The organism is Dactylosporangium sp. CA-233914 (assembly GCF_050942935.1).
Lineage (GTDB): Bacteria > Actinomycetota > Actinomycetes > Mycobacteriales > Micromonosporaceae > Dactylosporangium.
In genome coordinates this window covers 1,315,869-1,373,191 of record NZ_CP192030.1, presented here as the reverse complement: position 1 = coordinate 1,373,191, position 57,323 = coordinate 1,315,869, and the positions used below count along the sequence as shown (strand labels likewise).

Annotated in this window: 49 protein-coding genes and 3 pseudogenes (2 of these 52 cut by a window edge); 27 read left to right on the top strand and 25 right to left on the bottom strand. The window is 72.1% G+C overall.

Annotated features, from left to right (window positions below; genetic code table 11):
- Positions 1–179: the final stretch of a hypothetical protein gene (locus ACQPY0_RS06320; RefSeq protein WP_432985849.1), read on the top strand. It extends 418 nt beyond the left edge of the window; only the last 179 of its 597 coding nucleotides appear in the window; the start codon falls outside the window, past its left edge; its stop codon occupies positions 177–179.
- On the opposite strand, the gene nudC is transcribed toward ACQPY0_RS06320, so the two are convergent.
- From nudC to ACQPY0_RS06270, 10 genes and pseudogenes are all read right to left on the bottom strand, one after another.
- Positions 157–1,071 (bottom strand): NAD(+) diphosphatase, encoded by a 915-nt coding sequence (gene nudC / locus ACQPY0_RS06315; protein ID WP_432985847.1) that lies wholly within the window; start codon positions 1,069–1,071, stop codon positions 157–159. The two genes, ACQPY0_RS06320 and nudC, sit on opposite strands and share 23 nt — an antisense overlap.
- Complete coding sequence (locus ACQPY0_RS06310; RefSeq protein WP_432985846.1) at positions 1,068–2,402, bottom strand: M16 family metallopeptidase; 1,335 nt, start codon at positions 2,400–2,402, stop codon at positions 1,068–1,070. Before ACQPY0_RS06310 ends, nudC begins: the two co-directional genes overlap by 4 nt.
- Positions 2,399–3,634, bottom strand: a complete 1,236-nt coding sequence (locus tag ACQPY0_RS06305) for a M16 family metallopeptidase (protein WP_432995040.1) — start codon at positions 3,632–3,634, stop codon at positions 2,399–2,401. The genes ACQPY0_RS06310 and ACQPY0_RS06305 overlap by 4 nt, the downstream gene beginning before the upstream one ends.
- A gap of 67 nt (positions 3,635–3,701) precedes the next feature.
- Entirely contained in the window at positions 3,702–4,871 is a 1,170-nt protein-coding gene (locus ACQPY0_RS06300; RefSeq protein WP_432985844.1) for a S8 family peptidase, read from the bottom strand.
- Between the two features lie 46 nt (positions 4,872–4,917).
- Positions 4,918–5,907 (bottom strand): hypothetical protein, encoded by a 990-nt coding sequence (locus ACQPY0_RS06295; RefSeq protein WP_432985842.1) that lies wholly within the window; start codon positions 5,905–5,907, stop codon positions 4,918–4,920.
- A gap of 83 nt (positions 5,908–5,990) precedes the next feature.
- A complete protein-coding gene (locus ACQPY0_RS06290; protein WP_432985840.1) occupies positions 5,991–6,152 on the bottom strand; it encodes a hypothetical protein in 162 nt (53 codons plus the stop codon).
- Positions 6,153–6,261: 109 nt separating this feature from the next.
- Positions 6,262–9,474, bottom strand: a pseudogene (locus tag ACQPY0_RS06285) (ATP-dependent helicase); the annotation flags it as partial.
- Positions 9,474–12,575, bottom strand: a complete 3,102-nt coding sequence (locus ACQPY0_RS06280) for an ATP-dependent helicase (protein ID WP_432995038.1) — start codon at positions 12,573–12,575, stop codon at positions 9,474–9,476. The pseudogene ACQPY0_RS06285 and the gene ACQPY0_RS06280, both read right to left, overlap by 1 nt.
- Before the next feature lie 110 nt (positions 12,576–12,685).
- Positions 12,686–13,252, bottom strand: a complete 567-nt coding sequence (locus ACQPY0_RS06275) for a TIGR00730 family Rossman fold protein (protein ID WP_432985838.1) — start codon at positions 13,250–13,252, stop codon at positions 12,686–12,688.
- A gap of 2 nt (positions 13,253–13,254) precedes the next feature.
- Entirely contained in the window at positions 13,255–14,031 is a 777-nt protein-coding gene (locus ACQPY0_RS06270; protein WP_432985836.1) for a TIGR00730 family Rossman fold protein, read from the bottom strand.
- A 69-nt stretch (positions 14,032–14,100) separates the two neighbouring features.
- Between ACQPY0_RS06270 and ACQPY0_RS06265 the strand changes: the two genes are divergently transcribed.
- Entirely contained in the window at positions 14,101–14,883 is a 783-nt protein-coding gene (locus tag ACQPY0_RS06265; protein WP_432985834.1) for a DUF3152 domain-containing protein, read from the top strand.
- Positions 14,884–15,010: 127 nt separating this feature from the next.
- The gene (locus tag ACQPY0_RS06260) at positions 15,011–15,145 is read left to right on the top strand and encodes a hypothetical protein (protein WP_432985832.1); all 135 of its coding nucleotides are present in this window, start codon (positions 15,011–15,013) and stop codon (positions 15,143–15,145) included.
- A gap of 1 nt (position 15,146) precedes the next feature.
- Here ACQPY0_RS06260 and dapE read toward each other — a convergent pair whose 3' ends face one another.
- The gene (dapE, locus tag ACQPY0_RS06255) at positions 15,147–16,214 is read right to left on the bottom strand and encodes a succinyl-diaminopimelate desuccinylase (protein ID WP_432985830.1); all 1,068 of its coding nucleotides are present in this window, start codon (positions 16,212–16,214) and stop codon (positions 15,147–15,149) included.
- A gap of 34 nt (positions 16,215–16,248) precedes the next feature.
- On the opposite strand from dapE, the gene dapD reads away from it, so the two are divergent.
- The gene (dapD, locus tag ACQPY0_RS06250; protein ID WP_432985828.1) at positions 16,249–17,268 is read left to right on the top strand and encodes a 2,3,4,5-tetrahydropyridine-2,6-dicarboxylate N-succinyltransferase; all 1,020 of its coding nucleotides are present in this window, start codon (positions 16,249–16,251) and stop codon (positions 17,266–17,268) included.
- 645 nt (positions 17,269–17,913) lie between these two features.
- Here the strand turns inward: dapD and dapC are convergent.
- Together dapC and fdxA are read right to left on the bottom strand one after the other, a co-directional pair.
- Positions 17,914–19,026 carry a succinyldiaminopimelate transaminase gene (gene dapC, locus ACQPY0_RS06245; protein WP_432995036.1) on the bottom strand — a complete coding sequence of 371 codons (1,113 nt, stop codon included), beginning with the start codon at positions 19,024–19,026 and terminating at the stop codon, positions 17,914–17,916.
- Entirely contained in the window at positions 19,023–19,349 is a 327-nt protein-coding gene (gene fdxA, locus ACQPY0_RS06240; protein ID WP_432985826.1) for a ferredoxin, read from the bottom strand. Before fdxA ends, dapC begins: the two co-directional genes overlap by 4 nt.
- A gap of 108 nt (positions 19,350–19,457) precedes the next feature.
- Between fdxA and ACQPY0_RS06235 the strand changes: the two genes are divergently transcribed.
- Positions 19,458–20,417, top strand: a complete 960-nt coding sequence (locus ACQPY0_RS06235; RefSeq protein ID WP_432985824.1) for a GNAT family N-acetyltransferase — start codon at positions 19,458–19,460, stop codon at positions 20,415–20,417.
- 68 nt (positions 20,418–20,485) lie between these two features.
- Here the strand turns inward: ACQPY0_RS06235 and ACQPY0_RS06230 are convergent, their stop codons facing one another.
- The 3 genes from ACQPY0_RS06230 to mshB all read right to left on the bottom strand — a co-directional run bounded on the left by ACQPY0_RS06230 (position 20,486) and on the right by mshB (position 23,144).
- Positions 20,486–20,935 carry a hypothetical protein gene (locus ACQPY0_RS06230; protein WP_432985822.1) on the bottom strand — a complete coding sequence of 150 codons (450 nt, stop codon included), beginning with the start codon at positions 20,933–20,935 and terminating at the stop codon, positions 20,486–20,488.
- Between the two features lie 290 nt (positions 20,936–21,225).
- Entirely contained in the window at positions 21,226–21,900 is a 675-nt protein-coding gene (locus ACQPY0_RS06225) for a hypothetical protein (RefSeq protein ID WP_432985820.1), read from the bottom strand.
- A 278-nt stretch (positions 21,901–22,178) separates the two neighbouring features.
- Entirely contained in the window at positions 22,179–23,144 is a 966-nt protein-coding gene (mshB, locus tag ACQPY0_RS06220; RefSeq protein WP_432995034.1) for an N-acetyl-1-D-myo-inositol-2-amino-2-deoxy-alpha-D-glucopyranoside deacetylase, read from the bottom strand.
- Positions 23,145–23,325: 181 nt separating this feature from the next.
- On the opposite strand from mshB, the gene ACQPY0_RS06215 reads away from it, so the two are divergent.
- Complete coding sequence (locus ACQPY0_RS06215) at positions 23,326–25,434, top strand: prolyl oligopeptidase family serine peptidase (RefSeq protein WP_432985818.1); 2,109 nt, start codon at positions 23,326–23,328, stop codon at positions 25,432–25,434.
- Here the strand turns inward: ACQPY0_RS06215 and ACQPY0_RS06210 are convergent.
- Positions 25,426–26,019: a hypothetical protein gene (locus ACQPY0_RS06210; RefSeq protein WP_432985816.1), complete on the bottom strand. Its 594-nt coding sequence runs from the start codon at positions 26,017–26,019 to the stop codon at positions 25,426–25,428. The genes ACQPY0_RS06215 and ACQPY0_RS06210 overlap by 9 nt on opposite strands.
- 338 nt (positions 26,020–26,357) lie before the next feature.
- On the opposite strand from ACQPY0_RS06210, the gene ACQPY0_RS06205 reads away from it, so the two are divergent.
- From ACQPY0_RS06205 to ACQPY0_RS06155, 11 genes and pseudogenes are all read left to right on the top strand, one after another.
- The gene (locus ACQPY0_RS06205) at positions 26,358–26,810 is read left to right on the top strand and encodes a hypothetical protein (protein ID WP_432985814.1); all 453 of its coding nucleotides are present in this window, start codon (positions 26,358–26,360) and stop codon (positions 26,808–26,810) included.
- Positions 26,807–28,078, top strand: a complete 1,272-nt coding sequence (locus ACQPY0_RS06200; RefSeq protein ID WP_432985812.1) for a hypothetical protein — start codon at positions 26,807–26,809, stop codon at positions 28,076–28,078. The genes ACQPY0_RS06205 and ACQPY0_RS06200 overlap by 4 nt, the downstream gene beginning before the upstream one ends.
- Positions 28,075–29,169 carry a S8 family serine peptidase gene (locus ACQPY0_RS06195; RefSeq protein ID WP_432985811.1) on the top strand — a complete coding sequence of 365 codons (1,095 nt, stop codon included), beginning with the start codon at positions 28,075–28,077 and terminating at the stop codon, positions 29,167–29,169. Before ACQPY0_RS06200 ends, ACQPY0_RS06195 begins: the two co-directional genes overlap by 4 nt.
- 44 nt (positions 29,170–29,213) lie before the next feature.
- A complete protein-coding gene (locus ACQPY0_RS06190; RefSeq protein ID WP_432985809.1) occupies positions 29,214–29,813 on the top strand; it encodes a S8 family serine peptidase in 600 nt (199 codons plus the stop codon).
- A 357-nt stretch (positions 29,814–30,170) separates the two neighbouring features.
- Positions 30,171–30,455 carry a 4a-hydroxytetrahydrobiopterin dehydratase gene (locus ACQPY0_RS06185; RefSeq protein ID WP_432985807.1) on the top strand — a complete coding sequence of 95 codons (285 nt, stop codon included), beginning with the start codon at positions 30,171–30,173 and terminating at the stop codon, positions 30,453–30,455.
- A gap of 63 nt (positions 30,456–30,518) precedes the next feature.
- Complete coding sequence (locus ACQPY0_RS06180; protein WP_432985805.1) at positions 30,519–31,955, top strand: TldD/PmbA family protein; 1,437 nt, start codon at positions 30,519–30,521, stop codon at positions 31,953–31,955.
- Complete coding sequence (locus tag ACQPY0_RS06175) at positions 31,952–33,331, top strand: TldD/PmbA family protein (protein ID WP_432985803.1); 1,380 nt, start codon at positions 31,952–31,954, stop codon at positions 33,329–33,331. Before ACQPY0_RS06180 ends, ACQPY0_RS06175 begins: the two co-directional genes overlap by 4 nt.
- A gap of 664 nt (positions 33,332–33,995) precedes the next feature.
- The gene (locus tag ACQPY0_RS06170) at positions 33,996–34,817 is read left to right on the top strand and encodes a hypothetical protein (protein WP_432985801.1); all 822 of its coding nucleotides are present in this window, start codon (positions 33,996–33,998) and stop codon (positions 34,815–34,817) included.
- Positions 34,818–34,826: 9 nt separating this feature from the next.
- Positions 34,827–36,692 (top strand): fumarate reductase/succinate dehydrogenase flavoprotein subunit, encoded by a 1,866-nt coding sequence (locus ACQPY0_RS06165; RefSeq protein WP_432985799.1) that lies wholly within the window; start codon positions 34,827–34,829, stop codon positions 36,690–36,692.
- Positions 36,692–37,445 (top strand): annotated as a pseudogene (locus tag ACQPY0_RS06160) (succinate dehydrogenase/fumarate reductase iron-sulfur subunit); the annotation flags it as partial. The gene ACQPY0_RS06165 and the pseudogene ACQPY0_RS06160, both read left to right, overlap by 1 nt.
- Before the next feature lie 86 nt (positions 37,446–37,531).
- Positions 37,532–37,675 (top strand): annotated as a pseudogene (locus ACQPY0_RS06155) (succinate dehydrogenase/fumarate reductase iron-sulfur subunit); the annotation flags it as partial.
- Between the two features lie 27 nt (positions 37,676–37,702).
- Here ACQPY0_RS06155 and ACQPY0_RS06150 read toward each other — a convergent pair.
- Both ACQPY0_RS06150 and ACQPY0_RS06145 read right to left on the bottom strand, forming a co-directional pair.
- Positions 37,703–38,188: a DUF1990 family protein gene (locus ACQPY0_RS06150; protein WP_432985797.1), complete on the bottom strand. Its 486-nt coding sequence runs from the start codon at positions 38,186–38,188 to the stop codon at positions 37,703–37,705.
- Positions 38,189–38,211: 23 nt separating this feature from the next.
- Positions 38,212–38,604: a (deoxy)nucleoside triphosphate pyrophosphohydrolase gene (locus ACQPY0_RS06145; protein ID WP_432995031.1), complete on the bottom strand. Its 393-nt coding sequence runs from the start codon at positions 38,602–38,604 to the stop codon at positions 38,212–38,214.
- Positions 38,605–38,810: 206 nt separating this feature from the next.
- Between ACQPY0_RS06145 and ACQPY0_RS06140 the strand changes: the two genes are divergently transcribed.
- A complete protein-coding gene (locus tag ACQPY0_RS06140; RefSeq protein WP_432985795.1) occupies positions 38,811–39,128 on the top strand; it encodes a 4a-hydroxytetrahydrobiopterin dehydratase in 318 nt (105 codons plus the stop codon).
- 263 nt (positions 39,129–39,391) lie between these two features.
- On the opposite strand, the gene ychF is transcribed toward ACQPY0_RS06140, so the two are convergent.
- Together ychF and ACQPY0_RS06130 are read right to left on the bottom strand one after the other, a co-directional pair.
- Positions 39,392–40,465: a redox-regulated ATPase YchF gene (gene ychF / locus ACQPY0_RS06135; RefSeq protein WP_432985793.1), complete on the bottom strand. Its 1,074-nt coding sequence runs from the start codon at positions 40,463–40,465 to the stop codon at positions 39,392–39,394.
- Positions 40,466–40,534: 69 nt separating this feature from the next.
- Complete coding sequence (locus tag ACQPY0_RS06130; RefSeq protein WP_432985791.1) at positions 40,535–41,368, bottom strand: sugar phosphate isomerase/epimerase family protein; 834 nt, start codon at positions 41,366–41,368, stop codon at positions 40,535–40,537.
- A gap of 94 nt (positions 41,369–41,462) precedes the next feature.
- Here ACQPY0_RS06130 and ACQPY0_RS06125 point away from each other — a divergent pair, with 94 nt between their 5' ends.
- Positions 41,463–42,299 (top strand): aminoglycoside N(3)-acetyltransferase, encoded by an 837-nt coding sequence (locus ACQPY0_RS06125; protein WP_432985789.1) that lies wholly within the window; start codon positions 41,463–41,465, stop codon positions 42,297–42,299.
- A gap of 358 nt (positions 42,300–42,657) precedes the next feature.
- Here ACQPY0_RS06125 and ACQPY0_RS06120 read toward each other — a convergent pair whose 3' ends face one another.
- Positions 42,658–43,191: a hypothetical protein gene (locus ACQPY0_RS06120; RefSeq protein WP_432985787.1), complete on the bottom strand. Its 534-nt coding sequence runs from the start codon at positions 43,189–43,191 to the stop codon at positions 42,658–42,660.
- Positions 43,192–43,348: 157 nt separating this feature from the next.
- On the opposite strand from ACQPY0_RS06120, the gene ACQPY0_RS06115 reads away from it, so the two are divergent.
- The 6 genes from ACQPY0_RS06115 (at position 43,349) to ACQPY0_RS06090 (ending at position 52,262) form a co-directional block, all read left to right on the top strand.
- Entirely contained in the window at positions 43,349–44,554 is a 1,206-nt protein-coding gene (locus ACQPY0_RS06115; protein WP_432985785.1) for an RNA-guided endonuclease InsQ/TnpB family protein, read from the top strand.
- A gap of 133 nt (positions 44,555–44,687) precedes the next feature.
- Complete coding sequence (locus ACQPY0_RS06110) at positions 44,688–46,091, top strand: AlkA N-terminal domain-containing protein (protein ID WP_432985783.1); 1,404 nt, start codon at positions 44,688–44,690, stop codon at positions 46,089–46,091.
- Positions 46,088–46,615 (top strand): methylated-DNA--[protein]-cysteine S-methyltransferase, encoded by a 528-nt coding sequence (locus tag ACQPY0_RS06105; protein WP_432985781.1) that lies wholly within the window; start codon positions 46,088–46,090, stop codon positions 46,613–46,615. Before ACQPY0_RS06110 ends, ACQPY0_RS06105 begins: the two co-directional genes overlap by 4 nt.
- A 3-nt stretch (positions 46,616–46,618) precedes the next feature.
- Complete coding sequence (locus ACQPY0_RS06100; RefSeq protein WP_432985779.1) at positions 46,619–48,373, top strand: ABC transporter ATP-binding protein; 1,755 nt, start codon at positions 46,619–46,621, stop codon at positions 48,371–48,373.
- Positions 48,363–50,147 (top strand): ABC transporter ATP-binding protein, encoded by a 1,785-nt coding sequence (locus ACQPY0_RS06095; protein ID WP_432985777.1) that lies wholly within the window; start codon positions 48,363–48,365, stop codon positions 50,145–50,147. The genes ACQPY0_RS06100 and ACQPY0_RS06095 overlap by 11 nt, the downstream gene beginning before the upstream one ends.
- A 246-nt stretch (positions 50,148–50,393) precedes the next feature.
- The gene (locus tag ACQPY0_RS06090) at positions 50,394–52,262 is read left to right on the top strand and encodes a tetratricopeptide repeat protein (RefSeq protein ID WP_432985775.1); all 1,869 of its coding nucleotides are present in this window, start codon (positions 50,394–50,396) and stop codon (positions 52,260–52,262) included.
- Positions 52,263–52,918: 656 nt separating this feature from the next.
- Here ACQPY0_RS06090 and ACQPY0_RS06085 read toward each other — a convergent pair.
- The gene (locus ACQPY0_RS06085; RefSeq protein ID WP_432985773.1) at positions 52,919–53,641 is read right to left on the bottom strand and encodes a hypothetical protein; all 723 of its coding nucleotides are present in this window, start codon (positions 53,639–53,641) and stop codon (positions 52,919–52,921) included.
- A 64-nt stretch (positions 53,642–53,705) separates the two neighbouring features.
- Here ACQPY0_RS06085 and ACQPY0_RS06080 point away from each other — a divergent pair, with 64 nt between their 5' ends.
- Positions 53,706–54,893, top strand: a complete 1,188-nt coding sequence (locus ACQPY0_RS06080; RefSeq protein WP_432985771.1) for a DNA recombination protein RmuC — start codon at positions 53,706–53,708, stop codon at positions 54,891–54,893.
- Positions 54,894–55,412: 519 nt separating this feature from the next.
- Positions 55,413–55,799: a hypothetical protein gene (locus ACQPY0_RS06075; protein WP_432985769.1), complete on the top strand. Its 387-nt coding sequence runs from the start codon at positions 55,413–55,415 to the stop codon at positions 55,797–55,799.
- Here ACQPY0_RS06075 and ACQPY0_RS06070 read toward each other — a convergent pair.
- Together ACQPY0_RS06070 and ACQPY0_RS06065 are read right to left on the bottom strand one after the other, a co-directional pair.
- Positions 55,796–56,788, bottom strand: a complete 993-nt coding sequence (locus ACQPY0_RS06070; protein WP_432985767.1) for a 4-hydroxy-3-methylbut-2-enyl diphosphate reductase — start codon at positions 56,786–56,788, stop codon at positions 55,796–55,798. The two genes, ACQPY0_RS06075 and ACQPY0_RS06070, sit on opposite strands and share 4 nt — an antisense overlap.
- Positions 56,785–57,323: the 3' portion of an FtsX-like permease family protein gene (locus tag ACQPY0_RS06065; protein ID WP_432985765.1), read on the bottom strand. The gene runs 1,789 nt beyond the window's last position; only the last 539 of its 2,328 coding nucleotides appear in the window; the start codon falls outside the window, past its right edge; the stop codon is at positions 56,785–56,787. The genes ACQPY0_RS06070 and ACQPY0_RS06065 overlap by 4 nt, the downstream gene beginning before the upstream one ends.

Below are 57,323 nucleotides of genomic sequence, written 5' to 3'. Positions count from 1 at the left end.
GCGGGGTCACCGAGGAGGCCGTCTGGCGCGACCTGGCCTGGCATCCGACGAACGCGTTCGTCAGCCAGCGCATCGACGACGAGCTGCGCGAGGTCGAGCCCGCGCAGGCCGCCGCCGTGCTCGACCGGTGGTGCGAGGCCTGGCACCGGGAGGCGCTCAGCCGCGCAGCCAGGACGTGATCAGGTAGTGCGCGATGGACGCGGGGAACGGCAGCCCGAACTCCTGTGACTCGCCGTCGAGGACCGCCTTGATCTCGCTGCGGGTGAGCCAGCGCGCCTCCGCGATCTCCTCCGCGTCGACCGTGATCGCCGCCCCCTCCGGCGCGACGGCGTGGAAGCCCAGCATCAGCGAGCCCGGAAGCGGCCACGGCTGGCTGGCCAGGTAGGTGATCTCGCCGACGCGGACGCCGACCTCCTCGAGCACCTCTCGGGCGACCGCCATCTCGGCCGACTCCCCCGGCTCGACGAAGCCGGCGAGCGTGGAGAAGCGCGGGACGGTCGCGCCGAGGGCCTTCCACTGCGCGTTGAAGCCGAGCAGGCAGCGCCCGTCCGGCCCGGCCACGCCGTCGTGGACCAGCATGATCACGGCCGGGTCCGTGCGGGGCCAGAGCGTCTCCTCGCCGTCCTCGCTGACGCGCACCCATCCGCCCTGCGCGGCGCGCGTCAGCTTGCCGCTCAGGGGGCTGTACGGGTGCCGCGAGTGCCAGTTGGCCAGCGCGACGGACGTGATGAAGAGCCCGGCCGGCAGGTCGGGCAGCGCGTGGCCGATCTGGCGCAGGTTGACCCGGCGGGTGCCCTCGGGCGCGGTGACGTCGGCGGCGACGGCGAAGTACACCGCGCCGTCCGGCTCCTCGCCGAGGAAGAACCGCTCCCCGGCCGGCGCGTCGGCGGGGTCGATGAGGACCAGCTCCGGCGGCTCGCCCTCGCGGACCAGGACGTGCCCGTCGTCGACCACCACGACCCGGGCCCGCTCCCAGGCCGCGGCGAGCCAGGCCTCGTCGGTGCGCCGGTGCGCGGCCCGGTCGAGCGGGCCGCGCGCGAACGGCGGAGCGTCAGAGACGATCCCGGTCATGACTCCTCGGCGCGCTGAACGGGCGTGAGCGCGGCGAGGCCCGCCTCGATCTTCGCGGCGTCGCCGAGGACGACGGCGGCGGCCCGGGACGGGGCCAGATACTGCGCGGCCGCCGCGGCCACGTCCTCCTTGGTGGCCTTGGCCAGGCGCGCCGCGTGCTCGGCCAGGTAGTCCAGCCGCAGCCCGAAGCCCGCGTAGGTGGAGACCAGCCCGGCCAGCCCGGCCTGCGTGGACATGCCCAGCTGCAGCGTGCCGAGCGCGTATTGCCGGGCCTGCTCCAGCTCCTCGTCCTTCGGCGGCAGGCTCGCGATCCGTCCGAGCTCGTAGAGCGTCTCCAGCAGCGCGGGGCCGGTGACCTCGGTGGCGACCTCGGCCGAGACGACCAGCGCGGAGCCGGCGACGGCGTGCTCGATGAGCGAGTGGGGGCCGTACGTGTACCCCTTGTCCTCGCGGATGTTCTCCACCCACCGGGACGAGAAGTAGCCGCCGAAGACCAGGTTGGCCAGCTGCAGCGCCGCGTGGTCGGGGTGCTTGCGCGACACGGCCGGCAGTGCCAGGCGCAGCGAGGACTGCACCGAGTCGGGCCGGTCGACCAGGGTCAGCGGGCCGGGCACCAGTGCCGGGGCGGGCGGCAGCTCGGCGGGGCGCCCGCCGCCGTTCCACTTGCCGAGCATCCGCTCCGCGGCGGCGATCGCCTGCTCGGGCTCCAGGTCGCCGACGACCACGAGCGTCGCGCCCGCCGGGTGCAGCCGCTCGCCGTGCAGCGCCCGCAGCTCGTCCGGCACGACCGCCTCGACCTGCTCCGGGGCGGGCGTCTGGATGGCGTACGGGTGGGTGCCGTACATCCGCTTGAGCAGCGCGACCCGGGCCAGGTGGCTCGGCTGGCTCTGCGCGACGCGGATCCGGTCGACCAGGCGGGCTCGCTCGGTGTCGACCTCCTCGCCCGGATAGGAGGCGTCGGTGAGCACGCCGGCGAGGATGTCCAGCAGCCGGTCAAGGCCGTCGACCAGGGCGTTGCCGGAGATCATCAGGCGGTCGGGGTCGGCCCCGGCGGACAGGCCGCCGCCGACCTTCTGCAGCTCGGCGGCGATGTCCACGGTCGACATCGTCGAGGTGCCGGACAGGACCGTCTGGGTGAGCAGCGCGGCCCGGGCCAGGTCCGCCTCGGCGAAGGGGACCCGCAGCCGTATCTCGGCCAGCGGCACCGACGATCGGCGCAGCGCGATCACGGTCAGGCCGTTGTCGAGCTTGTGCTCGACGGTCGCGGGAACCTTGAGCGGGCGGTTGGGCCCGAGCACCGGCAGGGTGCGCGGCGGGGTTGTCACAGTCACTTGGCTCCTCCGGCGATGACCTCGACCGCGGCGCGGCGCGACGGGACGAGCTGCCCGGCGGCCGCGACGATCTGCTCCTCGGTGACCTCACCGATCAGCGTGTGCAGCCGGTTGAGCAGCTCCGGCTCGCCGCGCTGCTGCTCCAGCACGGCCATCTGCAGGGCGCGGCCGAGAACCGCGTCGGTGTCGCGCAGCAGGTGCGTCGCCATGCGCGCCTGGGTCCGGCTCAGCTCGTCGGGCGCCAGGCCGTCGCTCGCGATGCGGGCGCACTCCTCCTCGACGCTGCGCAGCACCTTGTCGACGTCGCCGCCGGGGGGAAGGTGCGCCTGCAGGAGCAGGGCGGTGGGGTCGCGCACCGCGAACGGCTCGCCCATGAAGCCGATGTATCCCCCGACGCTGGTCACCGACCGGTCGCGCAGCACCAGCCGCTCGACCAGCCGCGAGGCGTCGCCGTCGGTGAGGACCTCGGCGAGCACGACGTAGGGCAGGTAACCCTCGAGGTCGCCGATCGGGTCCGGGACCCGCCAGGCGGCCGCGACCGCGGGGAGCGGGGCGAGGCGGTCGGTGTACGACGAACGGCGCTCCGCGCTGAGGTCGGGCTCGGCGAAGGCCGGGCGGACAGGGGCCGGGCGGGCCGGCACGTCGCCGAAGTGCCGCTCGACCAGCTCGGTCGCGGTGGCCACGTCGAAGTCGCCGGAGACCGCGAGCACCGCGTTTCCGCAGGCGTAGTAGCGGTCGAAGAAGTCCTCGGCGTCGGCGACGGTCGCCGACTCGAGGTCCTCGAACGAGCCGTAGCCGTCGTGGGCGTTGGCGAACGTGTCGAACATGACCGGGGGCAGCCGCAGCCAGGGGAAGCCGCCGTAGGGCCGGTTGAGCACGTTGACCCGGATCTCCTCCTTGACCACGTCGATCTGGTTGCGGAGGTTCTCCTCGGTCAGCCGGGGTGCGCGCATGCGGTCGGCCTCGAGGAACAGTGCCCGCTCCAGCGCGTTGGAGGGCAGGGTCTCGAAGTAGTCCGTGTAGTCGAAGTGCGTCGAGCCGTTGAAGGTGCCGCCCGAGCCCTGGACGTGGCGGAAGTGGGCGAGCTTCTCGAGGTTCTCCGAGCCCTGGAACATCAGGTGCTCGAACAGGTGCGCGAAGCCGGTGCGCCCCTGGGGCTCGGATCTGATGCCGACGTCGTAGACCACCGCCACGCCGACGACGGGCGCGGCGCGGTCTGGGGTCAGCACCACCCTCAGGCCGTTGGGCAGGGTGAAGCGCTCGACAGGGTACTTGGAAGCCGGGATCCGCACAGCGGGGCTACGACTGGACACCCACCGAATCTACTTCGTTTCGCGCGGAAATCCGGATTCGGCGTTCGGCCAGGCCCGCGTAAGCGCCCACTCCGGCGATCACGGCGAGCAGCGGCAGGCCCAGAAGCCAGCCGTACGGCCCCCGGGAGCGCGGCACCGCGGGCGCGGCGACCGGCGTGGCGGACGGCGACACGCCGACGGACGCGGAGCCCGCCGGGGCGCTCGGGGTCGGGGCCGGCAGCCGGCGGGTGAGGGCCTGGACCAGGTCGAGGCGGCCGAGGCCGTTCTGCGGGTCCGGCCCGCGCTCGCCGGCGTCGACGGCGCTCAGCCGCAGCCGCCGGACGATCTCGTCCGGCTTCGCCTGCGGGTACGCCGAGCGCAGCAGCGCGACCGCGCCGCCGAGCACGCCCGGCGAGGCGCTGCCGTCGTCGATGCGGTACCGGTTGCCGTTGTTCGTGGTCATGACCTGCACGCCGGGGACGCCGAGGCCGAGCCGGCGCCCGCTGCTGGACGGCACGAGCACGTCCCCGGCCCGGCTGAGCGGGATCGCGGCGAGCACGCCGTCGTAGGCGGCCGGGTAGGGCTCGAACGCGCTCCCGGGCTGGTCGCCGTCGGCCGCGACCACCAGCGCGCCGGCATCCCGGGCGGCGCGGACGGCCTTGAGCAGCCGCTCGCTGCCGGCGACGGAGTAGCCGACCACGATGACGGCCGCGCGCTGGGCGACCGCCAGCTCGATGCCCGCGGCGATCTCGTCGGGGCTCGGCGCCTGGCCGGCGGGGGTGTCGATCACCACCGGCATGACCTTGGCGGCCGGGGCGATCCCGATCACCCCGTCGGCGCGGCCGGCGCCGTGCCCCTGTCCGGCGATCAGGCCGGCCAGGGCGGTGCCGTGGCCGTCGGGGTCGATCTCCGGCGCGGGCTCAGCGGGCTGGGTGACGTACACCGGATCGAGCACGGCCCCCGCGAGGTCCTGGTGCGCGCGGTCGACGCCGCGGTCGACCACGGCGACGGTGACGCCCTCGCCGCGGGTGTGCTGGTTCGCCTCGGTGACGTTGAGGTATCGCAGATGCCACTCATCGTCGCGGATGACGTCCGCGCGAGCGGGATCGGCCGGCAACAGAGCTGGCCCGATGGCCGCAACGAGTCCGAGGGCCACCGCGGCCAGCCGCTGCTTCATGCGCGCTAGCGTGCCGGATCGACGCAAGTGGCGCCAATTCGGCAGGTCAGACCGGGCGGATGCTCTCCGGGGCCTCGTCGGCGACGTAGTCCCACTGACGGTGCGTATCGGGGATCGACACGTAGAGGATCGCCGCCTCGGGCTTGCCGAGGTCGACGAGCGCGATCGAGACCAGTTCGCTCTTGGCCCGCAGCCCCGGCTGGTCGAAGTGCAGCCGGAACTTCAGCAGCCGGGCCGGGCGCCCGCCGAGCGTGAGGTCCTTGGCGCCGAGGTTCTCCAGCTGGTTGCCCTCGGGGTAGAAGCTCACCCGCACGTCCGCGGCGATCTGGTCGCCGACGCAGTGCAGGTCGAGCACCATGCCGTCGTTGACCGCGGCCGGCACGTGCCCGGACAGGATCGTGGCGTGGTAGTCCCTGCCGTTGCCGTCGTAGTTGGGCTCGGTGACGAAGTCCTGGCCGATGCGGTATGTGATCTTCAGCTCGCCCTGGTCACGCCAGTTCTCGGCGAGCGGGCGCCAGGGTGAGCCGTACTCCTTGTAGCTGATGCCGGACTCGGAGTCGCTGGTGCGCGGCCCGGGCGGGACCTCCTCGCCGCCCTGGTGCGGGTTGTCCGGCGGGATGCTCGGCGGCGGGCAGCGCCGCGCCAGCTCGGGCCGGGTGTCGCTGGGCGCGTCGGCGCGCCGGTTGAACAGGCCGCCGGGCGTGGTGGCGTTGTTGGTCATGACCGACACGAGGATCACGACCAGCCCGATCGCGACGATCGCGACGGCGCCGCCGCCGAGCCACTTCATGATCCGTGTGTTGCGCCGGACCGGGTCGTCGTCGTCGCCGCCGCGGCCGTACTCCGGCAGGTCCGGGGGTGGCACCACGGGCGGCGTGCCCGGGCGTCCGACGCGCCCGGACGCGTAGCCCGGCGCGACGCGCGCGGGACCGCCCGGACCGCCCCGCAAGGGCTCGGCCGGTGACACGTCGGCAGGCCGCGCCGGTTCGATCACGGTTTGCGTGTCCGGCGTGGCCCAGGGCGAAGGCTCGGTCATCTCACGCCCAGTGTCGCAGCCGCGTGCGACAACGACCAGCACGCCCCGCTGCGGACCGGCTGGGGATCATCTGGGAATCAGCCTCACGGCGCGGCCTGCGACGGCGGGCTGAGTTGTGTGACCTGCGGATATCGGTGGCTGTCGGCGGCCGCGACCGGCCCGATCACGATGAGCGCGACCGTCACCACCCCGGCGGTCGCCACGCCCACCACCAGGGCCACCTCTCGAACGTGTGGTGCCTGCATCTTGAGCACTCCCCCTCGCATGCCCTCTTGGACAGCTTTCAGGAGGAGCCGGTTCCGCCGACAGCCAGCTGTCAGAACCTTGCCAGATGTTTGAGGCTATCTTGGCAATTCATTGAGACACGGCCGTGATCAGCGCCAAGAGCCCGTCGGCGTCGAGCAGATCCGTGGGGCGGACCGTCTCGCCGCTGCGGACGTAGAAGAACGCGGCACCGACCGCCGGAAGCGGTACACCTCGAAGCTCCGCCCACGCCAGCCGATAGGCGGCGAGCTGGACCGCGGCGGCCGTCGCGTCGGCCCCGCCGGGGCGCCCGCCGGTCTTCCAGTCGACCACGTCGTAGCGGCCGTCACCGTATTGATACACCGCGTCCATCCGCCCCCGCACCACAACGCCGGCGATCACCGACGCGAACGGGACCTCGACGTCCAGCGGCACCCGGTCGGCCCACTCGCTGGCCAGGAACCGCTCCTGCAGCTCGTGCAGGGCCTCGTCGGGCGCGGCGTCCTCGTCGGCGGCGCCGGGCAGCTCGTCGAGGTCGAGCAGGCGCTCGGCCCGGAAGCGCTGCTCCAGCCAGTGGTGGAAGGCGGTGCCCCGGCGGGCGTACGGGTCCGGGCGGGCCGGCAGCGGCCGGCGCAGCGAGCGGGCCAGCCGCTGCGGGTCCCGGCGCAGCGCAACCAGCTGCGACACCGACAGGTGCCCGGGCAGGACGACCTCGACGGCTGGCCCGCTCCCCGCAGCTGTCAGCGGCGCGAGCCGGGCCCGCTCGGCCAGCAGCAGTTCGCTCTCCCCCGCCCACCGTTGCACGAGCGGGTCGGCGGGGGCGGGCTCCTCATCGGGGTCGGCGGCCCTGACCAGCGCGGCGGCCGCCTCCAGCAGGGGCCGCCGGTGGCCGAGCGGGTCGGCGGGCCAGCTGGCGCTGGGCACGTCGGTGGCGGTCGGGTTCTGCGCGTCGGCCTCGGGCTTGGGCGCCCACGCGTCGACGACCCCGGCCCCGGCCAGGCAGCGCTCGCGGATCTCGTCGAGGAACACCGACGGGCCGCGGGCCCGCTTGACGCCCTCGCCCCACCAGTAGCCGCTGGCCAGCAGCAGCCGGCGGGGGCGGGTGACGGCGACGTACGCCAGCCGCCGCTCCTCGCGGATGTCGTGCTCGCGCCAGTCCCGGTTGAACGTCTCCAGCGCCGTGACCACGCCCTTGACGTCGGCGACGCCGCCGAGATCGAGCTTCGGCAGGCCCTCGTGGTCGCCGCGCAGCGGGAACGGCAGCACGCCGAGGCCGCGCAGCCAGTGGTCGCCCGCGTTGCTCGCGCCCGGGAACACGTCCGTGCACAGCCCGGCGACGACGACGACGTCCCACTCCAGGCCCTTGGCCGCGTGCGCGGTGAGGATCTGCACGGCCCCCTCGACCACCTCGACCTCGCCCGGGGCCAGGCCGCGCTCCTCGTTCTCGGCCGCGGCCAGGAACGCCAGGAACGCGCTCAGCGTGGCGCCCTCCGACTCGGCGGCGAACCGGGCGGCGATGTTGCCGAACGCGTCGAGATGGCCGCGGGCCAGGCCCGCGTCGCCGGGGCGGGCGGCGACCTCGACGTCGAGGCCGGTGACCCGCTCCAGGTCGGCGACGAGGTCGGGCAGCGGCTGGTCGAGGCGGCGGCGCAGGGAGCGCAGCTCGGCACCGAGGCGTTCGAAGCGGCGATAACCCTCGGCGGAGTACAGCTCGGGCTCGCCGAGGTCGTCGAGGGCCTCCACGAGTACCGCCTCGTCCAGCCGGTCGGCGAGTTCCGGCTCGGCGTCGGCGTCGCCGTGGCGGCGGGCGGCGGCGAGCGCGCGGGCGCGCCGGTAGAGGGCGACGAGGTCGCGCGGGCCGATCCGCCACCGCGGGCCGGTCAGGATGCGCAGCAGCGCCGCGCCCTCGGCGGGGTCGGCGAGGACCCGCATGGTGCTGACGACGTCGCGGACCTCGGGCGTGTCCAGCAGCCCGCCGAGGCCCACGACCTCGACCGGCAGGCCCCGGGAGCGCAGCGCGTTCTCCAGCGCCGGGATCTGCGCGCGGGTGCGGACCAGGACCGCGGTCGACGGGCGGTCCTCGACCGGGATGTCGTACGGGAACGTGTCCGGGTCGACCTTCGCGGCGAGCCGCCACGAGGCGAGCACCCGGTCGGCGACCCAGGCGGCCTCCTCGGTGTACGTGTCCAGCAACGCACAGTGCACGGTCGCCGTCGAGGCCGGCTCGGCGAGCACGTCGGCCGGGGCCAGCTCCCGCACCCGGGCGCCGTAGGAGCGCAGCGGGGCGGACAGGGTGTTGGCCACGTCGAGGATCTCGGGCCGGTTGCGCCAGCTGGTGGTCAGCTCCATCAGCGCTGCTGGAGCCTGATCCTGGAAAGGAAACTCGGTCGGGAAGCGCTCCAGGGTGCCGGCCGAGGCGCCGCGCCAGCCGTAGATTGACTGGCAGGGGTCGCCGACCGCGGTGACCGGGTGGCCGCCGCCGAAGAGCGCGCGCAGCAGGACCACCTGGGCGTGGGACGTGTCCTGGTACTCGTCGAGCAGCACGACCCGGAAGCGGTCGCGCTCGACCTGCCCGACCTCGGGGTGGGCGGCCGCGACCCGGGCCGCGCGGGAGAGCTGGTCGCCGAAGTCCATCGCCTCCAGGAGGGCCTTCTTCTCGCTGTACTGCCGGACGAGCGGCAGCAGCTGCAGGCGCGCCTGCTGCCGGGCCAGCACATCGCGCACCGGCTTGGCCATCTTGCCGGTCTTCGCCCCGACCTCGGCGAAGAACCGCCCGGTCCAGGCGGCCACGTCGGCCGGCTCGCGCAGGTGCTCGGCCAGGTCCCCAGCCAGGTGCAGCACCGCGTCGACGACGGTCGAGGGCGCCGAGGAGACCGAGGTCATGTCGCCGACGTAGGCTCGCACCACCGCGTCGGCGAGCTGCCAGCACGCGGCCTCGGTGAGCAGCCGGGTCGAGGGCTCGTAGCCGGCCCGCACGCCGTGCTCGCGCACGACCCGGGCGGCGTAGGAGTGGTACGTGGCGACCGTGGGCTCGCCGGCGATGAGGTCGTCGCGGCCGAGGCGCCGCACGAGCTGGCCGAGGCGCTGGCGGATGCGGTGGGACAGCTCGCCGGCGGCCTTGCGGGTGAAGGTCAGGCCGAGGATCTGCTCGGGGCGCGCGTGGCCGTTGGCAACGAGCCACACGACCCGCGCCGCCATCGTCTCGGTCTTGCCCGAGCCGGCGCCGGCCACGACGAGCAGCGGCCCGACCGGCGCCGCGATCACCTTGGCCTGCTGTGCCGTCGGCGCGGGCAGCCTGAGCAGTTTGGCGAGCTCCAGCGGGGTCATGTGACGTGACGGCCCTTACCCGACACCGGGCACGAGGTCTTCACGGGGCAGACGCGACACTTGTTGTTGACCACGGCGCTGAACGTCGAGGCGGCCATCGTCTTGGCGGTGCGCCGCACCAGCGCCTGGGCCCAGTTCGGGTCGTCGGCCTCGCCGAGCGGCGGCTGGACCTGCTCGCGGGCGCTGTTGGTGTCGCCGCCGAGCTGCACCAGCGCCGCCCCGCCGGCCACGGACGACTCCTCGAACGCGCCGAGCTCGATCGCGGCCTGGTAGGCGGCCAGCTGCGGATGCTCGGCCAGGTTGGCATTGGCCGGGATCGACTTGCCCGTCTTGAGGTCGATCACCACCAGCCGGCCCTGCTCGTCGAGCTCCAGCCGGTCGACCCGCCCCTTGATCTCCACCGGCGCCTCGGGGTCGGCCAGCTCGACCAGGAAGTCCTGCTCGATCGCGACGAGCCGGCGGGGGTTGCCGGCGAGCCAGCCGATGAGCTTGTCGAGCATGGTCTCGGCCCGGTCCCGCTCCCGCCCGGCGAGCCAGCGCGCCGAGAGTTCGATGGCGTCGAAGCGGTCGGCGACGTACGCCACCAGCTGCGCCCGGTCCGCGCTCGCGTCGGCGGCCAGCATCGCCGCGGCGTGTACGAGGTTGCCGATGGACTGCTCCGGCGACGGGGTCAGCGCCCCGCCGTGCCGCTCCAGCAGCCACCGCAGGCTGCACCGCTCGACGCTCTCCACCGTCGAGGGCGTCACCTGCACCGGCTCCCCCGGGTCGACCAGCGGCCGGTCGTCCGACAGCACCGGCAGGCCCCACCAGGTGTCCGGGTCCGCGCCCGGCACCCCCTGCGCGGCCAGCCGGGCCAGCAGCCCGGCGGCCGCGGCCCGGCGGTCCTCGGGCGCGTCGGGGTCGACCAGCGCGACCCGCAGCTCGGCCACGAGCGTCGGCAGCGTCAGCGGGCGGGGCGCCTCGAACGCGGGCTGCTCCTCGTCGATGGACAGCTCGGTCAGGAACCGGCTCGGCTGCTCCTCGCCGTCGCCGGAGGCGACCGCGGTGACCAGCACCTGCTCCCGGGCCCGGCTCACGGCCACGTAGAACAGCCGCCGCTCCTCGTCCAGCAGCGCCGAGAGCCGCCCGACGGTCTCCATCGTGCGCCCGGCGAGCACCTCGACGAGCAGCTCGGAGCCGAGCACGCTGCCGCGCAGGCGCAGGTCGGGCCAGACGCCCTCCTGCACCCCGGCCACGGCGACGACGTCCCACTCCAGCCCCTTGGCCGCGTGCGCGGTGAGGATGCGTACGGCGTCCCCGCGGTCGGCCGACGGTGCCAGGTTGTCGGCCGGCAGGTCCTGTCCCTCGACGTGGTCGAGGAAGACGTCGGTGCCGGCGCCGGGCAGCCGGTCGGTGAACCGCGCCGCCGCGTCGAACAGCGACACGACCGCGTCGAGGTCCCGGTCGGCGGCCGCCCCGCGGTGCCCGCCGCGCGCGCTCAGTGCCGACCACCGCTCGGCCAGGCCGCTGGCGTTCCAGACGGCCCACAGCACCTCCTCGGCCGTGGCGCCGGGCCGCGCGGCCGCGTCCCGGGCCTGCCGCAGCAGGCCCGCCACCGCCTGGGCCGGCGCCGCCCACCGCCGCTCGACCATCGCGAGCTCCGCCGGGTCGCGCAGCGCGGCCAGCAGCAGCCGCCCCGACGGCCGCCGGTCCCCCGCGGCCAGGGCGAGCGCCCGCAGCCCCTGCCGCAGCCGCCGCTCCGCGAGCGGGTCGGCCCCGCCGAGCGGCGAGTGCAGCAGCGCGACCGCCGCGTCCTCGTCGAGCCGCGCGTCGTCGAGCGCGCAGCGAAGGAGCAACAGCAGCGGCGCGATGGCCGGCTGCAGGTGCAGCGGCAGGTCCTCGGCCTCGGTCGTCGTCGGTACTGCGGCCGAGTGCAGCGCCCGCTGCAGCGGTGCGAGCTGCCGCGCGGTCGAGCGCACCACGACCGCCATCCGCGACCAGGGAATGCCGCGCAGCAGGTGCGCCTCGCGCAGCCGGTGCGCGATGAACGCGGCCTCCGAGGTCTCCGACGCGAACGTGCGGGTCTCCACGCTGCCGCCGGGCCGCCGCGGCTCCACCGCCCGGTGCCGCGACGGCCCCCGCAGCCGGGCCGCGACCCGCCCGATCGGCGCGAGCAGCCCCTCCCCCAGTCGCCGCGAGTGCGGCAGCGTCACCCGTACCGCCCCGGGAAACCGCAGCTCGAAGTCGGCGACGATGGACGGATCCGCGCCGCGGAAGGCGAACGTGGAGGAGTCCGGGTCCGCGAGCGCCACGAGGTGCTTGCCGTTGCCCGCGATCAGTTCCAGCAGCTCGGTCTGGGCCGGGTCGGTGTCGGGCAGCTCGTCGACGTAGACGTACTGCAGCCGCCGCCGCTCGGTTGCCAGCTGCTCCTCGTCGCCGGCCAGTATCCCCGCCGCGGCCCGCACCAGCTCCGCGTAGTCGTAGGCGACCGAGCCCCGGCCGGCGGCGTCGCGCAGGGCCAGCACCTGCTGGTACTCCCGGAAGAACTCCGCCGCGGCCGCCCAGTCGTCCCGGCGGTGGATGCGGGCCAGCTCGCGCAGCCCGTGCGGGCCAACGCCGCGCTCGACGGCCCGCAGCAGCAGGTCGCGCAGCTCGGTCGCGAAGGCCCTGGTGTTCAGCGCGCCCCGCAGCGACTCCGGCCAGGGGGCGGCCGACTCGGCCAGCAGCTCGCGGATGACCAGGTCCTGCTCGGGGCCGGTCAGCAGCCGCGGCGAGGGCTCGCCGCGCTCGACGGCGGCCCGTCGCAGCAGGCCGAACGCGTAGCCGTGAAACGTGCGGACCATCGGCTCGGCGGTGGTGCGCAGGCCGCTGGAGCGCCCCAGCCGCGCCTCGATGCGGTCGCGGAGCCGGACCGCGCCCCGCCGGCCGAAGGTCAGGACCAGGATGCCCTCGGGGTCGCCGCCCTCGGCCACGCGGGCGGCGACCGACTCGACCAGGGCGCTGGTCTTGCCGGTTCCCGGGCCGCCGATGACGAGCAGCGGGCCCCTGGTGTGCTCGATGACGAGGCGCTGCCAAGGGTCGGCGAAGACCGGGACGGCCTTGACCGGGGGCCGGCGCACGAGCCGGTAGGCACGGCGCCGGCCCGCGGGGGAAGCTGTCGCGGTCACCGGCCAATGCAACCACGCTGCGGCGCGATTCCCCGCATCGCCGTTCCAGCGAGTTCCCCGGATCAGGCCCGATCGGCCGCGGCCCCCAGCAGCGACGCCTCGACCAGATCCAGGGACTCGCCGACATCGCCGGAGATCAGTAGCATCGCCATCGCCGAAGCGCGCACGAACTCCTGCCGGGCCAGCCCGCGCAGCCACTCCAGCAGCCCGCCGTAGAAGCCGTCCACGTCGAACAGCAGCAGCGGCTTGCGGTGCAGGTCGAGCGTGGCCGTGGTCCAGACCTCGAACAGCTCGTCCAGCGTCCCCAGCCCGCCGGGCAGCGTGATGAACGCGTCCGCGCGCTCGATCATCAGCGTCTTGCGCGACGCCAAGCCGTCGGTGACGACCAGCTCGTCGGACTTGGTGTCGGCGACCTCCCGGTCGACCAGGTTCTGCGGGATCACGCCGTACGTGCGGGCGCCGCCCTCCCGCGCACCGTCCACCAACGCGCCCATCATGCCGACGCAGCCGCCGCCGGAGACCAGTTCGTGGCCGCGGCGGCCGATCTCGACGCCCAGGTCGTGGGCCAGGTCCAGCCAGCGCTGCTCCAGCCGCTGCGAGGAGGCGCAGAAGACACCGATGCTTGCCATGCTCAGCTACCCCCGCCCTGCTTGTCCTCTTCCAGCTGCTCGGCGGCCTCCCTGATGTGCTGCACCGCGGCGTCGACGTCGTCGGTGAGGTACATCAGATCGAGATCCTCCAGGCCGATCTTGCCGTCCGGCTGCATGGTCCCCTTGATCCAGTCGATGAGGCCCTGCCAGTACGCCGTGCCCATGAGGATCACCGGAAAGCGCGTGACCTTGCGGGTCTGGACCAGCGTCACGGCCTCGAACAGCTCGTCCAGCGTGCCGAAGCCGCCCGGCAGCACGACGAAGGCCTGCGCGTATTTGACGAACATCGTCTTGCGCGCGAAGAAGTAGCGAAAGTCGATGCCGATGTCGACCCAGTCGTTGAGCCCCTGCTCGAACGGCAGCTCGATGCCCAGCCCGATGGAGAGCCCGCCGGCCTCGGCAACGCCCTTGTTCGCGGCCTCCATCACGCCCGGCCCGCCGCCGGTGATGACCGCGTAGCCGGCGCGCGCCAGCGCCCCGCCGAGATCCTCGCCCATGCGCCACTCCGGGCTGCCGGGCTTGCTGCGGGCCGAGCCGAACACGCTCACGGCGGGCGGCAGGTCGGCGAGCGTGTCGAAGCCCTCGACGAACTCGCTGAGAATGCGCAGCGCCCGCCACGCGTCCTTCGTCTTCCACTCGTGGCGCAGGTGGGAGTCGAGCAGTCGCTGGTCGGCGGTGCTCGGCGGGATGGCGTCGCGTCGCAGGGTCACCATGCCGCGATGCCGCTCCTGCGGCCGGCTGCGCTTGGGCTCGCTCATGCCTGCCACGGTAGGCGATCACCGACAACGGGGCCCACGAGGTGGTGCGTCTCGTGATGCAATACGGCCATGAACCGAGGAGCGTGGCTGATATTGACGGCCGCGGTCGCTATTCTGGCCGGTTCCGCCCTCATTTGGTACACGCTGAGCGCCTCCTCCCCCACCGGCGCGTTCGTTGCCCCCGCGCCCCCACCGGCGACGACGTCGTCCTCCCCGGCACCGTCGCCGTCGTTCTCGCCGGCGCCCCCGCCGTCACCGACGCCCTCGACCGCGCCGACGGTGCCCGCCCAGGGCAACGGGAAGTTCGACTTCGCCGGGACGGGCGGCGAACGCGTCGGCAACGCCGGGCACCTCGTGCACTACGTGGTCGCGACCGAGCAGGGTTCGGGAGTCGGCCCGGAGGTCTTCGCCGCGGCAGTACAGCAGACGCTCGGCGACCCCCGCAGCTGGATCGCCGGCGGGAAGTTCTCCTTCCAGCGGGTCCCGGCCGGCAGCGCCTCCGAGCTCACCGTGCACCTGGCCACGCCGTCGACCACCGACACGATGTGCGCCCGGCGCGGCGTGCGGACGCGGGGCGAGGTCTCCTGCCGCGGCGGCCGGGACGTCATCATCAACCTGAAGCGCTGGCTGCTCGGCGTCGCGTGGTATCCGAGCGTCGCCGAGTATCGCAACATGGTCGTCAACCACGAGGTGGGCCACTTCCTGGGCAACGGCCACGCGATCTGCCCGCGCAAGGGCGCCCCGGCCCCGGTCATGGCGCGCCAGTCGTTCGGCCTGGAGGGCTGTGTCGCCAACGCGTGGCCCTATCCGGACGGCAAGACATTCGTCACAGGTCCACCCGCCCCGCGATGATCGGCCATTCTCCGGTAGGAAAACGGGTGCGGATCTCCGGTAGGAAAACGGGTGCGGAGAGCAACGTTTCGCCCTGCCGTCGCGTCATACCCGATATACCGGTGACGGGGGTGGGGGTGTGACCGGCATGACACGGACGGAGCAGGACCGCCGCAGGCGGCAGATGAACCGACGCATCCGCGAGGTCCTCGCGGTGCGCCGGATGATGCGATCGCTCGACTCGGTCCTCGAGGAGCCGCCGACCGAGCCGAGCCAGGCCTGAATTAGAACTCGCCGCGCAGCCAGCGGCGCATGACGTCGGCGCCCTCGGCGATCTTGTCGATCTCGACGTGCTCGTCCTGCTTGTGGGCGAGGTTCGGGTCGCCGGGGCCGAAGTTCAGCCCGGGGATGCCCAGCACCGCGAAGCGGGCGACGTCGGTCCAGCCGAGCTTGGCCCGCGGTGGGCGGCCGATCGCGGCGAGCAGCTCGCGGGCGGCCGGGGCATCGAGGCCGGGCAGCGCGCCCGGGGCCGAGTCGACGAACTCGAGGTCGAAGCCGTGGAAGACCTCGCGCACGTGTGCCTCGGCGGCCGCCTCGTCCCGGTCCGGCGCGAAGCGGAAGTTGACCTCGACGACACACTCGTCGGGGATCACGTTGCCGGCCACGCCGCCGGAGATCCGGACCGCGTTCAGCCCCTCGTGGAACTCGCATCCGTCGATGACGACCGTTCGGTCGCGGTACTGCTGAAGGCGCTCCAGCACCGGCGCGGCCTTGTGGATCGCGTTCTCGCCCAGCCAGGAGCGCGCCGAGTGCGCCCGCTTGCCGGTGGTGCGCACCAGCACCCGCTGGGTGCCCTGGCAGCCGCCCTCGATCAGCCCGTGCGTCGGCTCCAGGAGCACGGCGAAGGACGCGTCGGTCAGCAGGTGCGGGCTGCGGTCCGCGAGGATCTTGAGCCCGTTGCGCGCGGAGTCGACCTCCTCGCACTCGTAGAACACGTACGTCACGTCGTGGCGCGGCTCCGGCTCGGTCACCGCCAGGTGCAGGGCGATCGCGGTGCCGGACTTCATGTCGGACGTGCCGCAGCCCCACATCAGGTTACCCTCGGTGCGGGACGGGAAGTTGTCGTGCAGCGGCACGGTGTCCAGGTGGCCGGCGAGCACCACGCGCTGCGGCCGGTCGAGCTCGGTGCGCGCGACGATCGTGTGCCCGAAGCGCTCGACCTTGAGCGGGGTGACGGTGAGCGCCTCCTCGACGCGGTCGGCGATCTCGGCCTCGTTGCCGGAGACCGACTCGATGTCGACGAGCGCCCGGGTCAGGGCGACGGGATCGGCGAGCACATCACGGGTGAGCATGGGTTCGACATTAGATGGGGTAGCGTTCGGTCACGTGACGACCGCCTACATCGACTCCCCCGCGTGGGGGCTGGGCCTGGCCACCGTGACGTCCTCGGGCCAGGTGCTGGACGCCTGGTTCCCGGCCGGCAACCTGGGCCTCGGCCGCGCTCCGTTCGCCTCCGACAGTTCTGACGCGGCCGCGACGTCGGCCGTCGCCGCCGCGGCCGGCGCCCTCTCCGGCGTCGCCACGGACTTCTCGGACGTCTCGGATCTTCCGGACTCCTCGGCGGGGCGGCTCGGGCTGCGCAGCGAGGTCATTCGCGTCGAGATCCAGTCGCTCGGGGACGCGCCGATGGGCACGGCCGAGGTATACCTGCGGCTGCACCTGCTCTCCCACCGCCTCGTCCAGCCGCACCAGGCCAACCTCGACGGCCAGTTCGGCCTGCTCGCCAACGTCGCCTGGACGTCGGCCGGCCCGTGCCTGCCCGAGCAGGTCGACGAGCTGCGCGCGCTGGAGCGCCGCGCCGGGCGCCGGCTCAACGTGTTCGGCGTCGACAAGTTCCCGCGGATGGTCGACTACGTCACACCCCCGGGCGTGCGCATCGCCGACGCCGACCGCGTCCGGCTCGGCGCCCACCTCGCCCCCGGCACGACCGTCATGCACGAGGGGTTCGTCAACTTCAACGCCGGCACGCTCGGCAACTCCATGGTCGAGGGGCGCATCTCGGCCGGCGTCGTGGTCGGCGACGGCACCGACGTGGGCGGCGGCGCCTCGATCATGGGCACGCTCTCGGGCGGCGGCAAGGAGACCATCCGCCTCGGCGAGCGCTGCCTGCTGGGCGCGAACGCGGGCATCGGCATCTCGCTCGGCGACGACTGCGTGGTCGAGGCCGGCTGCTACATCACGGCGGGCTCGAAGCTGACCCTCCCGGACGGCCGGGTCGTCAAGGCGCGCGAGCTGTCGGGCCTGAGCAACCTGCTCTTCATCCGCAACTCGGTGACCGGCCGCCTGGAGGCCCGCGAACGCCAGGGCCGAGGCATCGAACTCAACGCCGCCCTGCACGCGAACTGAGCCGTCGCCCAGGCTCCTGGACACAAAGCGCAACGGGCCCCGGCCACTGAGGCCGGGGCCCGTTCTTCGCCACGCCCTTGCCTCAGACCTCGCAGCAAGGCACAAAGCACACCGAACCCCACCGCCCCCTCGCCGCCGAGGCATCGCACGCCAAGAGTGCTCATCACACCCCTTGTACGCGACAGACCCCCAGAATCTGACCCTCATTTCATGCCAAAGTGGTCACCGCGCCCCGCGCATGAACAGAGCCCTCGGTATCGAGGGCACGAAGCGCGCCAGGGCCCTCGCCGCCACCGAGCCCTTTCGCACCGAAGAGCGCTCACCACACCCTCCACGCCTGCCTCGGATCCGGATATAAAGGCACAAAGCACACCCGATCCTCGCCGCCGAGGCCCGCTCCACTTCCGCGCCACGCTCCAGCGAGAAGTACGAACCCGAAATATCGGATATTTGCTCTGATCTGGCCAAATCCGCCGGATGGCGAGCCGGCGGCAGGTGGTGCCGTTCGCAGCGCGCCGTGGCTGGCGGCGCCGCAATCAGGGCACGGCGGCTCGGGTGCCGCAGGCCCGTGCGGCGCCACCCGTCCGTGTGGCGGCATGCGGCCGCCCGTCCGTGTCGCGGCATGCGGCGCCGCGGCCGCGCCCGTCAGAGGCGGGCGACCGCCGCGGCCACGCGCTCGTCGGTGGCCGTCAGCGCCACTCGGACGTGCCGCTCGCCCTTCGGACCGTAGAACGCGCCCGGCGCGGCGAGGATCCCGCGCTCGGCCAACCAGTCGACGGTCGCCCAGCTGTCATCGCCGCGGGTGAGCCAGAGGTACAGGCCGGCCTCGGAGTGCTCGACCGTGAAACCGGCGCGTTCGAAGGCCTCGCGCAGGACCGTGCGACGGCGCTGATAGCGGGAACGCTGCTCGTCCACGTGCGCCTCGTCACCGAGCGCCGCGACCATGGCGGCCTGCACGGGCGCCGGAACGATCATGCCGGCGTGCTTGCGGGCCGCGAGCACCTCGTCGACGAGGGCGGCGTCGCCGGCGACGAAGCCCGCGCGATAGCCGGCCAGGTTGGAGCGCTTGGACAGCGAGTGTACGGCCAGCACGTTGTCGAACACCCCGTCGCACACCGACAGGATCGACACCGGCGCCGCCTCCCACGGCAGTGGCAGGTAGCACTCGTCGCTGACCACGATCGCGCCGCGCTCGCGCGCCCACTCGACGACCTTGCGCAGGTGCGCCTCGGGCAGGACCCGCCCCGTCGGGTTGGACGGCGAGTTGACCCACACCATGGCGACACGCTCGGGCCCGAGTGCCGTGAGCGCGTCGGCGCGCACCACGCGGGCCCCGGCGAGCTGGACGCCGACCTCGTACGTCGGGTAGCACACCTGCGGAATCACCACAGTGTCACCCGGCCCGAGGCCGAGGAGCGTCGGCAGCCAGGCGACCAGCTCCTTGGAGCCGATCGTGGGCAGCACCCCGAACGCGTCGGAGCCGGGGCCGCACCACCGCGTCACCCAGGCCCGGATCGCCTCGCGCAGGCGCGGAGTGCCGGCGGTCAGCGGATATCCGGGTGCGTCGGACGCGTCGGCCAGCGCGGCGCGGATGATCGCGGGCACGGGGTCGACGGGCGTGCCGATCGATAGGTCGACCAGCCCGTCCGGGTGGCGGGCCGCCGCGGCCTTGGCCGGCTCCAGACGGTCCCACGGAAAGTCCGGCAGCCCCGCCGCGAGCGCGCGGCGGGCCCCCGCGGCGGAGACGGTGCCGGTCAGTGTTCGCGCTCCTGCGGCGGGAGGCCGGCGACGAACGGCGCGTCCTTCTCGACCTTGCCGACCTTCGACGCACCGCCGGGCGAGCCCAGCTCGTCGAAGAACGTGTAGTTGGCGCCGACGAAGTCCTTCCACTTCTCCGGAACGTCGTCCTCGTAGAAGATCGCCTCGACCGGGCACACCGGCTCGCAGGCGCCGCAGTCCACGCACTCATCCGGGTGGATGTAGAGCATGCGGTTGCCCTCGTAGATGCAGTCGACAGGGCACTCCTCGATGCAGGCCTTGTCGAGCAGGTCCACGCAAGGTTCGGCGATGATGTATGTCACGGGTCGCCCTCTTTCGCGCCAGAGGCTGCCAGCCTGGGGCTGGCAAACCCCGCCGCATCCCTACCGCGGCGGTACGAGCCTAGTATCCAGGTTCACGGGAGGTCGATCGTGCTCGGGCCACAACATGTGGGACAGCGCGTCGTCGTGCGCCGATTCGTCGGGATGCGGGACGAACGACCGGTGTTTTCTGACATTCTGGGCCATTTGCTCGAAGCGACCGAGACGCATCTCACAATCCGTGCACGCACGGGCGCGGTCCGCGTTCCAGTTGCTGAGATCGCCCTCGCCAAAACAGTACCCCCGCGCCGCCGCCTCACCCCCACAGAATCACTCGAGGCCGCCGCTGCCCTGGGCTGGCCCGCCAAGGAGCAGGCACACCTCGGCGACTGGCTGCTGCGCGCCACGGACGGCTGGACGCAGCGCGCCAACTCCGCGCTGGCGATCGGCTCCCCCGACCTCGACCTGCCTGACGCGATCGACTTCGTCCAGCACTGGTACCACGAGCGAGCCCTCGTCCCCGCGATGTCCGTACCGATCCCCCTGTTCCAGCGGCTGGACGACGAGCTGGACCGCCGCGGCTGGACGGCGATGCCGCTCGCCCAGGTGATGACCGCCCCGATAGAGCCCCTCGCCACCGAGCTCCCCGAGCCGCCGCCCGGCCGGATCGAGCTGGCGAACGAGCCGTCCGATGCCTGGCTCACGGCGATGTCCGGCCGCAAGGGCCCGCTGCCCAGCTCGGCCCGCCACGTGCTCACGGACGTTCCCCACGTTCGGTTCGCCGCGTGGTACGACGAAGAGGGCACTCTGCAGGCCACCGCCCGCGGCTGCGTGGCCGACCCGGAGTCTCGCTGGCTGGGCCTGACCCTGATCGGCGTGAACGAGCACTTCCGCCGCCGCGGCCTGGCCCAGCGCCTGATCGCCGCCCTGGCCGCCTGGTCGCTCGAGCTGGGCGCGAGGGACGCATACCTGCAGGTGGAGCAGCGCAACACGGCGGCAACGACGCTGTACGCCCGCCTGGGCTTCACCGTGCACCACGTCTACTCGTGTCGCCGCCTGCTGACCACCTAGGGCCCCGCCACCGTGCGGGCGCGGTTCCACACACCTGACACAGCCCGGCCGGCGACCGGACCGTCGCGCTAGCGGCGCACGACCTTACGCGGCTTGGTCCCGGTGCGCTCGACGTATCGCTTCCACGATTGCGAGCGATAATCCAGTCCGGTGGTCATCAGCAGGAGCAGCCCGATCACGGCGCCGATCGCGGAGAGCCCCACGAAGTAGAAGAACTGCCGGAAAACCAGCCCGGCCCCGTTGCTGAACGGCCCGACCCCGGACACGAACGGCCCGATGAGCACGGCCAGCAGGCACGCGACCACGACCGCGAGCCCCAGTTCGCCGACGACGCGAATCATGGGATGCTTCCGCCCGTACCAGAACGCGACGGGAATCATCACCGCCCCGACCGCGAACAGCGCCCAGAGCCCGATGGTGACCTGCTTGTCGTCGTTGTCCCCGGCCCCGAACCGCACCACGAGCCGCGCAACGACGTTGACGAGAAAGAGGCCCCCCGCGACGAGCCCGACAGGCATCCACCGCTCTTTCATAGCCAGCCTCCAGCACGCTAGTTCCCCGACCGCCGAACGGTAATCACCCCCGACGCGGGAACGTGTTTACCCGTCTACACTGCGTGCGCGCAAGACCCACCGCCTCAGAGTTCGCTGAACCCCCCACATTGCCGCCCTCAAATCCCCCGCGAATCCGCCTCCACTCCGCCGGAAATCGACCACCAGCCCCGCGCCGAATGCCAGCACCCCGCCGGCCACCCACCGCGAGCCAGAACCGACGCGAGCCGACGCCGTGACGTGCGCGCCCAGCCCGGCTAGGAGCCGGCCGGGGTCGAGGCGGACGTGGATTTGTCGGCGGCGCGGGTTGGGGCTATGCCGGCGCGCAGGGTCGACTTGTAGATGCCGATCGCGAACGCCACCGAGCCGGCGATCAGCGTCAGCAGGCCGACCCAGTTGTCCTGGGAGATGATCAGGTCGCCCTCGGAGGTCTTGTCCGCAGCCATGATCCAGATGACGCACCAAACCGCGGCCGGGAGGAGCGGGGCCAGGCGGCTGCGGGTGGTCGTGTAGGCGAACCAGGCCAGGAGCGGGTTGGTCACCAGGGCCATGACCAGGGAGACCGGGACACGGACGCCGCCCACCCGCAGCGGAGAGTAGAGCGCCTCGATCAGGGCCAAGGCCGCGCCGAGGAGCGTTGCGACGAACAGGCCGAGGATCGTGATCCAGACGTCGAGGGATTTTTCCTGCTCGGGTGAGAGCTTGAACCGGGCTCGTGGCGGCTGCGTGGCGGACGTCTCGCCCTCTGGCCACAGGACGTCGGGGGTCGGCGGGGCGGCCGGAGAATGCTCGGCCGAGTCGGACGCCCCCGCCGGGCCGACCGACGAAGATGCGGAGCCGACCGACGGAGACGCAAAGCCGGTCGGCGAGGACGCGGCGCCGGGCCGCGAAGACGCCGAGTCGGGTTGCGAAGTCGCGGAGCCGGACGGCAAGGACGGTGAGGTCGGGGCCGAAGACTCCGCGCGGCCGGATGCGTCGAACTCGGCATGGCCAGGAAGGCCCGGCAAGCCGGCGCCGGTCGAAGGCGCGCCGGGAGGGGACGCGCCGGGTGATGGCGCGTTGCCCGCGGGTGGTGGCGACCCAGCCGACGGCGAAGGGGCCAGCGATGAAGGGGCCGGCGGCGAGGCGGCCGGCGGGGCTGGGCGGGGAGCGGGGCCGGAGCCCGAGGCGCGGCCTGGGCCGGGGCGTGGGCCGCCCTTGCGCTTGGTGCTCATGAGGGCTCCGCATCCAGGGACGAGGGGGCCAGCGACGCGGTGTCGAGTGCGGAGCCGTCCAGGGCCGGGTCGTCGAGGGCCGCAGCGCCCAGGGCGGTCGCCTCCAGGACCGCGGGCGGGACCTTGCGGGGCTCGGGTGGGCGCGGGGCGTCGACGTCGAGGCCGGCGAAGAGGTCCTCCTCCCAGCCGTGCGGGCCCACGCCGGGGCCCTTCGCGCCGCGGGCGAGCTGGTAATACTCGACGCCCATGAACTCGGCGCCGAAGTTGCCGGCGATGGAGAAGAGCCAGGAGTTCTGCGGGATCTGCGTGGCGTGGGCCCGCAGCGCCGCGGTCTTCTCCTCGGCGAACTCGTGAGCGTCGACGCGGGCGGCGATGTCGGCGTCGGCGGTGCCGAAGGGCAGGTCTTCCGGGTGCTCGATCTCGGCGAACGGGTTGTCGGAGGAGCCGCGGAACTCGCGCATGCCGGCCTCGAGGACACTGCGCGGGACGGCGGTCCAGTAGACCTTCGCCGGGGCGATGCCCTCGGACTCGGCGAGCTCGACCGCGCGCATCAGGACCCGGTGGGCCTGGATGTGGTCGGGGTGGCCGTAGAAGCCGTTGGCGTCGTAGGTGACGGCGACCTGCGGGCGGGTCTCGCGGATCACCTCGAGCAGCTGACCGGCGGCGACGTCGAGGTCAGCGCCCCAGAACGCGTGCGGGTGCTTGTTGGCGGGCGTGTCCATCATGCCGGAGTCCCGGTAGCGTCCGGCGCCACCGAGAAAGCGGTGGTCGCTCACGCCAAGGTGGCGGCAGGCCGCGTCGAGTTCGGCGATGCGATAGCCGCCGAGCTGGTCGCCCTCGGCGGCGGCGATCCCGGCCAGCGCGGGCACGTGGATCTCGCCTTCCTCACCGAGCGTGCAGGTGACGAGGGTGACGTGCGCGCCGTCGGCCGCGTAGCGGGCCATGGTGGCACCGGTCCCCATCGACTCGTCGTCGGGGTGTGCATGGACGAACAGGATGCTCCGAGCACTCACGGGGGCAACTCTACGGCGTACCACCGACAGTTCCCCCAACCGCCACGGCAAGCGTGAGCACCCGCCTACCCGGAGTGACGCTCCGGCCCAATCACATGACAATCCGGCGGTCAGGAGTCAACATTCCGGGGTGGACTATCCGGAGTTGGCCGCACGAACCCGTCGTTTCTCCTACGGCGCGCCCCGCGCCGTCACGGTGAGCCAGGACGGGGCTCGAGTGATCTTCCTGCGCTCCTCGGGGCCCGAGGACCCCAGTGACGCGCTGTGGGTCTTCGACGTCGCCGCGCGCACCGAGCGCTGCCTGGCCGACCCGGCGACCCTCCTGCGCGACCAGCCCGACATGCCGCCGGCCGAGCGGGCATTACGCGAGCGGCTGCGGCTGTCCGCGGGCGGCATCGGCTCGTTCGCGCTGGACGGGGCCGGTGTGCTGGCAGTCTTCCCGCTCGGCGGCCGGCTGTTCCGGGCCGACCTGCTCACCGGCGACGTCACCGAGCTCGACACGGCGGGCCCGGTCGTCGACCCGCGCCTGGACCCGACCGGCCGCCGGATCGCGTATGTCACCGGCGGCGCCCTGCGGGTCATCGACGCCGACGGCACCGACAGCGTCCTGGCCGGCGAGGACGGCGTGACCTGGGGCCTGGCCGAGTTCATCGGGGCCGAGGAGTTCCACCGCTTCCGGGGATACTGGTGGTCGCCCGACGGCCGCAGCATCCTCACGGCCCGGGTGGACGAGTCGCGGGTGCCGCGCTGGCACCTGCACGACCCGTCGCTGCCCGAGCAGCCGCCGACCACGGTCGCGTATCCGCATGCCGGCGCCACCAACGCCAAGGTCACCCTGCACGTGCTCGACCTCGACGGCGGCTGGGTCGACGTGCACTGGGACCGGGAGACGTATCCGTATCTCGTCACTGCGACCTGGTCCGAGCAGGGCGGCCCGCTGCTGGCGGTCCTGCGCCGGCTGCAGCAGCACGGGCTGGTGATCGCCATCGACCCACGCACCGGCGAGACGCAGGTGCACGCCGAGCTCGCCGACCCGCGCTGGGTCGAGCCGGTGCCGGGCACCCCGGCGCACCTGGCCGACGGGCGGGTGCTCGTGGGGGGCGAGTTGGCGCACGACGGATACGACGCCCGCTGCCTCTTCGCGGACGGCAGCCTGATCACCCCGCCGAATCTGTACGTCCGCCGCGTGGCCGGCCGCCTCGAGGGCGACCTGATCGTGGAGGCGAGCGAGGGAGAGCCGAGCGAGCAGCACGTGTACCACGTTCCGGTGACCCAGTCGAGCCCGCGGGCGACGCGGCTGACCACGGAGCCGGGCTGGCACCAGGCGCAGGCCGCCGGGCGGACGATCGTCATCGGATCGCAGACGCTGGAGCGAGGCGGCTGGGAGTACCGGATCATGCACAACGGCGAGACGGTCGGAGCGATCCCGTCGCTCGCGGCGCAACCGCCCTATGCGCCGCGACCCGCTCTTGAGCGGGTCACCGACCGGCGCGTCCCGGCCGGCGTGCTCTATCCGCGCAGCCACGTGGCCGGGCGACGGCTGCCGGTGCTGGTGGCGATCTACGGCGGCCCCGGCCACCAGGAGGTCGTCGCCTCGCGGACGCGCTGGCAGGAGAAGCAGTGGTGGGCCGACCAGGGCTTCGCCGTCGTCTCCATCGACAACCGTGGCACGCCCGGAGTCGCGCCGAGCTTCGACAAGGCCATCCATCGCCGCTTCTCCGACGTGATCCTGGCCGACCAGTCCGACGCGCTGGAGGCCCTGGCCGGCAAGCACCCCGACCTCGACCTGGGCCGCGTGGCGATCCGCGGCTGGTCGTTCGGCGGCTGGCTGTCGGCACTCGCGGTGCTGCGCCGCCCGGACGTCTACCACTGCGCGGTCGTGGGCGCGCCGGTCACGGACTGGAGCCTCTACGACACCGCTTACACCGAGCGGTATCTCGGGCTGCCCGCCGACGCCTCCGATGTGTACGCGCACAACTCGCTCATCGAGCTCGCCGCCGAGCCGCCGGTGCGCCCGGATGACGCCCGCCCGATGCTGCTCGTACACGGCCTGGTCGACGACAACGTGGTCGCCGCGCACACCCTGCGGCTGTCGGCGGCCCTGCTCGCCGCGGGCCGGCCGCACTCGATGATTCCGCTGACCGGCGCCACGCACATGGCCGCGGGCGGGCTGGCCGAGAAGCTGCTGCGCATCGAGCTCGACTTCATCCGCCGATCGCTGCCGGCCGCGTCAGGATGACGCCAGGCTGATCACCACGTCGCCCCCGAGGCGCCCGCCCTCGGGAGTACGCCGCACCGCGCCCGAGTGCAGCAGCGTGGTGATGACCTTCTGCGCGTCCGCGGCGCGATACACGGTGTCGGTGAGCGCGAACTGCTTCAACTCGGTGACGGTCAGCTCGCGGGCCTCGCCGAGCCGCTGCAGGATCTCGCGCCGCAGCGCGCCCGGGTTGGGCTCCAGCGAGATGTCCATGAGATGGCCCTCGGGGTCCCGCGGGTCGCGGTAACGCACTCCGGCGTACTCGTCGAGCGCCCACAGCTCGCTCTTGAACGCCTCCAGGCTCTTGGCCGACCGCGTGCCGAACCCGACGAGCAGCTCCTCGCCGCCGTCGACGAGCTCGACTCCCGCCGTCAGGTCCAGCCCCGCCCCGTGCAGCTCGTCGCGCTGTCGCGGCCAGGCGCCGGCGGGGGCGGTGAGGAGTACGACTGACGCTTTGAAGCTTTTCTCAACGGTTTCGTCGACGAACGCGAGCAGCGGTCCACTCGCCGCCCCGGCCGCTTTCAAAACGACCCCGACATTGCCACCGGGCACGACGTGAACCGCCATTTCCGCGGGCGTACTGAATTCACGCCGGATCTGCTCTGCCCGCGCCCGCAACGGCTCGACTCCAGGCGCGACGAACAGCAGCGTCAAGCGCCCGCGCAACCGATCCCCGAACTCGGCGAACGCCCGCATGGCCGCCTCGGCCGCGTCATGGTCGAGCCCCCGGGCCGACGCACAGAGAAATGCGGCCCCGTGCGGGGCATGCAGATTCCCGGGCGCCCAGGTGTCAACGCAGCGCACCAGCAGTTCGCGCGTTACCGCACGTATCGACATATCGTCCTTTCTACTCCTGCACGGCTGGACTACCTTGAGCGTGTCACCACACGGACGGGGGAGGCACCGTGGCGGACGGCAGGCGCATCGAAATCGATGCCAACGGCATGCGAGACTTCAGCGCCAAGCTCCAGACCTACGTAGACAAGGACATCGCACCGACGACGGAGTTCGTCAGGCAACAGTTGCAGACGTTCGGGGCGTTCGGCATCCACAGCGCGAGCCCAGTGGTCCAGGACGCGGCAAAGAGGTACTGGCTGGTAATGGATCAGGCCATCACGTTCCTGCGCGCACTGTCGCACAACACGGACACGCTCGCCAAGACGGCGAAGGATATCGTCACGACGTACCACGACGCGGACGTCAGCTCCGTCGACTTCCTGCACGCGGTGGAGGGTGGCGTGTCGACGCAGCTAACCAAGTCCGAACAGGCGGCCGCGGCCGCCGACCAGCGCGCCGAGACCCAGGATCGCCTCGACCTGCTCCACGAGCGGGGTGGCCTGCGCGGGGGAGCCGCGTGAGCGCCTATCTGCATTACACCGTCCGCGAAATCTGGGAGATGGTGGCGCACGAGAGCGCGGCCAGCCACGCTGAGGCCGCGCGGGCCTGGGAGGCGAAGCACTCGATGCTCCGCACCCAAATCGGAAACCTCAAAAAGCTCCGCCAAGACCTGGCCGACGCGTGGACGCCGGAGGGCAGTCCTGCGGCACAGGCGTTCCTCAACCAGATCGATCAGACCATGTCGGTCATGACGACGGCGCAGGAGGCGGCCAGCCAGGCCAAGACGTCGTACACCAAGGTGACGGGCGCATTGATCAGCGCGCAGCAGCGGATCAAGCCGCTGCACGACGCCTATGATGATCCGAAGGCGGCGTGGCGGGCGTACCTCGCGAAGACTCCTGCGGCCTCGCTGGTGAGCATCCTGCCCGACGATTGGGCGCCGAACGTGGGCGTGCCCGGCCTCGCCACGGAAGTGGTGATGCGCCAGCATCGTGAGGAGCTCGACAAGCAGGCCCGCGCAATCATGGACGACACCGACGCGAGGGTCTCCGCCGCCACCGAGCAGCCCGTCTACATGCCGCAGTTGAAGCGGTACGACGAGGCGGCGGCCCCGTCCGTGCCATCGAACCCGCACGGCGGTGGAAGCGGCTCGTCCGGCGGCGCTGGCCAACACCTGCCCGCGCCCGTCTTCGAACCGCCCCCGCCGAACCCGGACCTGGTTAGCGCCAGCCCGGGGCCGGCGACCCCGCCGGTTCCGTTCGACCTAGGTCCGTTCCTGACCGGAACTCCGACACCGGTGAGCCCGCCGGTGCTGAAGCCTCCCCCGCCCCCGCCGGTCGCACCACTCATCGGGCCGCCAATCGCGCTGCCGCCGCCCGTACCGCTGCCGGGACCACCGCCGAAGACGGGCTGGTTGCCACAAACGCCAGGCAAGCTGATGCCAACCAGCGGCCTCATCGAGCGGCCGACCGCCCAGCCCATTGCCAGCCGCCCGGCCCGCGCAGCCCTCGGCGAGCCCGGCGTCATCGGCGGCCGCGCCGCGCAGAGTGCCGGCCGGCCGCCCATGGGCCGCCCGGCCGCCGAGCCGGGCGGGGAGGGCGGCGAACGTCTGCCGGGCGGTGGGTGGCGGGATCGCAGTTATGAGGCTTACACCAAACGCCGATCCGGGCGCAAACGGCCGGAGGATGAGGTATGGCAAGTGGCGCAGGGTGTGGCGCCTGTGCTTGAGGCGCCACCGGTCGTGCCCACTGGCGACGTGCCGCCCGGCGTGATCGGGATCGACCGTTGATCCTTCGACGTCTCGTGCCGCCGTTGGTTGCGGCGGCGCTCGCAGTCTCGGTCTTCCCGGCTCCGGCGCTCGCTGACGCGGTCCGCGATCAGCAGTGGTATCTCGGTTTCCTCCATGTCGCCGAGGCGCAGCGGCTTAGCCAGGGCGAGGGTGTTCTCGTCGCCGTCGCGGACTCCGGCGTCGACGCGACCGTGCCGGAGTTGGCCGGAGCCGTGGTGCCGGGCAAGGACTTCGGCGGCAACACGGGTGACGGTCGGAAAGACCCATCGGGTCACGGCACCGCCATGGCCGCGCTCATCGCCGGACGCGGCCGAGGTGGTAACAACGGCGTGCTGGGCATGGCCCCGAAAGCGGCCATCCTGCCGATCCAGCTCTCCCGCGATATCGACTTCGGCGGCGACCCCCGCGACGTCGCCGCCGCAATCGACTACGCCGCAGGCAAGGGTGCCAAGGTCATCTGTCTCTCACTCGGCACCAGCGACACCGACGTAGTTCGGACCGCGATCGCCAACGCCATCGCCGCCGACGTCGTCGTGGTCGCCGCGGCCGGCAACAAGCCGGAACGCGGCAGCGTCGACTTCCCCGCCAACGTATCCGGCGTCGTCGCGGTCGGCGCTGTCGACCGCAACGGCGAACGGGCAGCGGTCTCGGTCGCCGGGCCCGAGCTCATCGTGGTCGCGCCCGGCGTCGACATCGTCTCCCTCGACATCGGCGGGAGAACGCGCACCGCCACGGGCACCAGCGACTCCAATGCACTCGTCGTCGGCGCCATCGCCCTCATTCGCGCGAGGTATCCCCAGCTCAAGGGCCCCGACGTTGTGCGCCGGTTGACCGAGACCGCGCAGGACAAGGGTGAACCCGGACGTGATCCGGTGTACGGCTACGGCGTCATCGACCTCGTCAAGGCGCTCACCGCCGAGGTCGCACCCGCCACGAGCAGCCCCGCGCCGCCGCAGCCGAGTCAAAGCGCCCCGACAGGCAGTGGCGGCAAGGGCGCGGCGGTGTTCGCGGCGATCGGCGCCGCGGTGGTCGTGGTGGTGTTCATCGCGGTGCTGCAGGCCATCATTCGCAGCCGTCGGCGCCGCCCGTGACCCTCCGCCGCAGCGCCGCCATCCTCACTGTCATCGTCCTCGCAGTGGCCTTTCCTATGCCGGCCTTCGCGGACGAGGTTCGCGACAGGCAATGGCATCGCGGCTTCCTCCACGTCGCGGAGGCGTACCAGATCAGCCAGGGCGAGGGCGCCCTGGTCGCCGTCGAGGACTCCGGCGTGGACGCGTCCGCACCGGAACTCGCCGGCGCCGTCGTACCTGGCAAGGATCTCGGCGGCGGCCGCAAGGACACCAACGGCCACGGCACCGCCGTGGCCGGGCTCATCGCCGGGCGCGGCAAGAGCGCCAACCGCGGCATCGCGCCGAAAGCCAAGATCCTGCCGGTCCAGGTGGCGGAGTATCTCGACTTCGGCGTCTACCCGAAAGACCTCGCCGCTGGCATCGACTTCGCCGTCAGCAGGGGTGCCAACGTCATCTCTATCTGGCTCAAGACCAGCGACTCCAAGCTCGTGCGGACGGCTATCCAGCACCCCCTCGACGCCGACGCGGTGGTCGTCGGCGCAGCTGGCAACAAACCCCAGGCCGGCGGAGTCGTCTTCCCCGCCAACATGCCTGTGTCGTCGCCGTCGGCGCCCTCGACCCGAACGGCGACCGCGCGGCCGTCTCCGTCGCCGGCCGCGAAATAACCGTGGTCGCCCCCCGGCGGCGTGCGCACCGGTACTGAAACCAGCGACTCCAACGCCATCGTCGCCGGTGCCGAGGCTCTGATCCGCTCGAAGTATCCCCAGCTCAAGGGCCCGAGGTGGTGCGGCGGCTGGCCGAGACCGCACAGGACAAGGGTGAGCCCGGACGCGATCCGGTATACGGCTACGGCGCCATCGACCTCGTCAGGGCTCTCACCGCCGACGTTCCAGCCCGTCCGCATCGGTCGTCGCCGTGGCGGGGGCGGGCTCATCCGGCGGGGTTGTGGGGGGTGGTGGTCGGTGCCGGGGTCGTGGGCTTGTTGGGGGTACTGCTGCTGCGCCGGAGAGTAGCGTCGAGGCATGGCTGACGTACTCGGCAACGACGAAGTCTCCGCCGCGCTCGAAGGGCTTGCGGGGTGGTCCGGCGGCGCGGACGGCATCGAGCGGTCGGTTACCGCGCCCTCGTTCCTGGACGGGATTCGGCTGGTCGCGGAGGTTGCGCACGTGGCCGAGCGGGCCGATCACCACCCCGACATCGACATCCGGTGGCGGACCGTGACCTTCCGGCTCTCGACGCACTCGGCGGGTGGGGTGACGGGGAAGGACATCGCGCTCGCGGGGCAGATCAACGAGCTGATCGGGTAGGGCGGACATCGACGTAGGGTCGTGTCCGCCCAAACTGTCGTACCCCCTCGGTACTGTCCAATCATGACCCACTTCGACGTAGCTACCGCGGCGGTTGAGGCGGCGCTGGCGGCCGGTGCGCGATATGCCGACGCCCGCGTGATGCATCGCCGGTCCGAGTCGATGACGGCGCGCAACGGTGAGATCGAGGACCTCAGTCAGGACGAGGATGCAGGTGTCGGCGTGCGGGCCCTGGTGGGCTCCAGTTGGGGCTTCTTCGCCGTCCCGGACCTGGGCTCCGAGGCCGCGCGGCGGGCCGGTGAGCGGGCGACGGCGATCGCGCGGGCGTCCGCGACCGTGCCGGGGCCCGCTGTGGACCTGGTCGACGTCGAGGCGCGGGTGGACTTGTGGGCGAGCGCATGCGAGGTGGACCCGCTCGGGGTGGCGCTGTCGGTGAAGGGCGACCTGCTGACCGGGGCGACGGCCGAGGCGCACAAGGCGGGCGCGGACATCGCCGAGGGGCTGTATCAGATCTGGGACACGCGGAAGTGGTTCGTCTCCTCGCAGGGGCACCGGATCGACCAGCACATCCGCGAGTCCGGGGCCGGGATCTCGGCCACGGTCATCGGCGACGGCGAGACGCAGCGGCGCTCCTATCCGTCGTATCGCGGGCAGTACGGCACGCGCGGCTGGGAGCTCGTCGACGAGCTGGACATCCCGGCGCACGCGGCCCGGGTCGCCGAGGAGGCGCGGGCCCTGCTCTCCGCGCCGCGGTGCCCGGAGGGTGAGACGACGCTGATCCTGGGCAGCGAGCAGATGGCGTTGCAGATCCACGAGTCGGTCGGGCACGCGATCGAGCTGGACCGGATTCTCGGCTGGGAGGCGGCGTTCGCGGGGACGTCGTGGCTGGATCTGGCGAAGATCAATCAGCTGCGATACGGCTCGGATCTCATGAACATCACCATCGACCCGACGATCCCGGGCGCGCTGGGCTCGTTCGGCTATGACGACGAGGGAACCCCGGCGCGGCAGCGATACGCGGTGCGGGACGGGATCTGGGTCGGCACGCTGGCGGGGCGGGACTCGGCGGCGGTCGCGGGGCTGGACTACGCGGGCAGCGTGCGGGCCGATGGGTGGGCGCGGCTGCCGATGGTCCGGATGACCAACGTCGGGCTGCTGCCGGGGCCGCACACGCTGGAGGAGATGATCGCGGCGACCGAGGACGGGGTCCTGATGGACATCAACCGGTCCTGGTCGATCGACGACAAGCGGCTCAACTTCCAGTTCGGGTGCGAGATCGGCTGGGAGATCAAGGACGGCAAGCTCGGGCGGATGCTGCGCAACCCGACCTATACCGGCATCGGGCCCCGGTTCTGGGGGTCGATGGACATGCTCGGCTCGCAGATCGTGTCGTGGGGCACGCCGAACTGCGGCAAGGGCCAGCCCGGCCAGATCGGGCACACCGGGCACCCGGCCGCGGCCGCCCGGTTCCAGAACGTGCGCGTGGGGGTGCGGGGATGAGTGTGACGGCGACGGAGACCGACCTGGCGCAGCGGGTGCTGGAGCTGGTCGGGCGCGGGATCGAGGCCGAGGTGACGGTCGAGCGGCACGCGCTGTCGCTGACCCGGTTCGCCAGCTCGTACATTCATCAGAACGTGGCCGACGAGATCACCTCGGTCCGGCTGCGGCTGCACGCCGACGGGCGCACGGCGACGACCTCGACGACGGTGCTGGGCGGGCTCGACGACCTCGTGCGGCGCGCGGTGGAGTCGATGCGGCTGGCGCCGGCCGACCCGACGTGGCCCGGGCTCGCGCCCCCGGCGCCGCTCGCGTTCGCCGGCAACGTCGACGACGAGACGGCCTCGGCGTCGCCGGAAGACCGGGCGGCGCGGGTGCGGGCCTTCGTGGGGCAGGCCGAGGGGCTGGACGTGGCCGGATACTGCCGCACGTCCGCCTCCCGGGTGGTCTACGCGAACTCGGCCGGGCAGAACCTGGCCGCGGCCCGCACGAGCGCGGCGATGGACGGCATCGCGCGCACGGGGACGTCGGACGGGCTGGCACGGCTGGCGGCGGTGCGCATCGGCGACATTGACGGGGCGGTGCTCGGCGCGCGGGCGGCGACGAAGGCGCGGGCCGGTGCGGACCCGGTGGAGCTGCCCCCGGGGAAATATGAGGTGGTACTGGAGCCGGCGGCGGTCGCCGACGTGCTGCAGATGCTCGCGATCTACGGGTTCAACGCCAAAATGGTGCTCGACCGGCAGTCGTTCCTGCAGGTGGGCGAGGAGCAGTTCGACCCGGCGGTGACGCTGGTCGAGGACGCGGCGCAGCCGGACGCGACGGCCATCCCGTTCGACGCCGAGGGCACACCGCGCAAGCGGGTGGTGCTCGTGGACCGGGGGCGGTCGGCCGCGGTGGTGCACGACCGGCGGACGGCGGCGCGGGCCGGGGACGGGGCCGAGTCGACCGGGCACGCGATTCCGGGCGGGGCCAGCTTCGGGGCGGTGCCCTCCAGCCTGCGGCTGCTGCCGGCCGAGGGGGCGGCACCGGCGGAGGTCGAGGGGCCGGCGACGGACTCGGCGGTGGCGGCGCTCGTCGCGGGGGTCGAGCGGGGGCTGCTGGTCACCGACAACCACTACACGCGGGTGCTGGACCCACGCACGCTCGTCGTCACCGGGCTGACCCGCAACGGGGTCTGGCTGATCGAGGACGGTGTGATCACCACTCCCGTGCGGAACTTCCGGTTCACGCAGTCCTATGCGCAGGCGCTCGGGCCGGGGGCGGTGCTCGGGGTCGGGACGCATGCGGTCGAGATGCCGGGGGCCTGGTCGGAGGCGGGGTTCGTGGCGCCGGCGCTGCGGTTGGCTTCGTGGAACTACACCGGGGGTGCTTCGGGCTGACCCTTCTCTGAGGATCTGGTTCGGGGGGCTGCCGGGGAGCAGGCTGCCCCCTCGACAGGGGGCCTTGCACGACCGGGGAGGCCCGCCGATGTGGGGGCGGCACGGCCTTCAGACTCAAGCGCGGCGCGCTACGGCGTCCGAGACCCCCGCCGCCGGGGAGTCGGCTGGGCACGCCATAACCTCTGAGCCCCAGGCTGCCGGGCAGTCGGCGGAGCATGACCGAAGCCGCCAGGCAGTCGGCGAAGCGCGCTGCGGCGTCCGAGATCAGAGCAACCGCACAGGCGGCGAAGCGCGCTGCGGCCGCCGCAGGCCCCGGCGGCCGGAGTCGGCGCTGCGCCCTCGGCCCTCGGCGCAGGTGCTCGGGTGCTCGGCGCTCCCCGGCATCCGAGAACCCGCAGGCGTCCGTAATCGGCTGAGCACGGTTCGAGACGGGCAAACAGCGGTAATTTAGGTAAAGCTAACCAAAGTTCTTGCTGTTACCGGTGAGGTTCCAGTGAAGTTCTGCACAACCGCGTGCGGGGTTTCCTTTAGGTCTTTCGGTACCGAGTCGGCACACGCAAGACTCCCAACGCGCCTCGCTGCGGGGATCGGGCGTAACGTGTGCACGGACCACAGATCGGTACATCAGAGAACTCTTCACCAGCCCGTCCAGGGAGTGCTCATCATGACGACCACGCCGACACGGCCTCGGTCAGTTGCTGGCGCGGGGCCCCGCGCAGCGATCAGCGCCAAGACATTGCGGACGGACGGGTGGCGGACTTACCCGTTGTCCGTCGCGGCGATTCTGCTGTTCTTCATCGTCTATTCGACGGTGCGGATTTTCATGGCGAAGTGGTACTTCGTTCCCGAACACGGATATCTCACGCCGCTGTACTCGCCGTGTCTGAGTGACTCGTGCCAAGAGGGATCGTCGCACTTCGGCACGCCGTTCGGGGAGTTCCCGCGGTGGCTGCCGCTCGGGCTCGCGGCGTTCCCGTTCGTCGCCGGGTTCCGGGTGACGTGCTACTACTACCGCAAGAGCGGGTACCGGTCGCTCTGGCTGTCGCCGCAGGCGTGCGCGGTGCAGGAGCCGCACAAGAAGTACAGCGGCGAGACGCGCTTCCCGCTGGTCTTCATGAACTCCCACCGGTACTTCTTCTACGTGGCGTCGCTGATCCTGTTGATCAACATCTGGGACGCCTTCCACGCGTTCAAGGGCGACGACGGCGGGTTCGGCATCGGGCTCGGATCGCTGATCATCGTGGTCAACGTGATCGCGCTGGCGGGCTACACGGCGAGCTGCCACGCGTGCCGGCACGTGATGGGCGGGCGGCTCAAGCACTTCTCGAAGCACCCGGTCCGATACCGGCTGTGGACGCTGATCTCCAAGCTCAACACCCGCCACGGAACGTTCGCCATGACGTCGCTGTTCACGGTCATTCTGACCGACGCGTACATCATGGCCGTGTCCGCGGGCTGGATCAACGACCTTCGAATCTGGAATTAGGACCCCCCGATGACGAACATCGAGCGACACACCTACGACGTCGTGGTGATCGGTGCGGGCGGCGCCGGGCTGCGGGCCGCCATCGAGGCCCGGCTCGCGGGCAAGAAGACCGCCATCATCTCCAAGTCGCTGTTCGGCAAGGCGCACACGGTCATGGCCGAGGGCGGCGCCGCCGCGGCCATGGGCAACGTCAATGCGAACGACAACTGGCAGGTGCACTTCCGCGACACCATGCGCGGCGGCAAGTTCCTGAACAACTTCCGGATGGCCGAGCTGCACGCCAAGGAGGCGCCGGAGCGGATCTGGGAGCTGGAGACGTACGGGGCGCTGTTCGACCGTACGAAGGACGGCAAGATCAGCCAGCGCAACTTCGGCGGGCACGAGTACCCGCGGCTGGCGCACGTCGGCGACCGGACCGGCCTGGAGCTGATCCGCACGCTGCAGCAGAAGATCGTCTCGCTGCAGCAGGAGGACTACGCGACGCACGGCGACTACGAGGCGCGGATCCGGGTCTTCCAGGAGTGCACGATCACCGAGCTGTTCATCGAGAACGGCGCGGTGTCCGGCGCGTTCGGCTACTACCGCGAGTCGGGCGAGTTCGTGCTGTTCGAGACGGCGGCGATCGTGCTGGCCACGGGCGGCGTGGGCAAGTCGTACAAGGTGACCTCGAACTCGTGGGAGTACACCGGCGACGGGCACGCGCTGGCGCTGCGCAGCGGCGCGACGCTGATCAACATGGAGTTCCTGCAGTTCCACCCGACCGGCATGGTGTGGCCGCCCTCCGTCAAGGGCATCCTGGTCACCGAGTCCGTACGCGGTGACGGCGGCGTGCTGCGCAACACCGACGGCAAGCGGTTCATGTTCGACTACGTCCCCGACGTCTTCCGCAAGCAGTACGCGGAGACCGAGGAGGAGGCGGACCGCTGGTACTCCGACCCGGACAACAACCGCCGCCCGCCGGAGCTGCTGCCGCGCGACGAGGTCGCCCGCGCGATCAACTCCGAGGTCAAGGCCGGCCGCGGCACCCAGGCCGGCGGCGTGCTGCTCGACATCGCCAGCCGCCTGCCCGCCGAGCAGGTACGCAAGCGACTCCCGTCGATGTACCACCAGTTCAAGGAGCTCGCGGACGTCGACATCACCAAGCAGCCCATGGAGGTCGGCCCGACCTGCCACTACGTGATGGGCGGTGTGGAGGTCGACGCGGACTCGGCCGCGGCGGCGGTGGCGGGCCTGTACGCGGCCGGCGAGGTGTCGGGCGGCATGCACGGCTCCAACCGGCTGGGCGGCAACTCGCTGTCGGACCTGCTGGTCTTCGGCAAGCGGGCCGGCGAGCACGCGGCCGCGTACGCCACCGCGACCGGGCGGCGCAAGCCGTCGCCGGCGTCGGTCGAGGCCGCCGTGGAGACGGCGCTGGCCCCGCTGCAGCGCGGCGAGGGCGGCGAGAACCCGTACTCGCTGCACCACGAGCTGCAGGACATCATGGGCACCCTGGTCGGCATCATCCGCCGCGAGGGCGAGCTGCGCGACTCGCTGGTGCGCCTGACCGAGCTCAAGGAGCGCGTCAAGAAGGTGGGCGTGGCCGGCGGCCGGCGGTACAACCCGGGCTGGCACCTCGCGCTCGACCTGCGCAACATGCTCGTCGTCTCCGAGTGCACCGCGATGGCCGCGCTGGAGCGCACCGAGTCCCGCGGCGGGCACACCCGCGAGGACCACCCGAAGATGGACCCGAACTGGCGCCAGGTCAACCTGGTCTGCTCGCTCGACGGCGAGGACGTCCGGCTGGAGCGCAAGCCGCTACCCGTGATGCGCCCGGAACTGCAGGGCCTGTTCGAGCGTTCCGAGCTCGCGAAGTACATGACCGACGAGGAGCTGTGATGGGTACCAAGCGCCACTTCCGCGTCTGGCGCGGCGACGACACGGGCGGCTCGCTGCAGGACTTCCAGGTGGAGGTCAACGAGGGCGAGGTCGTGCTCGACGTCATCCACCGCCTGCAGGCGACCCAGACCCCCGACCTCGCGGTCCGCTGGAACTGCAAGGCCGGCAAGTGCGGCTCCTGCTCGATGGAGATCAACGGCAAGCCGCGGCTGGGCTGCATGACGCGCATGTCCACGTTCGGCGACAATGAGACCGTCACCGTGACCCCGCTGCGCACCTTCCCGGTGATCCGCGACCTCGTCACGAACGTGAACTTCAACTACCAGAAGGCGCGCGAGCTGCCGGCCTTCGCGCCGCCGAAGGGCGTCGAGCCGGGCGAGTACCGCATGCAGCAGGTCGATGTCGAGCGGTCACAGGAGTTCCGCAAGTGCATCGAGTGCTACCTGTGCCAGAACGTGTGCCACGTGGTCCGCGACCACGAGGAGAACAAGCGGGCCTTCTCCGGCCCCCGATTCTTCATCCGGGCCGCGGAGCTGGACATGCACCCGCTGGACGCGCGCACCGACCGCAAGGAGCTCGCCCAGGCGGAGCAGGGCCTCGGCTACTGCAACATCACCAAGTGCTGCACCGAAGTCTGCCCGGAGCACATCAAGATCACCGATAATGCGATCATTCCCATGAAGGAACGCGTTGTCGATCGGAGGTACGACCCGGTGACCTGGCTTGGGCGCAAGATCTTCCGTCGTGACCAGCTGGACGAGCCGGCCCTGGCCCACGCCTCGAGCGCGGCGGGCACGACGTCCGACACGAGCACGCACTGGCACCAGCAGGGTCCGCTGCCGCAGGAGCCGGCCGTCGGCGCGGACGGCAAGCTCCCGGTGGCCGAACTCTACCTGGACCGGGCCGCCGCAGCCTCCCCGTTCGGCGACGACCAGGAGTTCCCGCTGCCGCCGGAGCAGTTGCGGTACAACCACCCGCACTGATGCTGGGATGCGGGGCCTCGGCCGCGGTCAGAGGCCCCGCATCGCCGCCGCGTAACGGTCCGTGACGCGCGCCTGCACCAGCCGCGCCACCGGCGCCCCCAGCCGCACCCACCACTTCGCCGGGCGGCTGAACGCCCGCACCTCGAACCACACGTCCCCGGCCTCGTCGCGGGAGAGCAGGAACGCCTCCTCGCCGGTCTCCACGTGCCCGGGCAGCGTGCCGAACCCGAAGCCGTAGCGGTCGGCCTCGTCGACGAGCCACACGATCTTGCACGGCACCCAGAGCCGCACCGGCCCGATCCCGATCCCGGACGCGAACTCGACCCCGAGTCCCGCCCGCTCGGCCCCCGTGCGCACCTTGAGCCCCGCCCCGACCTGCGGCCGCCAGTGCGCGAGCGCCTCGGCGGCCTCCTGGAAGCCGGCCTCGACGCGAACACGCCGGGTCACGCGATGGTAGCCATCCGGCATCGGCCCGTCACGAGTCGCCCCGACCTCGGGGTAGGTAACGTCCACGGCGTCGAAGATAACGGCCGGGCTCAGGACGGCAGCAGCGGCTCCAGCGCGTACACAATGGGCGCGTCGGCGGGCAGCCACGGCACGCTGTGCAGCTCCGCGAGCCCCAGCCAGCGAAGATCACTGTGCTCGAGCGGGAGCGGCTGCGCGCCGCCACGCAGGGTCGCGACGTAGACCCGCAGTACCGCGGTCCCGCCCAGCATCGATATGTCGCCCCCGACGCGCTCGCCGACGGTGACATCGACCCCGAGCTCCTCCTGGCACTCGCGCACCAGCGCCTGCTCCTCGGTCTCCCCCGGATCGACCTTGCCTCCGGGAAATTCCCACTTTCCGGCCATTTCGGGCGGCTGGGCGCGCTCGCAAGCCAAAACGCGCCCGTCGGAGATGATCGCCGCCCCGACGATGATCCGTGGCATCAACCGTTCGGTCTGCACGGCCAACCAGAGTGCCAGATCGAAATGAAGTTCCGGTGGCGGGCTATGCCCTGTTGTTCACCAGACGAGGGAAAAGTGGCCGTGGACAGATCCACCGGTTTCTAGTCAGACTTGCAGACACCGTTGATGACGGGCAGGCTTCGAATCGGCCACAAGCCGGCAACGATGCCGTGGGAGGGTAGGTCGACATGCGGGCCCGGTGGAGTGATGATCACCGCGACTATCTCAGCGATGCGCTGGCCTTACTGCACGGCTGGACACACGACGGCGGCGAGATCCGCCGGACGCTCCAGCTAGACGATTCCCAGCATGCGGCACTGACCGAACGAATGAAAGTGGTCGCGGACGCGGTCGGCGTCCGCCCGGACGTCCGCCGCCTGGACGGCCGCACCCAGATCCGCTTACGGGTCCCCGGCACCGACGAGTCCGACCTCTCCCCGGGCGAGATCACATTGGCGGCCCGCATCGAGGACCTGTACAAGAACATCATCGCCGGGGCGGCATAAGAGCCAGGCTCGGGCCGCATCACCTGCGGACCGCCGCTCCCGCCAGACACCGTTCGGCCGCGGCCGGCCTCTCTGCGGCGTCCGCGTGGCCAAGAGCAACCCCAGCTCTCCATCGCCACGACGGGCACGCGAACCTGCTCGCTGTTATGAGCGCACCCGTGCATCGCCCCCTGACGTGCGACGAACCGCGGCGAGGACGGCGACACCGCCCGCGGTCATTCGGCGGACGGCGTCGGACGGGTTGCGGGGGCGAGCGGGAAGCCTCAGACGTTGAAGCGGAACTCCACCACGTCGCCGTCGTGCATGATGTAGTCCTTGCCCTCGATGCGGACCCTGCCCGCTGCCTTGGCCGCGTTCATCGAGCCCGCCGTCATCAGGTCTTCGAACGACACCACCTCGGCCTTGATGAAGCCGCGCTGGAAGTCCGAGTGGATCACGCCCGCGGCCTCGGGGGCCGTCGCGCCGACCGGGATCGTCCAGGCGCGGGTCTCCTTGGGGCCGGCGGTGAGGTACGTCTGCAGGCCGAGGGTCCGGAAGCCCACCCGGATCAGCTGGTGCAGGCCGGGCTCGGGCTGGCCGATGGACGCCAGCAGTTCCAGGGCCTCGTCCTCGTCGAGGTCGGTGAGTTCCGACTCGATCTTGGCGTCCAGGAAGATGGCCTCGGCCGGGGCGACCAGGGCGCGCAGCTCGTCGAGGAAGGCGTCGTCGCTCAGGCCCGCCTCGTCGAGGTTGAAAACGTACAGGAACGGCTTCGCGGTCAGCAGGTGCAGCTCGCCGAGCTCGGAGACGTCGAAGCCGGCCGCGTAGAGCGTGTTGCCCTCATTCAGCAGCTCCCCGGCCGCCTTCGCCGCGGCGGCCACGCCCGCGCGCTCCTTGCGGACCTTGGCCTCCTTCTCCAGGCGGGGCAGGGCCTTCTCGACGGTCTGCAGATCGGCGAGGATCAGCTCGGTGTTGATCGTCTCGATGTCGTCGCGCGGGGAGATCTTGCCGTCGACGTGCACGACGTTGGGGTCGGAGAAGGCCCGCACCACCTGGCAGATCGCGGACGCGTCGCGGATGTTGGCCAGGAAGGCGTTGCCGCGGCCCTGGCCCTTCGAGGCGCCGCGCACCAGGCCCGCGATGTCGACGAACGAGACCGGCGCGGGGATGAGCTTCTGCGAGCCGTACAGCTCGGCCAGCCGCCCGAGTCGCTCGTCGGGCAGGCCGACGACACCGACGTTGGGCTCGATGGTCGCGAACGGATAGTTCGCGGCGAGCGCGTCACCCTTGGTCAGGGCGTTGAACAGGGTGCTCTTGCCCACGTTGGGCAGGCCGACGATGCCGATGCTGAGTGCCACGACTCGTCAGCTTACGCAATGGCGGACCGAAGCCACGCAGCGCCGATGCGCGCTGGGGGCCCGGGCCGCTCAGCCCAGCTCGACCCCGAGCTGCGCGGTGAGCGCGGCGAACGCCCGGGCCGCCTCGCCGAAGCGGCGCGGGCCGGACAGCACGGCGGGGAAGGCCGGATCGGCGAGGTGGGGCTCCAGCGAGGCGAAGCCCGCGAACCCGCAGTCCCGCAGCGCGACGAGCGTCTCACGCAGCTGCCCGTCCCCGGTCCCGGCCGGCACCTCGATCCCGTCGGCGGCCCGGGCGTCCTTGACCTGCAGATACTCGATGTAGGGCCGCAGCAGCGCGTACCCCTCGTCGAAGGGCCGCACCCCGGCCTGCACGAAGTTCGCGCTGTCCCAGGCCACGCGCAGCGCGCGGGAGCCGACGGACTCGATGACGTCGAGCACCCGCTCGGGCACGTCGCCGTAGATCGCCTTCTCGTTCTCGTGCACCAGCACGACCGACTCGCGCTCGGCCACGTCGGCGAACGCCCGGAGGCGGGTCAGCACGGTGTCGCGGACCGCGGACGCCTCGACGCCGTCGGGGCGGTAGAAGGAGAACAGCCGTACGTATCGTGCGGAGAGCCGCTGGGCGATCCGGATGATGCGCTCCAGTCGCGCCAGCTCGGTCGCCGGATCGTCGTAGACCCCGCTCTTGCCGATCGGCGACGCGACGGCCGAGACCCCGACGCCGTGGCGCGCCAGCAGGTCGGCCAGCCGCGTCACGTCCTCGTCGCTCATGTCGGCGACGTTGACGCCCCACGCGCTGCGGACCTCGACGTGCCGGGCCCCGAGCGCGAGCAGCACCGGCAGCTGTACGGCGGGATCCGCATCGATCTCATCGCCGAACCCGGACAGCGTCCACCGCGTCATGCCGAACATTATCGATCTCACCCCCGCGCGTCGCGCAATCTCCGCGACCGGACCCCGGCGGCGTCCACCCCGTCCGGGCGGACATGATGGAGGGATGGAAGCCGATGCGGTGGCGCGCGCGACCCGCCCGGGCACGACGAGCGGCATCGCCGCCCAGCTGCACGAGCTCGGCCTGCCCGCGGGCGCGACGGTCATCGTCCACTCCTCGCTGTCCCGGCTCGGCTGGGTCGCCGGCGGCGCGCACACGGTCGTCCTGGCGCTGCTGCGGGCCGTGGGGCCCGGCGGCACCCTGGTCATGCCGACGCACTCGCGGCACCTGACCGAGCCCGCCGACTGGGGCAACCCGCCGGTCCCGCAGAGCTGGTGGGAGATCATCCGCGAGGAGACCCCGGCGTACGACCCGCGGGTCACGCCGACGCGGTACATGGGCGGGGTGGTCGAATGCTTCCGCGCCTTCCCCGGCGTGCTGCGCAGCGCCCACCCGACGGTCTCGTTCGCGGCGCACGGCCCGCTGGCGGAGCGGATCACGGCTGGCCACCGGCTCGACGACGGCCTGGGCGAGGACTCCCCGCTGGCGCGGCTCTACGAGGCCGACGCCTGGGTGCTGCTGCTCGGCGTCGGCCACGACAACAACACGTCGCTGCACCTGGCCGAGTACCGCGCCGACGCGCCCAAGCGCTACCTGCGCCAGGGCTCCCCCGTGCTCGTGGACGGCGAGCGGAGCTGGGTGACGTATCGCGAGCTGGCCGACGACACCTCGCTGTTCGAGGCGCTGGGCAAAGACTTCGCCGAGATCACCGGCGCCGAGCGCAGGGGCCCGGTCGGCGCGGGCACGGGCCGCCTGATGCCCCAGCGCGACATCGTCGACTTCGGCACCCGCTGGCTGACCCAGCGCGCCGCACACGCGTCACCGCCGGACGAGGCGCGCTGAGGCCGCGGCGCGGTGCGGGTGAGCCGCGCGAAGCCGACGAGGTGGCGGGATGATCGGCGCCACGCGGCCCGGACGAAGGCGGGGTTCGTCCGGGCCACCCGGCCGAGAAGTCCGAATGCCGGGCCTTTCCCACGACATGCCCGACCCCGGCCGCGATGCCGCCTTGGCGCGATATGGACAACGCCGGCCACCGGCCCGGATCAACCCGGCACCCAGCCAGCCCCAGAGCGGATCGACCCGGCTCCCGGCCGGCCCCGGAGGCCCGCCTCGAAGGCCAAGCCCGCGCGCGAACGGCCGCCGCCCCTGACGAGAAGGCGACGGCCGGCCGCAAAAGAGGATCTTCCAGTTTTACGTGAAACTATGCCTGCGCGAGCGGATTGTTCTTCGGGTCGTCGTAGTGGACGGTGTCGAAGGTGCCGTCGTGGTCACTGTCGGTGACGACGTAGTCGCGGCGGCCGTCACCGTCCTCGTCCCGGGCCACGTAGTCGGCCTTGCCGTCGTGGTTGGTATCGCGGATGTCCGTGTCGATGCGGCCGTCGCCGTCGGTGTCGACGATCACGCGGTCGAACTGCCCGTCACCGTCGGTGTCCAGCACCGCCACGTCCTTGTGGCCGTCCCCGTCGGTGTCGACGAAGACGGCGTCGATGCGGCCGTCGCCGTCGAGGTCGCGCAGCTCGGTCTCGAGCAGGCCGTCGCCGTCGGTGTCGATCGCGATCCGGTCGATCACGCCGTCGTTGTCGTCGTCGTAGGCGGCCGCGTCGGCGACATTGTCGTGGTCGGCGTCCATCGCGTAGATCGTCTCGCCGTGCTCGCCGTGAACCTGGACGATCCGCGGCTCGTCCGCGTCCGCCGCCTCCAGCCCCTCGTCGGCGCCGTTGTCGTGTTCGGTCATCGGATTCCTTCCGTGGATACTGCGGCCTTCAGGCCGGAGAGGAAACGGAACCCCTGCGGAGCAGGGAGGGGAAGCTGATCCGCCGCCAGGGCGGATCGGTGTCTCCACGCGTGTCACTGCAAGGTTCACGAGCTAGACCGCCGCTATCGTGTGAGCCGTGGCCAGGGCCGTGCAGCGGGCGTTCAAATACCGCTTCTACCCGAGCCCCGGGCAGGCTTCCGAGCTTGCCCGGACGTTCGGGTGTGTCCGGCTGGTCTACAACATGGCATTGCAGGCCCGCACCGAGGCGTGGACGCTGCGCCAGGAACGGGTCAACTACAACGCCACCAGCGCGATGCTGACCGGCTGGAAGAAGACCGAGGAGTTGGCGTTCCTCAACGAGGTCTCCTCCGTGCCGTTGCAGCAGGCGCTGCGCCACCTGCAAGTCGCGTTCACGAACTTCTTCGCCAAGCGAGCCGGGTACCCGACGTTCAAGAGCAGGAAGAAGTCCCGTCGGTCGGCGGAGTACACCACCAGCGCGTTCCGCTACCGCGACGGCCGGCTCACCCTGGCGAAGATGACCGAACCCCTGAACATCGTATGGTCGAGACCGCTCCCGGATGGCGCGGCACCGTCCACGGTAACCGTGTCGCAGGACAGCGCCGGGCGCTGGTTCGTCTCCCTGCTCTGCCACGACGTGATCGAGCAGGTCCCAACCACGGGCGCGGTCGGCATCGACGCCGGCCTGGACAGCCTGCTCGCTCTCTCCACCGGCGAGAAGATCGCCAACCCGCGCCACGAGCGCCGCGACCGGGCCGCACTCGCCCGCGCCCAGCGGAACCTCGCCAGGAAGGAGAAGGGCTCTCTGAATCGGGCCAAGGCCCGGCTCAAGGTGGCCCGCGTCCACGCCCGGATCACCGACCGCAGACAGGACCACCTGCACAAACTGAGCACTCGGCTCGTTCGTGAGAACCAAACGATCGTGATCGAGGACCTGACCGTCCGCAACATGGTCAACAACCACCACCTGGCCCGCGCCATCAGCGACGCGGCCTGGCGACAGTTGCGCACCATGCTCGAATACAAGGCCGACTGGCACGGCCGGACCCTGGTCGTCGTGGACCGCTGGTTCCCGTCGTCCAAGCTGTGCTCGGTCTGCGGTGCGCTCGCTGAGCGGATGCCGCTGCACGTGCGGTCGTGGACATGCCGATGCGGGCGCACCCACGACCGCGACGTCAACGCAGCCCGCAACATCCTCGCGGAGGGACTCTCCGTGATCGCCTGTGGAGGCGGTGTAAGACCTCAACGAGAATCCTCTCGGACGGGGCGGTCGCCGGCGAAGCAGGAACCCCCGGGGGCGACCCAGGGAATCCCCGTCCGTTAGGGCCGGGGAGGATTGTCAACCGATCCCCAATCCATGTAGCCATCAGACTAGGGCGTGAACACCACACCACACCAGGAACATGGACGTCCGAATCCCGCCAGTCGCCGGGCCGGGACGGGGGCAGGATGGAGGCGTGGAACTCGACTTCGAAACCTGCCGGAAGGCGGCGACCAGCCGTGACTCCCGCTTCGACGGCGTGTTCGTCACCGCGGTCAGGTCGACCAGGATCTATTGCCGGCCGTCCTGCCCGGCGATCACCCCGAAGCGGGAGAACATACGGTTCCTGCCGACTGCGGCGGCCGCCCAGCGCGAGGGGTACCGCGCCTGCCTGCGCTGCCGCCCCGACGCGGCGCCCGGCTCGCCGGACTGGGACGTGCGCGGCGACGTCGTCGGGCGCGCGATGCGGCTCATCGCCGACGGCGTGGTCGACCGTGACGGCGTGCCGGGCCTGGCCGGCCGGCTCGGATACACCGACCGCCACCTGCACCGCATGCTCACCGCCGAGGTCGGCGCCGGCCCGCTCGCCCTGGCCCGGGCTCAGCGCGCGCAGACCGCGCGGGTGCTCATCGAGACGACCGGGCTGGGGCTGGCCGAGATCGCCTTCGCCGCCGGGTTCGGCAGCGTCCGGCAGTTCAACGACACGGTGCGCGAGATCTACGGCCGCACGCCGTCGCAGCTGCGGGCCCGCCGCAGCCAGCCCGAGCTCGACGAGGGGGTGGTCTCCGTACGGCTGCCGTACCGCGCCCCGCTCCACGCGGAAGCGCTGCTGTCGTTCCTCGGCGCCCGGGCCGTGCACGGGATCGACGCGCTGGACGAGGACGGGTACCAGCGCAACCTGCGCCTGCCCCACGGCACCGGCCGCGTGACCCTGACCCCGCGGACCGGCCACGTGGCAGCGACGCTGCGCCTGGCCGACCTGCGCGACCTGGCCCCGGCGGTGGCGCGCTGCCGGCGGCTGTTCGACCTCGACGCCGACCCGGCCGCCGTCGACGCGGTGCTGGGCGCCGACCCGGCACTGGCGCCGATCGTGGCCAAGGAGGAGGGCGTACGCGTGCCGCGGGCGACCGACGGCTTCGAGATCGCCGTACGGGCCGTCGTCGGCCAGCAGATCTCGGTCGCCGCGGCCCGCACGGTACTGCGCCGGCTCATCGCCGCCGACGCCGGGCTGTTCCCGACGCCGGACGAGCTGCTGGCGCTGCCCGACGCGGCGTTCTCGATGCCCGAGGCCCGCCGGGGCACGCTGCGCGCGCTGGCCGAGGCGGTCGCCACGGGCGAGCTCGACCTCGACGGCGGCGGCGACCGCGAGGAGACGGTGGAGCGGCTCAAGGCGCTGCCCGGAATCGGGGACTGGACGGCGCAGTACACCGCGATGCGCGCCCTCGGCGACCCCGACGCCTTCCTGCCGACCGACCTGGGGGTGCTGCGTGGCGCGCGGGCCGCCGGGCTTCCCGACACACCAAAGGCCCTGGCCGCGCACGCCGAGCGCTGGCGGCCGTGGCGCTCCTACGCCGCGATCCGACTCTGGAGGATGCCATGACGACGTACTTCACGACGACCGACACCCCCGCCGGCCCGTTCACCATGCTCACCGACGCCGACGAGGCGGTGCTGGCCAGCGGCTGGACGACCGACGTGCCCGGGCTCATGAAGCTCGCGAAGCTCCCGGGAGAAGCGCGGGCCAAGAGCGATCCGGGTGTACCGCTGAAGGCTCTGCGGTCCTATCTGGACGGTGACCTGAGCGCGATCGACGGCGTGGCCGTGCGCCAGCGCGGCGGCGAGTTCATCGCGCACGCGTGGGACGTGCTGCGGCAGGTCCCCGCCGGCGGGCCGGTCACCTACACCGAGTTCGCCGCGCGGGCCGGCCGCCCGGCCGCGGTGCGCGCCGCCGCGATGGCCTGCGCGACCAACGCCGCCGCCCTGTTCGTCCCCTGCCACCGGGTCCTGCGCCTGGACGGCACGCTCGGCGGGTTCCGCTGGGGGCTGCCGGTCAAACGCTGGCTACTCGATCATGAAGCCAGCCGAATATCGCTTGGCACCTATGTGACAAGCCCGTACGTTTGAGTCATGACCGTGACCGCCGCGCCTGCCCGGGTACGGCGGCCCAGCAAGGCCCACGCCCTCTGGCGCATGCGGGGATACCTGCGGCCGTACTACACCCTCACCGCGTGGTCGATGGTCGCGGCGGCGCTGTCCACGGCCGCGAGCCTCGCCATCCCCCTGCTCATCCAGCGCGTGGTCGACGGCCCCGTCCGCCACGGCGACACCCGCGGCTTGTTCCTGCTCGGCGGGCTCGCGGTGGCGCTCGGCGTGTGCGAGAGCGCGCTGAGCTTCATCCGCCGCTGGGCGCAGTCCGCCTCGTCGGTCGGCATGGAAGCGAAGCTGCGCGAGGACCTGTACGCGCACCTGCAGCGACTGCCGATCGAGTTCCACGACCGCTGGCAGTCCGGGCAGTTGCTCTCGCGCGCCACCGCGGACCTGAGCGCGATCCGGCGGTTCCTGTCCTTCGGGCTCTTCTTCTTCGTGCTCAACCTCGCCACGTACATCGCCGTCTCCGTGCTGCTGATCCGCCTCTACTGGCCGCTGGGCGTGTTCGTGACGCTCAGCGCCGTGCCGCTGTTCGTCATCTCGCGCCGCTTCACCGGGCAGTACTTCGCCGCCTCCCGCGCCCTGCAGGACTCCATCGGCGACCTGACCACGCGGGTGGAGGAGTCGGCCCAGGGCATCCGGGTCATCCGCGCGTTCGGCCGGCGCGACCACATGAGCACGCTGTTCACCGGCGGCGCCCGGCAGGTGCACGACCTCGGCGTGGGCCGCAGCCGGATGGTGGCGCGCACGCTGTCGCAGTTCGACCTGGTGCCCAACGCGTCGCTGGCGGTGGTGCTCGTCGCCGGCGCCATGCAGGTCTCCCGCGGGCAGCTCAGCGTCGGCACGCTGGTCGCCTTCGTCGCGCTGCAGGTGATGCTGGTCTGGCCGATCGACATCCTCGGCTGGATCATCGCCAACGCGCAGGAGGCGATGAGCGCGTCCGTGCGCATCCACGAGGTACTGGACACGCCACCGTCCATCGTGGACCGCCCGGGCGCGGTCGCGCTGTCCACTGTGGAGGGCCGGCTGCGCTTCTCCGGCGTCGCGTTCGGCTACGAGCCCGGGCGGCCGGTGCTGCGCGGGATCGACCTGGAGCTGGAGCCGGGCGAGACGGTGGCGATCGTCGGGGTGACCGGCAGCGGCAAGACGACCCTGGTCTCATTGGTTCCGCGGCTGTACGACGTGGACGCGGGCTCGATCACCATCGACGGGCACGACGTGCGGGACCTGACGCTCGACTCGCTGCGGCGCGTCGTCGGGACCGCGTTCGAGGACCCGACGCTGTTCTCGATGAGCGTCCGGGAGAACCTGACGCTGGGCCGTACCGATGCCACCGACGCCGAGATCCGCGAGGCGCTCGACATCGCGCAGGCGCGGTTCGTCCACGACCTGCCGTGGGGCCTGGACACCCGCATCGGCGAGCAGGGCCTGTCGCTGTCGGGCGGGCAGCGCCAGCGCCTCGCCCTGGCCCGCGCGGTCGTCGGGCGGCCGCGGGTGCTCGTGCTCGACGACCCGCTCTCGGCGCTGGACGTGCACACCGAGGCGCTCGTGGAGTCCGCGCTCTCGACGGTCCTTTCGGGGACGACGGCGCTGCTCGTGGTACACCGGCCGTCCACCATCGCCCTCGCCGACCGGGTCGCGTTCCTGCAGGACGGGCGCATCGCCGCGCTCGGCACCCACTCGCAGCTGATGGCGACCTGCCCCGGCTACCGGGACGTGCTGCGTGGCGCTTGACGTCCAGCGGTGGCGGGGCACCGCGACGGAGGAGCCCGACCCGGCCGAGCGCGTCGCCAGCCGGCGGCTGCTCGGCTCGCTGCTGCGCCCGCACCGCGCGGCGATCGCCGGGCTGTGCGCACTGCTGCTGGCCCAGAACCTGGCCGGGATGGCCGGCCCGTACCTGGTCAAGCTCGGCATCGACCGCGGCATCGGCCACCCGCCGGCGCTCGTGGCCGTCACCGCGCTGTTCGTCCTGGCCACCGCCATCGAGTTCGGCACCCGGCGGGTGTTCCTGGCGATGTCCGGCCGGGTCGGCAACGCGGTCCTGCTCGACCTGCGCACCCGCGTCTACAACCACCTGCAGCGGCTGTCGATCGGCTTCCACGAGCGGTTCACCTCGGGGCGGGTCATCGCGCGGCTGACCAGCGACGTCGACAACATCGCCGAGCTGACCGACGGGGCGCTTTCCGACCTGGTGCTCGCCGCGCTGTCGGTGCTGTCGGTCGCCGGCATCCTGCTGTGGCTCGACCCGCCGCTGGCGCTGGTCACGCTCGCGTCCTTCCCGTTCCTGCTGTGGCTGTCGCGGTGGTTCCAGCGGGCCAGCGCGCGGGCGTACCGGCGCACCCGCGAGACGATCGCGCTCGTCATCATCCACTTCGTCGAGTCGCTCGGCGGCATCCGTGCGGTGCAGGCGTTCCGGCGCGAGCGGCGCAACGACGAGATCTTCGCCGCGGTCAACGACGACTACCGGCGGGCCAGCCTGCAGGCGCAGCGGCTCGTCGCGACGTACTCCCCCGCGATCAAGGTGATCGGCAACGTCTCCATCGCCGTGGTGCTGACCTACGGGGGCTGGCGGGTGCTGCACGGGCACACCGAGGTCGGGGTGCTGGCGGCGTTCCTGCTGTACCTGCGGCGGTTCTACGAGCCGATGCAGGAGCTGTCGCAGTTCTACAACACGCTGCAGTCGGCCACCGCCGCCCTGGAGAAGCTCGCGGCCGTACTCGACGAGCCGCCCGCCGTCGCCGAGCCGGCATCGCCGGTCCGCCTCGGTGCGGTGCGGGGCGAACTGGCCTTCGACGCGGTCGAGTTCCACTACGACGCCGGGCGCCCGGTTTTGCCGCCGCTGGACCTGTTCGTGCCGGCCGGGCAGACGGTCGCGCTGGTCGGCGCGACGGGGGCCGGCAAGTCCACGCTCGCCAAGCTCGTCGCCCGCTTCTACGACCCGACCGCGGGCACGGTCGCGCTCGACGGCGTCGACCTGCGCTCGCTCGCCGAGGACGACCTGCGCCGCGCGGTCGTGATGGTGACCCAGGAGAACTACCTGTTCTCCGGCACCGTCGCGGACAACATCGCCTTCGGCCGCCCGGGTGCGAGCCGCGCCGAGGTCGAGGCGGCCGCCGCGGCGATCGGGGCGGACGCGTTCATCCGGGGCCTGCCGGACGGCTACGACACCGACGTGCGCAAGCGCGGGGGCCGGCTCTCGGCCGGGCAGCGGCAGCTCGTGGCGTTCGCGCGGGCCTTCCTGGCCGACCCCGCGGTGCTGATTCTCGACGAGGCGACGTCCTCGCTCGACATCCCGAGCGAGCGGCTGGTCCAGCGGGCGCTACGGACGATCCTGGCCTCCCGCACGGCGCTGGTGATCGCCCACCGGCTGTCCACAGTGGAGATCGCCGACCGGGTGCTGGTCATGTCCGGGGGCCGCATCGTCGAGGACGGGCCGCCGTCCGCCCTGATCGACCGGGGTGGGCACTACGCCGGGCTGCACGCGCAATGGCGCGACTCCCTCGCCTGAGTGTCGGGTACTTGACAGTCATGTCGACCGGTTCGCATGAATGGCGGGGTTCACGCCGTCGATCTACCGTGGACACATTGGTTCATGGGAGGATTCTCGTCACGCAAAGGATCTCGCCCTGTCGCCCGTAGTGATCTTCGGAGGGTTGTCGTCTCGGGTTAGCGCCCTGGTTTCACACGTCGCGGATTTGAGTTTCGACGCGGATGAGCACGTCGCGGATGACTGCGTCGCAGATGAAGAGGACCGATGACTGGCGGACGATGGAGTGGCCAGACCCGATTTCTCGTCGGGCTCGTCGGGCTCGCCCTGGTCGGTCTGGGTGTGCTGACGACGGTGCAGTTCCGCAGCACCGCCGGCGCCGCCGCTCTGGTGGGCGCGGGCGTCCTGGTGGGGCTCGCGGGCCTGTCGGGCGGCCAGATCAACATTCGCTCCGCCGACCGCGAGGAGCGGCTCGCCTCCGCGGGCCGGGCCCAGCAGGACGGTGACGCCGAGGGCGCCTACGACCGCTTCGTGCAGCTGATCCGTGGCCACGCGCCGCAGGCCATCGCCTACCACGAGGGCGCCAACGCGGCCCTCTACGAGGCGGCCGGGCGCGAGGGGCAGAAGCTGCAGCCCGTGTTCGGCTACTTCCTGGGCCCGATCGCCATGTCCGAGGCCCACATCATCGTCGACATCCGCGCCGGCACCGGCTTCTCGATCGCCCGCATGCAGGCCACCCTGCAGGCGCTGCTGGTCGGCCCGACCGCCGCGTTCCAGGCCGCGCTGGTCATCGTCAACGCCTCCCCGGACGACTCGATCCTCAGCTCCGTCCGCCAGCTCAGCACCGCGCTGGACCGCCCGGTCGCCGCGGTCGCCTGGCGTCTCGGCGACCACTCCGACGCCATCTCCGACGCGATCGTGAGCCTGCGCCGCGAGCTGCGCCGGCGTGCCCACGAGTCGCCGATCGACGTGCCGGTCGAGATCCTCGATGACCCCCAGCCGTACGATGCCCAGCCCTACGACCCGGAGCCCTATTCACCGGAGCCCTACTCGCCGGTGCCGTTCGAGCCCGTGAGAATCCCGACCCGCCCGGTCGCCCAGCCGTCCGCGCCGCCGCCTCCCCCGCCGCCGATCCCGCAGCAGCAGCCGGCCCGGATGGACGACGACGACGTGTATCCGCACATGACGTCCTCGACCGTCTACGGCTCCGCCGCGGCCGGCCACCCGGACGACGACGAGCCCGACCACGGTGACTGGCCCGCGCCCGAGCCCCGCCGCCGCCCGTCGCCGGCCCCGCGCGTCTACGACGACTCGGCGACCTGGCAGCGCGCGACCGACCTGCACTGGCGGGGGCAACTGCAGGAGGCCGAGGAGGCGTATCGGGAGATCGTCGACGCCCGCGCCCACGCCCTGGGCTGGGACCACCCGGACACGCTGACCGCCCGGGACCAGCACGCCACCGTCCTGCGCGACCTCGACCGGCTGGCCGAGGCCCTGGTCGAGTGCGACGAGGCGCTGACCGCGCGGGTGCGCATCCTCGGCGAGGACCACCCGGACACGCTGACCAGCCGCAGCCACCTCGCGACGATCTATCACCAGCTGGGCGACCTGACCCGGGCGGAGGCCGAGCACCAGCGGGTGCTGGAATCGCGGACCCGGGTCCTGGGCACCAACCACCAGGAGACGCTGATCAGCCGGAGCAACCTCGCCAAGGTCTACCAGGACATGGGCGAGCTGGACCGGGCGATCGAGGAGCACCGCACCGTCATGCGGGCCCGGGCGCGGCTGCTCGGACCCGAGCACCGCGACACGCTGATGAGCCGCAGCCTGCTGGCCTCGGCGCTGCACCACGCGGGGCGGCTGGGCGACGCGGAGTCAGAGCACCGGGCGGTGCTGGGCAGCCGGCTGCGGCTCCTCGGCCCGGTGCATCTGGACACCGCGGTCTCCCGGCACCGGCTCGCCAGCGTGCTGCACGACCTGGGACGGCTGGACGAGGCGATCACGGAGTACCGGGCCGCGCAGGCCGTCTACGCGGAGCTACTGGGGGCGTCGAGCCCGTTCGCGCGCGCGGCGGCGTCGGACCTGGCCCTGGCCGAGCGGGCGCTACGCGGGGCCCAGGGCAGCCACCACTACTGACCCACCGGCGTCCGGCCCTTGACCACACGGACCCGGCAGAGAGACCGGCCACGGCCGAACGCTTCGCCCAGTCCGGCTCGGTATGCTTCGCGGAAACCGACCCAGCCCAGGCACTGACGGGAGCAACGGTCCCCAGGCGACAGGGACCCGAGCCATACTTCCCCTTCGCCCGTACCGGGTTGCCGCCAAGATCGAGTTCGTCCGGTACCGAGACGGCGGTCCGCTCACCGAATCTCCCGCACCGCCCGGCATCCGAGTCCGCCGGGCCGCCCGACCGGAGCCCGACCGGCCATCCCACACCGCCAAGCAGCCGGGTCCGCCGGGCCGCTCGACCGGATATCCCACACCACCCGGCGCCCTGGTGTCCGCCCAGCTGCTCGACCCGAGCCCGACCGGCCATCCCACACCGCCAAGCAACCGGCTCCGCCCGGCCGCTCGACCAGGACATCCCGCACCGCCCGGCGTCCGGGTGTGCCGGCCCGCTCGGCTCGAGCCTGGCCCGGATGCGCCCGCACCGCCCGGCGCCCTGGTCCGCCCAGCCGCTCGGCCGGGCCATCCCGCACCGCCCGGCGTCCGGGTGTGCCGTGCCAGCGGACGATAAATCCAGGCACCTCCGGCGCCCGGATTTATCCGAAATTTCGCGATCTGTCGGGTTCCTAGAAGTCGCCGCCGAAGTCGCCGGCGTCGCCGAAGCCGGCGTCGCCCCAGTCGCCGCCGTCCCCGTCGTAGTCGCCGCCGTCGCCGCCGCCGTCGTCGAAGCCCTGGTCGTAGCCCTGGTCCATGCCCTGGTCGAAGCCGGCATTGTAGGCCGCGTCGTAGCCGTGGTCGCCCCAGCCCGGGTCGAACAGCGCGTCGAAGACCAGGGCGCCGCCGATGCCCCAGGCGCCGGCGACCAGGGCCGTCTTCCACCACGGCTCGGAGTACCACCCTGCGGGAACACCCCGACCAGCGACGGCGCCGCCCGGGTAGTAGTAGGGCGTGCCGGCGGCCGGCTGGGGGCTGGCCCGGTAGGCGTGGCCCTGGACCTGGACCTCGCGCTCCTTGGTGATCTGGCCCGCCCGGGCGCCGGCGAGCGGCGGCAGGTCGGGGCCGGGGTCGATGCCCATCGCGGTGCGGGCGGCCCGGATGTAGGCCAGGCCCTCCAGCGCCGTCTCGCGGGCGAGGTCATATTGCTTGAGGGTGGTGGCCCGCTCCAGCTGGCCGCCGGCGGCGTTGTAACGCTCGCTCGCGTCGACCAGCGCCTGCTTCACGGCCGGCTCGTCGCCGGAGAGGTTCATCAGCTGCCCGCCCAGGCGCTCGTACCAGCGGAGGGCCTCCTCCCGCGCATCGGCCAACTGCTGCGCTTCACGCTTCCTTCGCCCGAAGCCGAACACCGTCACCACTCCAACCAGGACGAGTAACCCATGCCTTCGACGGTACCGGTTTCTGTCATACCCCTACGGCATGCTGAACACCGTGGATCTCCTCCTGCTGATCATCGGCCTGCTGCTCGGCGCCGCCCTCGGGTGGTATGTCGCCCGGTCCCGCTCGGCCGTCGACCTGGCCAAACTGGAGGCGACGCTGCAGGCGACCCGCGACGGCGAGGCGCGTCTGGAGGCCTCGCTGCGCGCGCTGACGCTGGAGGCACGCGGCCAGACCCAGGACGCCGTCGCCGACGCGGTGACGCCCCTGCACCAGGCGCTGGTGCGATACGAGCAGCGGGTCGCCGAGCTGGAGCGGGACCGCGTCGGGGCGTATGAGTCGCTGCGTGAGCAGGTCCGCGCCATGCACGAGGTCTCCGGCGAACTGCGCACCGAGACCCACCGCCTGGTCTCGGCCCTGCGCGCGCCGACGGTCCGCGGCCGCTGGGGCGAGCAGCAGCTGCGCCGCATCGTGGAGGCCGCCGGCCTGCTCGAGCACTGCGACTTCGACGAGCAGGTGACGGCCGCCACCGACGCGGGCGTGATCCGCCCGGACCTGGTCGTCCGCCTGCACGGCGGCCGCCAGGTGGTCGTGGACGCCAAGGCCCCCCTCGAGGCGTATCTCACGGCCCTGGAGTCCCCCGACGAGCAGACCCGCACCGCGCGCCTGACCCAGCACGCGAAGCACCTGCGCGCCCACGTCGAGGCGCTGTCCGCCAAGTCGTACTGGTCCGCCTTCGAGCCCGCCCCGGAGTTCGTGGTCCTCTTCGTGCCCGCGGACACCTTCCTGGACGCGGCGCTCCAGCACGACCCGGCCCTGCTGGAGCATGCCTTTGCCCGCAACGTGATCCTCGCCACCCCGGCGACGCTGGTGGCGCTGCTGCGCACCATCGCCTACGCGTGGCGCCAGGACTCGCTGACCGCCAACGCCCAGGCGGTCCACCAGACGGGCCGCGAGCTCTACGCACGGCTCAGCACGATGGGCGACCACCTGGCCAAGGTCGGCACGTCACTGTCGACGGCGGTGACGTCCTACAACCGGGCGATCGGCTCCCTGGAGGCCCGGGTCCTGGTGAGCGCCCGCCGCCTGGCCGAGCTGGGCGTCAGCTCCGACGACCTGCCACCCCCACCCCAGGTCGAGGCGTCCCCGCGCCAGCTGCAGGCCCCGGAGCTGGTCGAGAACGAATACGAGGCGCTGCTCGCCGCCCTGCGAGAGGAGCCGCCCAAGTAGCCGCCCCGCCCCGGCCCCCGCTGCGCCATGGCCACCAGCGACCGCCTCGTCACGGCCGCCCGTCGGCGGCCCCGGATTCCAGCACGGCCCGGCCCCCTCGCGGCCCTGCGCAGGCGGTCGCCACGTCTCCGATCAGGCCGGCCGGGTCGTGGTTGAGGTTCCGCTGACCCCTGGAGAGGCGAACCGCTGCCCGGACGCGAGACGGCCGGATGTGACAGGACTCCGGGCGGGTGCCGCGTCCGCTTCATGCACCGTACCCCACCCATCCAAACTGTAGTTGTGGATCATCACGGGGTGTAATCGGCGCAGTTCAAGACCCACGATCGGGTTGGAGATCGTCGTCGTTCGGCGGCCGCGGGACGAAAACGACTCGACGCTCATGGAAGCACGGACCGGCCGGTCGGTGGTGCCGGAAAAGTCTGGCCAAAGGGGCATTGTAGGGCTGGGTGTCAGGGGGCGTACTCGGGATTGTCGCAGACGTGACCGACTCGGGGGCGGGGGCGATCTAGCGTCACGCGCATGTTCGGACTTGGCCGGAGAGCCGGCGCCAATGCGGTCACCGCTCGCGGGGAGATCGTGCACGTCGGCTTCGGGCTGCAAAGCGGCAGCCCCGAGCATGGGCAGACCGCTCGTTACACCGTGCGCGTGCTCGTGTTTCCCGAGGACGGGGACTCGTTCGAGGCCTCGATCAACGTCAAGCTGCGCGGGACCGCGGGGCCGATGATCGGGGAGGAGACCTGGGTGCGATACACGCCGGGGCAGCGCGGGAAGGTCGACTTCGATCGGGATCGGATCCGGGATCGCAGCTACGACCGGGTGCGGGCCAACCCGGGGCTACAGGTGGTCGTGGACACACTGTACCGGCACGGGGACATGCCGGTCAGCGTCATCGCCACCGCGCGTTAGGACAGCGTCTTCGCCACCTCGGCGGCGCGGACGGCGGCCTTGGCCTTCATGTCGCGCTTGAGCTCCTGGGGCAGGGAGAAGGTCAGCTTCTCCTGGGCCGTGGTGATCTCGGCGACGTCGGTGTAGCCGCGGGCGGCCAGGAAGTCCAGGACCTCCATGACCAGCTCGTCGGGGACCGAGGCACCCGAGGTCACGCCGACCGTCGCGGCGTCCTCCAGCCAGGACTCCTGGATCTCGCTGGCGTAGTCGATCAGGTAGCCGGCCTTGGCACCCGCGTCGACCGCCACCTCGCGCAGGCGCTGCGAGTTCGACGAGTTCTGCGAGCCGACCACCAGGACGATGTCGCAGTTGGGGGCCATGGCCTTCACGGCGTCCTGGCGGTTGGACGTGGCGTAGCAGATGTCGTCGCTCGGCGGCGACATCAGCAGCGGCAGGCGCTTCTTCAGCCGCGCGACCGTCTCCAGGGTCTCGTCGACCGACAGGGTGGTCTGCGAGAGCCAGACCACCTTCGAGGGGTCGCGGACGGTGACCTTGTCGGCGCCGTCGGGGCCGTCGACGAGCTGGATGTGCGCGGGGGCCTCGCCGGTGGTGCCGATGACCTCCTCGTGGCCTTCGTGGCCGATGAGCAGGATGTCGTAGTCGTCGGCGGCGAAGCGGCGGGCCTCCTGGTGGACCTTCGTGACCAGCGGGCACGTCGCGTCGATCGCGCGCAGGGAGCGGGCCTTGGCCTGCTCGTGCACCTCCGGGGCCACGCCGTGGGCGGAGAAGACCACGATCGCGCCCTCGGGGACGTCGTCGTTCTCCTCGACGAAGATCGCGCCCTTGGCCTGCAGGGTGCTGACCACGTGCTTGTTGTGCACGATCTCCTTGCGGACGTAGATCGGAGCGCCGTACAGCTTCAGCGCCTCCTCCACGGTCTGGACCGCACGGTCCACACCGGCGCAGTAGCCGCGGGGCTTGGCGAGCAGGACGCGCTTGGAAGCAGTCACCCCGCCATCGTACGTGCCGGGCGACCGCCACCCGGACGGCGAAGGATCGGCAGGGCCGCCGCAGCGGCCGCCAGCACGGCGCACACGCCCACCACCGCGGCCAGGGTTCCCCACGGCATGACCAGCGTCACAGCGGCGCCGATCTCCTCCTCGAGACCCGCGCGCGCCTCCAGCAGGGCCGGCACCGCGACCGCCAGGCCGAGCAGCGACCCGACCAGCACGGCGAGCAGCGCCTCACTCACCACCACGCGGGCGGTCTGGCCGGCGCTCGCGCCCGCGCGGTGCAGGGTCCGGAACTCGTGGCGTCGCGCGTTCGTGGCCATGAGCAGGGTGTTCGCGACCGAGAGAGCGGTGTAGCCGACCGAGATTCCCAGCAGTACCGCCAGGAACAGCTCGATCAGGTCCCCTTCCTCGGCGGCCTCACGCTCGACGTACTGCCGGGCGGTCATCCGCTCCGCTCCGGGCGACGGCACGAAGTCGCCGGCCAGGTACACGACATCGGCCAGGGCGGACGGGTCGTGAGCCCGGACGAGAT

What these genes read in the sequence shown, in the direction of transcription:
- ACQPY0_RS06170 (WP_432985801.1), top strand. Translation starts at nt 33,996, where the DNA reads ATGACGACCACGCCGACACGGCCTCGGTCAGTTGCTGGCGCGGGGCCC.
- ACQPY0_RS06120 (WP_432985787.1), bottom strand. Translation starts at nt 43,191, where the DNA reads ATGACCGAACACGACAACGGCGCCGACGAGGGGCTGGAGGCGGCGGAC.
- mshB (WP_432995034.1), bottom strand. Translation starts at nt 23,144, where the DNA reads ATGGGGACCGGTGCCACCATGGCCCGCTACGCGGCCGACGGCGCGCAC.
- ACQPY0_RS06145 (WP_432995031.1), bottom strand. Translation starts at nt 38,604, where the DNA reads ATGCCACGGATCATCGTCGGGGCGGCGATCATCTCCGACGGGCGCGTT.
- ACQPY0_RS06290 (WP_432985840.1), bottom strand. Translation starts at nt 6,152, where the DNA reads ATGCAGGCACCACACGTTCGAGAGGTGGCCCTGGTGGTGGGCGTGGCG.
- ACQPY0_RS06275 (WP_432985838.1), bottom strand. Translation starts at nt 13,252, where the DNA reads ATGGCAAGCATCGGTGTCTTCTGCGCCTCCTCGCAGCGGCTGGAGCAG.
- ACQPY0_RS06130 (WP_432985791.1), bottom strand. Translation starts at nt 41,368, where the DNA reads ATGACGCGGTGGACGCTGTCCGGGTTCGGCGATGAGATCGATGCGGAT.
- ACQPY0_RS06080 (WP_432985771.1), top strand. Translation starts at nt 53,706, where the DNA reads ATGCTGAACACCGTGGATCTCCTCCTGCTGATCATCGGCCTGCTGCTC.
- ACQPY0_RS06125 (WP_432985789.1), top strand. Translation starts at nt 41,463, where the DNA reads ATGGAAGCCGATGCGGTGGCGCGCGCGACCCGCCCGGGCACGACGAGC.
- ACQPY0_RS06075 (WP_432985769.1), top strand. Translation starts at nt 55,413, where the DNA reads ATGTTCGGACTTGGCCGGAGAGCCGGCGCCAATGCGGTCACCGCTCGC.
- ACQPY0_RS06185 (WP_432985807.1), top strand. Translation starts at nt 30,171, where the DNA reads ATGGCTGACGTACTCGGCAACGACGAAGTCTCCGCCGCGCTCGAAGGG.
- ACQPY0_RS06230 (WP_432985822.1), bottom strand. Translation starts at nt 20,935, where the DNA reads ATGCCTGTCGGGCTCGTCGCGGGGGGCCTCTTTCTCGTCAACGTCGTT.
- ACQPY0_RS06175 (WP_432985803.1), top strand. Translation starts at nt 31,952, where the DNA reads ATGAGTGTGACGGCGACGGAGACCGACCTGGCGCAGCGGGTGCTGGAG.
- ACQPY0_RS06300 (WP_432985844.1), bottom strand. Translation starts at nt 4,871, where the DNA reads ATGAAGCAGCGGCTGGCCGCGGTGGCCCTCGGACTCGTTGCGGCCATC.
- ACQPY0_RS06180 (WP_432985805.1), top strand. Translation starts at nt 30,519, where the DNA reads ATGACCCACTTCGACGTAGCTACCGCGGCGGTTGAGGCGGCGCTGGCG.
- ACQPY0_RS06295 (WP_432985842.1), bottom strand. Translation starts at nt 5,907, where the DNA reads ATGACCGAGCCTTCGCCCTGGGCCACGCCGGACACGCAAACCGTGATC.
- ACQPY0_RS06165 (WP_432985799.1), top strand. Translation starts at nt 34,827, where the DNA reads ATGACGAACATCGAGCGACACACCTACGACGTCGTGGTGATCGGTGCG.
- ACQPY0_RS06100 (WP_432985779.1), top strand. Translation starts at nt 46,619, where the DNA reads ATGACCGTGACCGCCGCGCCTGCCCGGGTACGGCGGCCCAGCAAGGCC.
- nudC (WP_432985847.1), bottom strand. Translation starts at nt 1,071, where the DNA reads ATGACCGGGATCGTCTCTGACGCTCCGCCGTTCGCGCGCGGCCCGCTC.
- ACQPY0_RS06105 (WP_432985781.1), top strand. Translation starts at nt 46,088, where the DNA reads ATGACGACGTACTTCACGACGACCGACACCCCCGCCGGCCCGTTCACC.
- ACQPY0_RS06090 (WP_432985775.1), top strand. Translation starts at nt 50,394, where the DNA reads ATGACTGGCGGACGATGGAGTGGCCAGACCCGATTTCTCGTCGGGCTC.
- ACQPY0_RS06265 (WP_432985834.1), top strand. Translation starts at nt 14,101, where the DNA reads ATGAACCGAGGAGCGTGGCTGATATTGACGGCCGCGGTCGCTATTCTG.
- ACQPY0_RS06270 (WP_432985836.1), bottom strand. Translation starts at nt 14,031, where the DNA reads ATGAGCGAGCCCAAGCGCAGCCGGCCGCAGGAGCGGCATCGCGGCATG.
- ACQPY0_RS06210 (WP_432985816.1), bottom strand. Translation starts at nt 26,019, where the DNA reads ATGGCGGTTCACGTCGTGCCCGGTGGCAATGTCGGGGTCGTTTTGAAA.
- dapE (WP_432985830.1), bottom strand. Translation starts at nt 16,214, where the DNA reads ATGCTCACCCGTGATGTGCTCGCCGATCCCGTCGCCCTGACCCGGGCG.
- ACQPY0_RS06260 (WP_432985832.1), top strand. Translation starts at nt 15,011, where the DNA reads ATGACACGGACGGAGCAGGACCGCCGCAGGCGGCAGATGAACCGACGC.
- ACQPY0_RS06140 (WP_432985795.1), top strand. Translation starts at nt 38,811, where the DNA reads ATGCGGGCCCGGTGGAGTGATGATCACCGCGACTATCTCAGCGATGCG.